The sequence below is a fragment of the Hymenobacter sp. YIM 151500-1 genome, assembly GCF_025979885.1.
Classification (GTDB): domain Bacteria; phylum Bacteroidota; class Bacteroidia; order Cytophagales; family Hymenobacteraceae; genus Hymenobacter.
Genome location: NZ_CP110139.1, coordinates 3660296 through 3717598 on the forward strand (window position 1 = coordinate 3660296; position 57303 = coordinate 3717598).

General features: G+C 62.8%; 48 protein-coding genes (2 of these 48 only partly in view). 18 read left to right on the top strand and 30 right to left on the bottom strand.

The features are described from left to right. Positions 1 to 145: the end of an NAD(P)/FAD-dependent oxidoreductase gene (locus OIS53_RS15280; protein WP_264679435.1), read on the top strand. 818 nt of this gene lie to the left of the window's left edge; the window shows 145 of its 963 coding nt (coding positions 819-963); the start codon falls outside the window, past its left edge; it ends in the stop codon at positions 143 to 145. A 123-nt stretch (positions 146 to 268) separates the two neighbouring features. On the opposite strand, the gene OIS53_RS15285 is transcribed toward OIS53_RS15280, so the two are convergent. Further along, positions 269 to 958, bottom strand: a complete 690-nt coding sequence (locus OIS53_RS15285) for an outer membrane beta-barrel protein (protein ID WP_264679436.1) — start codon at positions 956 to 958, stop codon at positions 269 to 271. Next, complete coding sequence (locus OIS53_RS15290; protein ID WP_264679437.1) at positions 958 to 1947, bottom strand: hypothetical protein; 990 nt, start codon at positions 1945 to 1947, stop codon at positions 958 to 960. Before OIS53_RS15290 ends, OIS53_RS15285 begins: the two co-directional genes overlap by 1 nt. Positions 1948 to 2184: 237 nt before the next feature. Between OIS53_RS15290 and OIS53_RS15295 the strand changes: the two genes are divergently transcribed. Beyond that, entirely contained in the window at positions 2185 to 4695 is a 2511-nt protein-coding gene (locus tag OIS53_RS15295; protein ID WP_264679438.1) for a DUF5686 and carboxypeptidase-like regulatory domain-containing protein, read from the top strand. A gap of 84 nt (positions 4696 to 4779) precedes the next feature. Beyond that, a complete protein-coding gene (locus OIS53_RS15300) occupies positions 4780 to 5055 on the top strand; it encodes a hypothetical protein (protein WP_264679439.1) in 276 nt (91 codons plus the stop codon). Between the two features lie 192 nt (positions 5056 to 5247). Here OIS53_RS15300 and OIS53_RS15305 read toward each other — a convergent pair whose 3' ends face one another. From OIS53_RS15305 to OIS53_RS15315, 3 genes are all read right to left on the bottom strand, one after another. Further along, entirely contained in the window at positions 5248 to 6714 is a 1467-nt protein-coding gene (locus OIS53_RS15305) for a TlpA family protein disulfide reductase (RefSeq protein WP_264679440.1), read from the bottom strand. 284 nt (positions 6715 to 6998) lie between these two features. Continuing rightward, positions 6999 to 8399: a DNA repair protein RadA gene (radA, locus tag OIS53_RS15310; protein WP_264679441.1), complete on the bottom strand. Its 1401-nt coding sequence runs from the start codon at positions 8397 to 8399 to the stop codon at positions 6999 to 7001. A 346-nt stretch (positions 8400 to 8745) separates the two neighbouring features. After that, positions 8746 to 9516, bottom strand: coding sequence for a PPK2 family polyphosphate kinase (locus OIS53_RS15315; RefSeq protein ID WP_264679442.1), 771 nt, complete (start codon positions 9514 to 9516; stop codon positions 8746 to 8748). A 199-nt stretch (positions 9517 to 9715) separates the two neighbouring features. Between OIS53_RS15315 and OIS53_RS15320 the strand changes: the two genes are divergently transcribed. From OIS53_RS15320 to OIS53_RS15340, 5 genes are all read left to right on the top strand, one after another. Next, complete coding sequence (locus OIS53_RS15320) at positions 9716 to 10150, top strand: DUF2846 domain-containing protein (RefSeq protein WP_264679443.1); 435 nt, start codon at positions 9716 to 9718, stop codon at positions 10148 to 10150. Positions 10151 to 10467: 317 nt separating this feature from the next. Beyond that, positions 10468 to 11850 carry a sensor histidine kinase gene (locus tag OIS53_RS15325; RefSeq protein ID WP_264679444.1) on the top strand — a complete coding sequence of 461 codons (1383 nt, stop codon included), beginning with the start codon at positions 10468 to 10470 and terminating at the stop codon, positions 11848 to 11850. A gap of 354 nt (positions 11851 to 12204) precedes the next feature. Continuing rightward, positions 12205 to 13857 carry an NAD(P)/FAD-dependent oxidoreductase gene (locus tag OIS53_RS15330; protein ID WP_264679445.1) on the top strand — a complete coding sequence of 551 codons (1653 nt, stop codon included), beginning with the start codon at positions 12205 to 12207 and terminating at the stop codon, positions 13855 to 13857. A 340-nt stretch (positions 13858 to 14197) separates the two neighbouring features. Then, on the top strand, positions 14198 to 15025 hold the full coding sequence (locus OIS53_RS15335; protein WP_264679446.1) for a metallophosphoesterase family protein: 828 nt from the start codon (positions 14198 to 14200) through the stop codon (positions 15023 to 15025). Beyond that, on the top strand, positions 15025 to 15669 hold the full coding sequence (locus OIS53_RS15340; protein ID WP_264679447.1) for a hypothetical protein: 645 nt from the start codon (positions 15025 to 15027) through the stop codon (positions 15667 to 15669). Before OIS53_RS15335 ends, OIS53_RS15340 begins: the two co-directional genes overlap by 1 nt. An 84-nt stretch (positions 15670 to 15753) precedes the next feature. Here the strand turns inward: OIS53_RS15340 and OIS53_RS15345 are convergent, their stop codons facing one another. After that, positions 15754 to 17124 (bottom strand): lysophospholipid acyltransferase family protein, encoded by a 1371-nt coding sequence (locus tag OIS53_RS15345; protein ID WP_264679448.1) that lies wholly within the window; start codon positions 17122 to 17124, stop codon positions 15754 to 15756. A gap of 140 nt (positions 17125 to 17264) precedes the next feature. On the opposite strand from OIS53_RS15345, the gene OIS53_RS15350 reads away from it, so the two are divergent. Then, complete coding sequence (locus OIS53_RS15350) at positions 17265 to 18047, top strand: hypothetical protein (protein WP_264679449.1); 783 nt, start codon at positions 17265 to 17267, stop codon at positions 18045 to 18047. A gap of 187 nt (positions 18048 to 18234) precedes the next feature. Here the strand turns inward: OIS53_RS15350 and OIS53_RS15355 are convergent, their stop codons facing one another. The 3 genes from OIS53_RS15355 to OIS53_RS15365 form a co-directional block, all read right to left on the bottom strand. Further along, a complete protein-coding gene (locus OIS53_RS15355) occupies positions 18235 to 19005 on the bottom strand; it encodes an exodeoxyribonuclease III (protein WP_264679450.1) in 771 nt (256 codons plus the stop codon). Positions 19006 to 19140: 135 nt separating this feature from the next. Beyond that, positions 19141 to 19506: a hypothetical protein gene (locus OIS53_RS15360; protein ID WP_264679451.1), complete on the bottom strand. Its 366-nt coding sequence runs from the start codon at positions 19504 to 19506 to the stop codon at positions 19141 to 19143. After that, positions 19503 to 19880 (bottom strand): carboxymuconolactone decarboxylase family protein, encoded by a 378-nt coding sequence (locus OIS53_RS15365; RefSeq protein ID WP_264679452.1) that lies wholly within the window; start codon positions 19878 to 19880, stop codon positions 19503 to 19505. Before OIS53_RS15365 ends, OIS53_RS15360 begins: the two co-directional genes overlap by 4 nt. 366 nt (positions 19881 to 20246) lie before the next feature. Here OIS53_RS15365 and OIS53_RS15370 point away from each other — a divergent pair, with 366 nt between their 5' ends. Further along, positions 20247 to 20951: a ComF family protein gene (locus tag OIS53_RS15370; protein ID WP_264679453.1), complete on the top strand. Its 705-nt coding sequence runs from the start codon at positions 20247 to 20249 to the stop codon at positions 20949 to 20951. 160 nt (positions 20952 to 21111) lie between these two features. On the opposite strand, the gene OIS53_RS15375 is transcribed toward OIS53_RS15370, so the two are convergent. Next, complete coding sequence (locus OIS53_RS15375) at positions 21112 to 22383, bottom strand: SUMF1/EgtB/PvdO family nonheme iron enzyme (RefSeq protein WP_264679454.1); 1272 nt, start codon at positions 22381 to 22383, stop codon at positions 21112 to 21114. A 68-nt stretch (positions 22384 to 22451) separates the two neighbouring features. Beyond that, the gene (locus OIS53_RS15380; RefSeq protein ID WP_264679455.1) at positions 22452 to 23489 is read right to left on the bottom strand and encodes a PorP/SprF family type IX secretion system membrane protein; all 1038 of its coding nucleotides are present in this window, start codon (positions 23487 to 23489) and stop codon (positions 22452 to 22454) included. Positions 23490 to 23903: 414 nt separating this feature from the next. Here OIS53_RS15380 and OIS53_RS15385 point away from each other — a divergent pair, with 414 nt between their 5' ends. Both OIS53_RS15385 and OIS53_RS15390 read left to right on the top strand, forming a co-directional pair. Continuing rightward, positions 23904 to 26990, top strand: a complete 3087-nt coding sequence (locus OIS53_RS15385; protein WP_264679456.1) for an AsmA family protein — start codon at positions 23904 to 23906, stop codon at positions 26988 to 26990. A gap of 118 nt (positions 26991 to 27108) precedes the next feature. Next, positions 27109 to 27948, top strand: coding sequence for a DUF4382 domain-containing protein (locus OIS53_RS15390; RefSeq protein WP_264679457.1), 840 nt, complete (start codon positions 27109 to 27111; stop codon positions 27946 to 27948). A 103-nt stretch (positions 27949 to 28051) separates the two neighbouring features. Here OIS53_RS15390 and OIS53_RS15395 read toward each other — a convergent pair whose 3' ends face one another. The 9 genes from OIS53_RS15395 to fumC all read right to left on the bottom strand — a co-directional run bounded on the left by OIS53_RS15395 (position 28052) and on the right by fumC (position 34748). Continuing rightward, the gene (locus tag OIS53_RS15395) at positions 28052 to 28672 is read right to left on the bottom strand and encodes a thioredoxin family protein (protein WP_264679458.1); all 621 of its coding nucleotides are present in this window, start codon (positions 28670 to 28672) and stop codon (positions 28052 to 28054) included. A gap of 137 nt (positions 28673 to 28809) precedes the next feature. Continuing rightward, positions 28810 to 29313 (bottom strand): DinB family protein, encoded by a 504-nt coding sequence (locus OIS53_RS15400; protein WP_264679459.1) that lies wholly within the window; start codon positions 29311 to 29313, stop codon positions 28810 to 28812. A gap of 123 nt (positions 29314 to 29436) precedes the next feature. Then, positions 29437 to 29907 (bottom strand): DUF6970 domain-containing protein, encoded by a 471-nt coding sequence (locus OIS53_RS15405; RefSeq protein ID WP_264679460.1) that lies wholly within the window; start codon positions 29905 to 29907, stop codon positions 29437 to 29439. Between the two features lie 121 nt (positions 29908 to 30028). After that, positions 30029 to 30448: a diacylglycerol kinase family protein gene (locus OIS53_RS15410; protein ID WP_264679461.1), complete on the bottom strand. Its 420-nt coding sequence runs from the start codon at positions 30446 to 30448 to the stop codon at positions 30029 to 30031. After that, on the bottom strand, positions 30441 to 31037 hold the full coding sequence (locus OIS53_RS15415) for a GNAT family N-acetyltransferase (protein WP_264679462.1): 597 nt from the start codon (positions 31035 to 31037) through the stop codon (positions 30441 to 30443). Before OIS53_RS15415 ends, OIS53_RS15410 begins: the two co-directional genes overlap by 8 nt. 91 nt (positions 31038 to 31128) lie before the next feature. Continuing rightward, the gene (locus OIS53_RS15420) at positions 31129 to 31317 is read right to left on the bottom strand and encodes a hypothetical protein (protein ID WP_264679463.1); all 189 of its coding nucleotides are present in this window, start codon (positions 31315 to 31317) and stop codon (positions 31129 to 31131) included. Then, positions 31289 to 31816: a hypothetical protein gene (locus OIS53_RS15425; RefSeq protein WP_264679464.1), complete on the bottom strand. Its 528-nt coding sequence runs from the start codon at positions 31814 to 31816 to the stop codon at positions 31289 to 31291. The genes OIS53_RS15420 and OIS53_RS15425 overlap by 29 nt, the downstream gene beginning before the upstream one ends. 280 nt (positions 31817 to 32096) lie before the next feature. Continuing rightward, complete coding sequence (locus OIS53_RS15430) at positions 32097 to 33173, bottom strand: DHH family phosphoesterase (RefSeq protein ID WP_264679465.1); 1077 nt, start codon at positions 33171 to 33173, stop codon at positions 32097 to 32099. Positions 33174 to 33347: 174 nt separating this feature from the next. Beyond that, positions 33348 to 34748: a class II fumarate hydratase gene (fumC, locus tag OIS53_RS15435; RefSeq protein WP_264682376.1), complete on the bottom strand. Its 1401-nt coding sequence runs from the start codon at positions 34746 to 34748 to the stop codon at positions 33348 to 33350. 369 nt (positions 34749 to 35117) lie between these two features. Between fumC and OIS53_RS15440 the strand changes: the two genes are divergently transcribed. Next, on the top strand, positions 35118 to 35666 hold the full coding sequence (locus OIS53_RS15440; RefSeq protein ID WP_264679466.1) for a hypothetical protein: 549 nt from the start codon (positions 35118 to 35120) through the stop codon (positions 35664 to 35666). Positions 35667 to 35761: 95 nt separating this feature from the next. Here the strand turns inward: OIS53_RS15440 and OIS53_RS15445 are convergent, their stop codons facing one another. Beyond that, positions 35762 to 38569: a TonB-dependent receptor gene (locus OIS53_RS15445; protein ID WP_264679467.1), complete on the bottom strand. Its 2808-nt coding sequence runs from the start codon at positions 38567 to 38569 to the stop codon at positions 35762 to 35764. Positions 38570 to 38959: 390 nt separating this feature from the next. Between OIS53_RS15445 and OIS53_RS15450 the strand changes: the two genes are divergently transcribed. After that, positions 38960 to 39205, top strand: coding sequence for a hypothetical protein (locus OIS53_RS15450; protein WP_264679468.1), 246 nt, complete (start codon positions 38960 to 38962; stop codon positions 39203 to 39205). A gap of 392 nt (positions 39206 to 39597) precedes the next feature. Here the strand turns inward: OIS53_RS15450 and OIS53_RS15455 are convergent, their stop codons facing one another. The 4 genes from OIS53_RS15455 to OIS53_RS15470 form a co-directional block, all read right to left on the bottom strand. Further along, the gene (locus OIS53_RS15455) at positions 39598 to 40974 is read right to left on the bottom strand and encodes a TonB family protein (protein WP_264679469.1); all 1377 of its coding nucleotides are present in this window, start codon (positions 40972 to 40974) and stop codon (positions 39598 to 39600) included. Then, entirely contained in the window at positions 40961 to 41608 is a 648-nt protein-coding gene (locus OIS53_RS15460) for an RNA polymerase sigma factor (RefSeq protein ID WP_264679470.1), read from the bottom strand. The genes OIS53_RS15455 and OIS53_RS15460 overlap by 14 nt, the downstream gene beginning before the upstream one ends. 514 nt (positions 41609 to 42122) lie before the next feature. After that, on the bottom strand, positions 42123 to 42893 hold the full coding sequence (locus OIS53_RS15465; RefSeq protein ID WP_264679471.1) for a porin family protein: 771 nt from the start codon (positions 42891 to 42893) through the stop codon (positions 42123 to 42125). A 211-nt stretch (positions 42894 to 43104) separates the two neighbouring features. Beyond that, a complete protein-coding gene (locus OIS53_RS15470; RefSeq protein ID WP_264679472.1) occupies positions 43105 to 44304 on the bottom strand; it encodes a tetratricopeptide repeat protein in 1200 nt (399 codons plus the stop codon). Positions 44305 to 44826: 522 nt separating this feature from the next. Here OIS53_RS15470 and OIS53_RS15475 point away from each other — a divergent pair. The 4 genes from OIS53_RS15475 to OIS53_RS15490 all read left to right on the top strand — a co-directional run bounded on the left by OIS53_RS15475 (position 44827) and on the right by OIS53_RS15490 (position 49296). Continuing rightward, positions 44827 to 45648, top strand: a complete 822-nt coding sequence (locus OIS53_RS15475; protein WP_264679473.1) for a prephenate dehydratase — start codon at positions 44827 to 44829, stop codon at positions 45646 to 45648. Between the two features lie 90 nt (positions 45649 to 45738). After that, entirely contained in the window at positions 45739 to 46914 is a 1176-nt protein-coding gene (locus tag OIS53_RS15480; RefSeq protein ID WP_264679474.1) for a pyridoxal phosphate-dependent aminotransferase, read from the top strand. A 180-nt stretch (positions 46915 to 47094) separates the two neighbouring features. After that, entirely contained in the window at positions 47095 to 48009 is a 915-nt protein-coding gene (locus OIS53_RS15485; RefSeq protein WP_264679475.1) for a prephenate dehydrogenase, read from the top strand. 186 nt (positions 48010 to 48195) lie between these two features. Continuing rightward, positions 48196 to 49296, top strand: coding sequence for a bifunctional 3-deoxy-7-phosphoheptulonate synthase/chorismate mutase type II (locus OIS53_RS15490; protein WP_264679476.1), 1101 nt, complete (start codon positions 48196 to 48198; stop codon positions 49294 to 49296). Between the two features lie 267 nt (positions 49297 to 49563). Here the strand turns inward: OIS53_RS15490 and OIS53_RS15495 are convergent, their stop codons facing one another. The 5 genes from OIS53_RS15495 to OIS53_RS15515 all read right to left on the bottom strand — a co-directional run. Beyond that, positions 49564 to 50829: a protoporphyrinogen/coproporphyrinogen oxidase gene (locus OIS53_RS15495; RefSeq protein ID WP_264679477.1), complete on the bottom strand. Its 1266-nt coding sequence runs from the start codon at positions 50827 to 50829 to the stop codon at positions 49564 to 49566. Positions 50830 to 50882: 53 nt separating this feature from the next. After that, positions 50883 to 51554, bottom strand: coding sequence for a DUF3365 domain-containing protein (locus OIS53_RS15500; RefSeq protein ID WP_264679478.1), 672 nt, complete (start codon positions 51552 to 51554; stop codon positions 50883 to 50885). 250 nt (positions 51555 to 51804) lie between these two features. After that, on the bottom strand, positions 51805 to 52746 hold the full coding sequence (locus OIS53_RS15505; RefSeq protein ID WP_264679479.1) for a LacI family DNA-binding transcriptional regulator: 942 nt from the start codon (positions 52744 to 52746) through the stop codon (positions 51805 to 51807). Positions 52747 to 52905: 159 nt separating this feature from the next. Beyond that, on the bottom strand, positions 52906 to 54921 hold the full coding sequence (locus tag OIS53_RS15510; RefSeq protein ID WP_264679480.1) for a glycoside hydrolase family 127 protein: 2016 nt from the start codon (positions 54919 to 54921) through the stop codon (positions 52906 to 52908). 52 nt (positions 54922 to 54973) lie between these two features. Beyond that, positions 54974 to 57303, bottom strand: partial view of a LamG domain-containing protein gene (locus OIS53_RS15515; protein ID WP_264679481.1) — the 3' portion only. Its footprint extends 1090 nt past the window's final position; only the last 2330 of its 3420 coding nucleotides appear in the window; the start codon falls outside the window, past its right edge — the gene reads right to left on this strand; the stop codon is at positions 54974 to 54976.

Sequence of the window (57303 nt, forward strand, 5' to 3'; positions counted from 1 at the left end):
AACGCAGCAAACCTCCGTTCCCGGCCTCTACGCCGCCGGCGACAACACTCCTGGCCTCCAGCAAGCCATCCTGGCCGCCGCCGACGGAGCCCGCGCTGCCATCCACATCAACGAAACCCTGACGCGGGAAGAGTGCCCGAAGTAGGGGGTGGTGAGTAAGCAAGACACCCCGCCCGGCGGATACGCTGCTGTGCGGGGTGTCCTGTTGAGACGTACTCTGCCAGATGGGAACTATTTACCAGTGCCTGAGTAAAGAACAACCGGAAGCTCACCTGATATTATACCGCATTCCAATGCTGAGCGCACTGGTGCCGCCCCACTTGGGTATGAGCAGATACCGGGCAACCGATGGCGACAAGCCAGCCGTATTTCTGCTGATGGTAGCGTCGGACACGAGTTCCAGTCGTTTTTTTCTCCCAAGCGCGTACCGCAGCCCTAGGCCCCCTGTGGCATAAGTTGCAGTAGCTTTCTCGGAAGATTGAACATCCTCCACCACTTGTCCTCCTTCAGTTGTTGTTCTGGTGCTATTAAAACGTGATTGAAGCAGTGTGACGCCGCCTAGTACATCTACCTTAAGTCGCTCAGATACTGCAACCAAGCTATATCTGGCTAAAACAGGAAGTACAGTCGTCCATTCCTCTTTTTTTCTTTTGGTTTGGCTGGGGATTCCTGCAATAGTAGTTCCGGTACTAGTTTGGTTTATTTCTTTGGTGCGATACAAGATACCCACCTGCAACGCGAGACGGGGGCTGACGAAATAGCCAATATTAACCTTGGCTGGCCCTACCGTGGGTTTATGAGGTGACCCGGAAGAATATACGAAGGCATATCGTTGGCTCGCGGCATGCAGTTCCATGTATAGCCGACGAGCAGGAAAAGGAGCCCGCTGGGCACATGCTACTGAGGCGCATAAAGTAAGCGCGCAAACCAGAACTACGGAACGAACAGGCGAATTCATTAGCGGGGCTTGGAACAGAAGTAAACGTAATCACCACCAGCGCCCTTATTTAGGTCTTGCCCATCTACAAATCTCCATCCTGATGGAGGCTGAGCATTGCTGTTGTTGGACACTAGTACGCCGACTTCTATGGGTGGCCCTTCTGCTGGGTCCTTCACCATATAGGCGTATATATAACTGCCGCCCGCCCCATCATTCAGGTCCGGCGTGTTCCATTGATTCACAAAACCTCCGGGCCGTTGAATAGGCAGCAAATTACCTAGCGGAAAATTGCCTATAAAATCTCCAAAAGGAGCTTCGAGCGTTTGTAAATTACGTACAAATCCTTCTGTCACACGATCAGTTCGTCCAAAGGAGTCGCCTAGTCGCACCCTTCTAGGATTGCGAGTAAACGTCAGATACATGGTTGCCCCACCGGCACCGCTGTTGAGGTTGGCTCTGATGCTGGTATAACCATCCATTGGATGAGCGTCTGCATCATAATTACGGGCCCACGCTATTTTTAAATCAGCTATGTATCCGTCAGGATTGTCTGTCCCATTGTACAGGGCTTGCCCTTCACTGCTCACGAAATATGTAGTAGGTCCAGGAATGAAAACGCAATCTGGATCATCAGGTCTGTCCTCGCAGGGAACCTTGAGGGTTCCCATATCGGGGAAACCACCTATACCTTTTGCATTCGCCCAGTTACTATCCAGCGTCAATCTTTTTGCGAAATCCATTTTTGGACGCGAAGAACGCTTGCCTTCCTTAGCCTCTACCCAAGTATCGTCGCTGACATACTGCCCGATAGGGTCAATGATACTTCCTGCCTTTACTTTGTTTACGAAATCTCTCCAGACAGCATTCACTTTGGCTGCCTTGGATTCCTGCGTCTGATCAGGCTTGGGAGAGGTATCATTCGTTTCCTCTTTGGAGCAGCCTATAAGACTGCCAGTAAATACTGCGGTGACTACCGTAGCAGTCCGCACACGAGAAAAAATGAGCATAGCACTTATGATTAGGTGAAAGAAAAATAAAGCCTTCTGTCTCCAAAAAAGGAGGCAGGACAACCACTTTGGCAATAGGTGTGTGAGAAGGAATTAGTCAGCAGAAGCTAGCTCTAATATGAGCGAATTAAGTAAAGATATGATGTTTTTTATAATGCCAAACATTTTTGTTTATATCTATTCATAATTACCACCTCGTATCTTTCTGGCTCGCTCTACCCTGCAAGCCGCTGATTGATGATGAAGTACGCTTATTCATTGCTGCTCCTGCTGCTAGTGGGCATACCGGGGGCGCGGGCCCAGCGCATCGTGTGCAGCGGGCACGTAACCGAAGCCGCCACCGGGCAGCCCGTGCCTTTTGCCTCCGTATTTGTGCGCGGCACCAGCCAGGGCACCACCGCCGACGACAACGGCCGGTACCAGCTCACGTTGGCCGGTCCCGCCGACACGCTGGTGGCTACGGCCATCGGCTTTGCCCCCCAGCGCAAAGCCTTGCCTGGGGGCGCCAGCCGTTTCACCGTCAACTTTGCGCTGGGGCCGGGGTCGGTGTCGCTGGGGGAAGTGGTGGTGCGGCCCCGCGAAAACCCCGCCTACGCCATTCTACGCCGGGTGCAGCAGCAGAAGCCCCGCAACGACAAGCGCCAGCTCACGGCCTTCGAGTTTGACTCCTACAACCGCACCGAAGTAAGCCTGCGCAACTTGCCCGCCCAGCTGGGCCGCCGCACGGTGCTGGGCCAGATAACTCGGGTGGCCGACAGCCTGGGCGTGCCCCGCGACTCCAGCGGCCGGCCCGTGGTGCCTATTTTCGCCTCCGAGGTGTTGTCGCGCTTCTATCAGCTCAACCAGCCCCTGCGCAAACGAGAGGTCATTCGGCAGCGCCAGCTGCGCGGCGCGGCCCCGCGCGAAGGCTCGGTGGTGTCGCAGATTTTGGGGGCCTCGTTTCAGGACTGGGACTTTTACCTGAACTGGCAGCAGCTGCTGGGCAAGGACTTTATTTCGCCCATTGCTGACGGGTGGCGGTTCACCTACGAGTACGAGCTGCAGGATTCGGTGTGGGTGGGGGAGGACTTCTGCTACCGGTTGGCCGTAGCGCCGCGCCGGCCCCAGGACCTGGCCTTTACGGGCACCATCTGGATAACCAAGGAAGGCTACGCCCTGCGCCGCCTCGACCTGCGCGTAAGCCCGCGGGCCAACCTCAACTATGTGGAGGGGGTGCAGGTAAGCCAGGAGCTGACGCCCACCCCAGCCGGACCCTGGCTGCCGCGCCGCACCCGCGTAGTCATCGGCCTCAAGCCCACTAAGGGCAGCACCGGCGTGGAGGCCCGCTTTATTACCGTCAACTCCGCCTTCGACGCAAACCAGCCGCACCCGCTGCCCTTCTACGACCGGCCCCTGGAAACCGCGCCCGAAGCCTTCCAGACGCCGGCCGACTACTTCGCCCGGCACCGCCCCGACTCGCTCAGCACCACCGAGCAGGCTACGCTGGCCGCCCTCGACTCGGTGCAGCGCCTGCCAGCCGTGCGCTCCGTGCTCGAAATAGCCGACGTGGCCGTGAACGGCTACTACCGCGCCGGCCGCTTCGATCTGGGGCCCGTGCTGAGCACCTACGGCTTCAACAACATCGAGGGGCACCGCCTGCGGGTAGGCTTCCGGACTACGCCCGAGCTGAGCCGCGACTGGCTGCTGCGCACCTACCTGGCCTACGGCACCCGCGACGGGCGCTTCAAGTACGGCCTGCGCGTGAACCGCATCCTGGACCGCCAACGCTGGACGGTGCTGGGCTTCGAGCACCGCCACGACATCGACCAGGTGGCGTTGCTCGACAACGACTACGCCCTGGAAAACCCGCTGTTCGAGGCCTCGGCCCGCCTGGGCAACATCAGCAGCGGCCGGCCCCTGCGCCGCACCCTAACCACGGTGTCGGCCCAGACCGACCTGTTTCGGGGCTTCACGCCGCGGGTGCTGCTGCGCTACCAGCACTTCACGCCCCTATATAGCTTCGCCTACTACACCGAGACACCCGCCCCCGGCGCCCCCACCGACGACCAGTTCAGCCTGGCCGAGGTGGTGCTGGAAACCCGCTACGCCCCCGACGAAGTGCTGGTGCAGGACAACCAGAACCGTCGCACGCCCATCGGGCTTAAGCGCTGGCCGGTGTTTACCCTGCGCTACACCCGCGGCGTGCACGGCCTGCTGGGGGCCGATTTCAGCTACCACAAGTTCAACCTGCTCATCGACCAGAGCATCCGCCTGGGCCAGCTGGGCCGCACCGACTACCGCCTCGACGCGGGCTACATTCCCAGCACGGTGCCGTACCCGGTGCTTAAAACCCACCTCGGCAACGAGTCCCCATTCTACAACAGCGGGGCCTTCAACCTGATGCGCTTCTTCGAGTTTGTGAGCGACCGGTACGTGGCTTTCCGGTTCGAGAACTACTTCGATGGCTTCCTGCTGAACTCGGTGCCGGCCATCCGGCAGCTCAACTGGCGGCTGGTAGCCACCGGCAATGTGCTGTGGGGCGGCGTGAGCGAGGCCAACCGCCGCATCATCCCGGCCCAGGACCCCAAAACGGGCGCTCCGTTGCCGTCTTTCCGCAGCCTGAGCCGCGCGCCCTACGCCGAGGTGGGCTACGGCATCGAGAACATTCTGAAGGTGGCGCGCGTCGACTTTCTGCACCGGCTTACGTATCGTAACTCCCCGGGAGCCCGTACCTTCGGGGTGAAAGTGAGCCTGCAATTCAAGCTCTAGCTTGCCGCTGCCTCGGTCACGCTGGCCTTTCAGTGCCCGCCAACCAGGGAATCAAACCGGCCTTTTTCTTGTAGTAGACCCAATATGCCAAAGTACGAAGTTGCCAACCTGACCCTGGCGGAAGCCACCCGCCACGCCCCGTTTATCGACTATGCCCGCTGCGTGGACGCCAGCCAGCGCCCCTACAACCACGTGGGCGACTGGCCCGAGGAAGGCCAGCTCTACCCCGTGCGCGTTGTGGAGTCGCGCACCGAGGGTATGCCGCTGGTGCACGTCCTTGGCTTCGAGGGTGAAGCCCCCTATTACAATGCCTACGGCCCTCACCGCTTCGAAATGCTGCTCACTGTCTGGCTCAATTAGAGAAGTGAGAAGGTGAGACATTATTGGAGAAGTGAGACTTTGTTTTGCTACTCATAATCCTGTTTTCAAGACGAACACCCATCTTTAGAAACAGAAAAGCCAGCCGCGGAACGCAGCTGGCTTTTCTGTTTCTAGAAGTGGTCATTAGCAAGAAGTCTCACTCCTCATGTCTCACCCTCTCACTTCTGAAAACTACTGCTTGCCTCTATCCGAGGAGTTGCTGGTGTAGGTGCTGGCTTTGCCGAAGGACTCTTTGATTTCGTCGACGGCGGCGCGGCTGCTCAGGCGCTTGGGCTTGGTGTTGAGGAAGGTGCCGTCTTCGGCCAGCAGAATGTAGCTGGGCACATCCTGAATGGCGTAGGCGCGGGCCACGGCCGAGCGCAGGCCGCCGGTGGCCCGCACGTGCACGCCCGGCAGCTTCTTGCTCACCACCAACTGCTTCCAGGCACCTTCGTTTTCATCGAGGGCAATGTTGAGGAACACGATATTCTTGCCGTCGAAGCGCTTGGCCAGCTCGGCGGCGTAGGGCAGGTCGCGCAGGGCCAGGCCGCTGGTGGTGCGCCAGAAGTTCATGTACACCAGCTTGCCCGCAAACTGCCGTAGGCTCACCGTGTCGCCCTTCGACGATACCAGCTTGAAGTTGGGAGCCGGGGCCCCGATGGCAAACGCCTTGTGCACCTCAAAGTCGTGGCGCAGCAGGGGATAATAGGTGTGCTTGGTATCCAGGGCCCGGAAGTCTTCCAGCATGGCCGCCGACTGCTTCACGTGGCCGAAGCGGAACGACTCCTGCATCACCCGCCCCATGAGCACCATCCGGATGGGGCCCGCCAGCTGGCTTTTGGCCAGCTCGTAGCACACGCGGTAAAAGTCGGGGTCGGAGCGCTGCTTGCCCTGGGTGGTGGCCATGTAGTGCACGTAGTTCAGCAAAAACTCGTGGTACAGCTCACTGCGGATGGCCGCCTCGTTGTTGATCAGCGTTTTCTCCTTGAGAAAATCGTAGTAGGTGGGCGACATATTCAGGCGGGCCTCGGTGGCCACCACCTGCTCGCGCAGGTCCTGAAAGGTCAGCCGGTCGTTGGCGTAGCTGTAGTCAATCTGGGCCTTGGCGTAGGCTTTGAAAGCAGAAGACAACGTCGGGTTGTCCTCCATATACTCCTGCAAAAACTTCTGCTCCTCTTTGCGGCGGTAGTCCAGAAACGACAGGAAGCCCGGCTCGTAGAGCATGATGTTTTCGGGCAGCACCTGAAACCCGTCATTTTCGACAAACCGCTCTTCGGTTTCCGTAAGGTAGCTGTTGGCCTCGGCTCCTTTGCCTTTAAAGCGCACCGAGCTGGCCAGGTCCGAGCCTTTGAAGCGCACATCGAGCTGGTTGCCGGGCTCCACAAACAGCTCGGCCACGTCGTCGCCGTACACGAGGTCGGCGCGGGTGGGGCCGGGTACGGTCAGGGCCAGCCGGAACTCGCCTTTGTCGTTGAGGCGGGCGTAGGTAATCTGCTCTTTGGGGTCGAGTAAATTTTCGCGCACCGACACTGCCACTGTATCAGACGTGCGGCCGCTGACCTTGCCGGTCAGCACCACCGTGCCCTGGGCCGCGCCCAGCAAAGGAAAGGCCAGCAAGCCGGCCCACAGGAATGCAGCGAAGGTATGTCGATTAGCCATCAGGAAAGCCACGCAGAAGTATTGACGATGCCGACGTTGCCCGCTGAGTCAACAGACGAGGTTAGTCAGGTATTTCGCGGTAAAAGTCAATTACTGTATCGAAGATACGGCAGAAAGGTTAAGAAAGTCCAATCTGCCGGCTAACTTTTTTCGTAACCGCCGCCTAAGCCCAAAGTTTTGAACACCCGCCTACGGGCCTTTTCCAAGCAACATAGCGACTTTACGTGAAAAGCCACGCGCGGCACTCCTTCATACTGAACGAGTTAGCGAAGCTCGTCCGTAGCTCACCCAAACAAACCCGTCAGTACGTCGTCGAGGCGGCTGGCTGGGTGCACCCGGATGCCGTAGCGGGCCAGGTCGAGGCCGCGGGCATTGAATTGAGAAATGTACATCTCGGCAAAGCCCAATTTCTCGGCCTCCGACAGGCGCTGGTCGAGGCGGCTCACGGCCCGGATTTCCCCGCTCAGGCCCACTTCCGCCGCCAGGCACACCTCACCCCGGATGGGCACGTCGTTCAGGGAGCTAACCACGGCCGCGCACACGGCCAGGTCCAGAGCCGGATCTTCGAGGCGCAGGCCGCCGGCAATGTTCAGAAACACGTCGTGCTGGCTTAGGCGCAGGCCGCTGCGCTTCTCCAGCACGGCCAGCAGCATTTGCAGGCGCTTGGCGTCGAAGCCGGTGGAGCTGCGCTGGGGCGTGCCGTAGGTAGCGGGCGTCACGAGGGCCTGCACTTCCACCAGCAACGGGCGGTTGCCTTCCAGCGTGGCCCCGATAGCCATGCCGCTCAGGCTCTCGGTACGCTGGCTCAGCAGGATTTCCGACGGATTGCTGACCTGGCGCAGGCCCGCGCCCTGCATCTCGTAGATGCCCAGCTCGGAGGTGGAGCCGAACCGGTTTTTGATGGTGCGCAGGATGCGGTAGCTCAGGTGCCGGTCGCCCTCAAACTGGAGCACCGTATCCACCATGTGCTCCAGGATTTTGGGGCCGGCAATGGAGCCATCTTTGGTAATGTGGCCGATGATGAGCACCGGCACGCCGCTTTCCTTGGCAAACTTCAGCAGCTCAGTGGTGCACTCGCGCACCTGGCTCACCGAGCCCGCCCCCGACTCCACGTGGCCCGAGTGCAGGGTCTGGATGGAGTCGATGACCACCACATTGGGCTGGAGCTGGCCGATTTGCTTGAAGATATTCTGGGTGTTGGTTTCGGTGAGGATGTAGCAGCCGGGGTGCTGGGTGCCTTCGGTAAGGCGCTCGGCCCGCATCTTGATCTGCTGCTCGCTTTCCTCACCCGAAATGTAGAGCACCTTGAGCTGGCGCAGGGTCATGGCAATCTGGAGCATGAGGGTGCTCTTGCCAATGCCCGGCTCGCCCCCGATGAGCACCAAAGAGCCCGGTACCAGCCCGCCGCCCAGCACCCGGTCCAGCTCGGCGTCGCGGGTCAGAATGCGGGGCTCTTCCTCGTAGTGTATCTCGCTGACCGGGCGGGGCTTGGCTACCTTGGTGCTGGTGCCGCCGGCCACCGCCGTGGTGGCTGTTTTCCAGGAGGCAACCGCGGCCGGCTCTTCTTTCTGAAGTACTTCCTCGACATAGGTGTTCCACTCGCCACAGCTGGGGCAGCGGCCTATCCACTTGGCCGACTGCGCCCCGCAGTTCTGGCAGAAGTAAAGCGTTTTGAGTTTGGCCATTCGATAGAGATGAGCTAGAAAGAAGAAAAGGATTTTAGCGGCAGAAAAGTTTGGTAAGAATAGAGTTTTGGCGGGAAGGCAAAGGCCAAGCAACGCGGACTGACTCCCTGCTCAGGTTATAATTCGAGAACGACGCACCCCCAGCCCCTCCGGGAGAAGGGGCCAGGCGTCAGCTGTAAGCCATAAGATGCACGCTACAAGCGCTGTTCAAGTGAGCCCTTGGTTTAAGCAAGCTTGCCGCTTGCAGCCTGAAGCTTGTAGCTCATCAGAACGCACCCCCGTCCCACCTCGCTTGACGCGCGACATCCCGCGGGGGAGGGGACGGGGGTGGGGCTGCTGCCGTGTCTTACCGTGGCCGTTCTTCCTTCGATACCGGGTACTGCGGGTTCAGGTCGGCAAGCGTGTCGCGCAGGGTGCGGGCTACTACGTAGGCTTTGTACCAGTTCTGGTCGGCGGGCACCAGGTGCCAGGGGCAGGAGGGGGGGCTGCAATGCTTGAACACGTCTTCGTACACGGCGCGGTACTGGGGCCACTGCTTGGCCTTGTCTTCGTCGCCGGCCTCATATTTCCAGCGCTTTTCGGGGTCCGTGACGCGCTCTTGCAGCCGGGCCCGCTGCTCCTCTTCCGACACGTGCAGGTAGAACTTGAGCACCGTGGTGCCGGCCTGCTGCAACAGCTTTTCGAAGTTGTTGATGGCTTCAAACCGCCGCTGGGCTTCTTCCTTGTTCACCAGCCCCAGCACCCTGGTAATCAGCACGTCTTCGTAGTGTGAGCGGTTGAAGACGTGGATCATGCCTTTGGGCGGCACTTGCTGGTGCACCCGCCACAGAAAATCGTGGGCCAGCTCCAGCTCGGTAGGCTCCTTAAACGAGTACACCCGCACGCCTTGGGGGTTGAGGCCGCTGAATACCCGCCGGATCAGGCCGTCTTTGCCGCTGGCGTCCATGCCTTGCAGCACCACCAGCACACTGCGCCGGTTTTCGGCGTAGAGGCGTTTTTGCAGCTCCACTAGCTCCTGCTGAAGCTGCTGCATTTGCTGGAGCGTGTCGTCCTTGTGAACCCCATCCGGGGCCCGGCTGGGCAGCGTGGCGAGGTTGACGGCGGCGGGAGTTTTCATAGGTCAAGGAAAAAGGTGAAGCAACGCAGAGCTTGGTTAGGCCCGCTCCGGCAGCCGCACGTCGGGCGCATCTGGCGGGCTGGGCTACGTGGGCACTGCACAGGATGCAGGATGGTCTTTCTACTTCCTAAGCAGCCTAAAGTTGTAGAATAAACAGATGCGTCTATCTTTAGCCAAGATTTACCTAACCAATCAACCTATGCGCATTCTGCTGTTACCCTTTTTGCTAGCCGTAACCGCCGGCACGGCCACTGCCCAGACACAAGCAATAACCCCGTCGCCGGATTCGGCCACGGTGGTGTTCTACCGGCCTCCTATGTTTGCGCAGGCCGCCACTAATTTCACCGTACGGGCCAATGGCGCCGAGCTGTGCCGCCTCAGCAACAAGCGCTACTTCGTGGTACGCCTCAAGCCCGGCCCTACCACGTTCACGTCGGTAGCCGGCGGCCTGAACCTGCCCGACAAGGACAACCTCGACCTGAAGCTGGAGCCCAACAAGGTATACTACGTGCAGGGAGACGTAAAAAACCGCCTGATGACGACGGCAATGGTGTTTACGGAAGTCACTGAATCGACGGCGGCTAAGAAAATGACCGACCTGAAGCGGGACAACTGCGGAGCTGGCCAGCCGTAAACGCTTGGGTGCCGCCCGCACCTGCCGCCCCCGTCCGGTTACGCGCCAGTCGGGGGCGGTTGCGCGTTGTTGGCGTGCGTCCCCGTAATTAGAAGCTGCGCCCCCGGCTGCGGCGGCTTCGTCTGTTTTCGTCTGGTAAAGTACACGCCTGGGCTGTGCGTCTTAAGCTGTCGAAGGCTGCCCGTGGCCCTCGCGCCCGGCCTGCATCCGGGAAGATACTGCATGTGGTGGGCCGGCGTGTGCTTCACCCAAATACGTCTAATCATCCGTACTTCTGGCTTCTCTTCTGAAAGGTGCCAGCGTTGAGTGCCCGTACCATGCTCACTGCCCAAGACCTAACCAGCGTTGCCGCCTTCGCCGACCTGCCCCCGGAAACCCTGGAGTGGCTGGCCCAGCACGGGGAAGTGCGCGACTTCACCGCCGGCACCGAAATCTTCCGGCCCGGCGACCCGGCCCAGTACCTGACGGCCATGCTGCACGGCGGCATGCAGTTCTACGCCGTGCGCAACGGCCAGCGAGAGCCGGGCTTCCGGCAGGAGGCAGGCCAGGTCAGCGGGGTGCTGCCCTATTCCCGCCTGCGCGAAATCAAAGGCTACGGCGTGGCCATCGGCGACACCCGCCTCTACCTGCTGGACCGTGACAAGTTTCCGGAGCTGGAGCGCCAGAGCCCCGAGCTGGTGCAGCGCCTGGTGGGCCTGATGAGCGACCGGGCCCGGCTGGAGGCCCGTACCCAGGAACGCGACGAGAAGCTGCGGGCCCTGGGCAAGCTCTCGGCCGGCCTGGCTCACGAGCTGAACAACCCCGCCGCCGCCATTGTGCGCGGGGCCGAAACCCTGAACCACAGCCTGCTGCGCCTGCCCGAGCTGCTGCTGGAGCTGGTGGGCCACTGCCCCGACCCCGCTTCCATCGGCGCCCTGACCCAGCTGGCCGCTGCCCCCGTGCCCGAGCGGGCCACCCTCAGCCCCCTGGAGCGGGCCGACCAGGAAGACGCCCTGGCTGAGTGGCTGGAAGAGCAGCAGGTGCCCGACGGCTACCAGCTGGCCTCCGGCCTTCTCGACGCCGGCCTGAGCCCCGACAGTCTGGCCCCGGTGCTGACTGCCCTACCCGCCCACTCCCGGCCCGTGGCGCTGGCCTGGCTGGAAGGCCACCTCACCATCCGGCGCCTGGTGCACGACGTGCAGGAAGCCGGAGCCCGTATCAGCACGCTGGTTGGCAACGTGAAGACCTACAGCCACATGGACCGCGCCACCGACCTGGCCCCGCTCGACGTGCATCCCGGCCTCGACAGCACCCTCAACCTGCTGGGCTTTGCCCTGCGCGAAAAGCACATCCGGGTGGTGCGCGACTATGCGCCCGGCCTGCCGCAGGTGCTGGGCCAGGCCGGCAGCCTCAACCAGGTGTGGACCAACCTGCTCGACAACGCCATCGACGCCCTGCCAGCCGAGGGAGGCGGCGAAATCACGGTGCGCACCCGCCAGGAGGGCGACTTCGTGCGGGTGTTTATTATCGACAACGGCCCCGGCATCCCGCCCGATGTGCTGCCCCGCATCCTGGAGCCGTTCTTCACCACCAAGCCCCCCGGCGAAGGCACCGGCCTCGGCCTCGACATTGCCCTGCGCCTGGTGGAGCAGCACGGCGGCACGCTGGAAGTGCAGTCGGCCCCCGGCCACACCGAGTTTTGCGTGTGGCTGCCTACGTAGGGGCGCGTTGCACGCGCCCGCCGGCTGTGGTCGGCCAGGGGTGCAGGAACTTGCTTCTATGCTTTTTGCATCTTAAACTGTTTAGGAAGTCACCAAAGGCACCTCGGCCCGTCCTGCTGAATTTGGCGTCCGCCCCGCGAAGCCTCTCCCGCTTCGGTGCAGCAGCAAGCAGGCAGCCAGCAGGCAGCCAGCAGCAGAGCTGCTTTGCTAGGCTGACTTTCGGTTCGGCTGCGCGGACGCCAAGTGAAGCAGGGCGGCCTGGTAAATCTCTGAATAGCTTCCTGTTTATGTTGAACACTCTAAGCCGCGACGGCGCCCCAACGAACGGGCGCGTGCAACGCGCCCCTACATTTTATGAAAAAGCCTGTTCTGCTTGCTGTTGATGATGACCCCCAGGTGCTCAGCGCCATCGACCGGGACCTGCGCCAGGAGTTCCGGCGCGACTACCGGGTGCTGCGGGCCGCCTCCGGCGACGAGGCCCTGACGACCATCCGGGAGCTGAAGGCCCGCGAGGAGCCCCTGGCCCTTATCCTGGCCGACCAGCGCATGCCCGGCATGGAGGGCGTGGAGCTGCTGGCCGAGGCCCGCACCCTCTACCCCGACGCCAAGCGGGTGCTGCTCACGGCCTACGCCGACACCGAAGCCGCCATCCGGGCCATCAACTCGGCCCGCCTCGACCATTACCTGATGAAGCCCTGGGACCCGCCCCAGCAGCTGCTCTACCCCACCCTGCACGACTTGCTGAAAGCCTGGGAGCTGACCTACAAGCCCCGCTTCGATGGGCTGCGGCTGATTGGGTTTCAATGGTCGCCGCTTTCCCACGACCTCAAAGACTTTCTGGCCGGCTACCTCGTCGGCTACCAGTGGCTCGACTTTGAAACCAACCCCGATGCCCGCACCCTGCTGGAAGCCAAGGGCCTGACTTCCCACGACCTACCCGTGGTGCTGCTGGAAGACGGCACGGCCCTGGCCCGCCCCACCACCACCGACGTAGCCACCCGCATTGGCCTCACCGTGCAGGCCTCCCAGGAGCTGTACGACGTAGTGGTGATTGGGGCCGGTCCTTCGGGGCTGGGCGCGGCCGTGTACGGAGCCTCGGAAGGCCTGCGCACCTTGGTGATTGAGCGCCAAGCCCCCGGCGGGCAAGCCGGCACCTCCTCCCGCATCGAAAACTACCTGGGCTTTCCGACAGGGCTGAGCGGCAGCGAGCTGGCGCACCGGGCCTGGGCCCAGGCCGTACGCCTCGGGGCCGAGTTTCTGGCCCCGCAGGAAGTAACCGAGCTGTGTGTGCAGGATGGCTACAAGGTGCTGACCCTAGCCGACGGCGGCACCGTGCGCACCCGCGCCGTAGTGCTGGCCACCGGCGTCAGCTACCGCACCCTCGACGTGCCCGGCGAAAGCCACCTGAGCGGGGCCGGCGTATACTACGGCGCCGCCCGCACCGAGGCCCGCTCCTGCGAGGAGCAGGACGTGTACATCGTGGGCGGGGGTAACTCGGCGGGCCAGGCCGCCATGTACCTGTCCACCTACGCCCGCCAGGTCTACATCCTGATTCGGGGCGAGAACCTGGCGGCCAGCATGTCGGCGTACCTGATTGAGCAGATTGCTCAGACGCCCAACATCGAGATTCTGCCTTTCACGCAGGTGCAGGAAGTGTGCGGGCAGGACCACCTGGAGGAAGTCGTCATCAACCGCAACGGCCAGGTGGAGCGGCGCCCGGCCCGGGCCCTGTTCGTATTTATCGGGGCCAAGCCCAGCACCGAATGGGTGTGCCAAACGGCCGTGTGCGACGGTAAAGGCTACGTGCTCACGGGCCGCGACCTGGTGCAGGACCCGCGCTACGGCGCCATCTGGAAGCACAACCGGGAGCCGTACCTGCTCGAAACCTGCGTGCCCGGCGTATTTGCCGCCGGCGACAGCCGCGCCGGCGCCATGGCCCGCGTGGCCTCGGCCGTGGGCGAAGGCGCCATGGCCATTAAGTTCGTGCACCAGTATTTGGATGAGTAACATCGAAGCCGTCTAGAAAGTCGGTAGCGCGTCTTGCTTTAACTGCGCCTCCGGCTGCGCTCAGTAGGGCGTGCTACCGACTTTCTAAACGACTTCGTAGGGCGCCACTGCTGCTTGTGCTACTAAGCAGCATGGCACAGCTGCCAATACGGAAACGCACGAAGAATTTTTATGGCGTTTGGTAGCTAAAGAAGGCTGTTTCTCAAGCGACGGGGCTTTTGTAACGGAAACGTTTCAACAGAATATAGATAAGATACAAACAAAGCTTGGGCCTCACTAGTATATAGCCCCGTGGCGATTCTGTGTGGGGTTGCCGTTGTTTTGTATGTGTGCCGTAGTTATGCGTTCATTTCTCCGCCCTTCCTTTTTTCGTGCCCTGCTGCCTGCCGCCGCTTTGTTGCTGGCCGGTTGCGACTTGCTTGAGTTCAGCCCCAATGACACCCGCGTGCCGGAGGAGCAGCAAAACCTGACGGCCAAGAACCTGGCCCGCCTGGCCGAGCTGCCCGCCCTTGGCCCCAACGATACGCTCCGTTTCATCTTCACGGGCGACTCCCAGCGGTTCTACGACGACGCCGAGGACCTGGTAAAAAGCGTTAATCAGCAGCCCGGCATCCAGTTCATGGTTATTGCCGGCGACATCTCGGACTTCGGGCTGGGCCGCGAAATGCGCTGGATTGACGACCAGCTCCGCAAGCTGAAAGTGCCCTACCTGACGGCCGTCGGCAACCATGACTTGGTGGGCAACGGCCGCCGGGCCTACCAGCAAATCTTCGGGCCGCTGAACTACTCGTTTGTCTACGGCGACACCAAGTTTATCATGCTCGACACTAATGGCCGCGAGTACAACTTCAACGGCCGGGTGCCCGATATGCCCTGGCTGCTCCAGGAAATGGCCGACACCAAGGTTCGCCGCCACGTGGTAGTGTCGCACATCCCGCCCGACGATGCCGATTTCGACCCCAAGCTGAGCGAAGCCTACATTGCGGCCATGCGCGAAGACCCGCGGCTGGTGTTTTCCATGAACGGGCACCGCCACTCCTTTCGGTTCGGGCAGCCCTTCGGCGACGGCGTTACCTATGTCAACTCCGACGCCTTTGAGCGCCGCCGCTACATCGTGATGACGGTGTGGGGCGACAAGCAATTCCGCCTCAAACAAGTTTCCTTCTGATGGCCTCATTGTTACGGCTCCTGGCCGGGGCCCTGCTGCTGGCCGCGCCCTTGGCCGCTACGTCTGCCCCAACTTTATCCGAGCCCGATTCGCTGCTGGCAGCCACTAAGCCCGAGCCCCGGCCGTGGTTTCGGCCCCGGCATCTGGTGCTGCAAACGGGCGGTGGCCTGGGCATGGTGGCTGCCGGCACCGGCTATGAGTTCTGGCAGAAGCGCACCGAAGTAGATGTGCTGCTGGGGTTTGTGCCGGCCCGCTACGCCGGCACTTCCCTGGTTGTGGTATCAGCCAAGCTCCTCTATTCGCCGCCGGCCTGGACCCTGCCGCTGGGCCCGAAGTGGCAGGTGCGCCCGCTCACGGCAGGAGCTTACATCAGCCATACCCGCGGCAACCCCAACGACGGCAAGCCTGGACAGTACCCCGAAGGCTACTACTGGTTCTCGACCAACACCCGCGTGGGGCCGCTGCTGGGCAGCCGCCTCACCCGCGTGCTGCCGACAAGGTCCACTGAGCACCCGCGCCACCTGTCGTTCTACTACGAGCTAAGCACCAACGACCTCTACCTCCTCAGCTATTTTCTAAACCACCGCGCCCTCGACCTGGACGATATTGCCGTGCTGAGCTTGGGGGTAAAAATGGATTTTTAGCCTGAATAGCTACAAGCTACAAGCTGCAAGCTGACGTTGGGCTGTCAGCTTGTAGCTTGCGGCTTACCGCTGGTAGCTAAAAAATTACCTTTCCGCAGCGTACGCCTCGCGGGCTTCGCGCAGCAGGCGGATGATGGTGGTACGCTGGCGGAGCAGGTTTTCGATGACCGGCCGCTCCTGGCGGAACAGGCGCAGGGCCCGGAGGCGACGCAGGCGCCCAGCCAGGTTGCCCCAATAGCTCAGGGCGTAGAAGCCCGACAGCGGCAGGCTGAGCAGGTAGAGCAAGGTCCAGCGCCAATCGTGGGTGAGGTGGTAGACCACGGCCGTTTGCGCCGCGTAGCACAGGCTGAACGTGACCATGCCCGTCACCAGCATAATCGGCGCTACAAACTCCACTTCCTTCGTGGCACGCCGGGCTACCACCGACGGAATGATATAGGGCACGTAGTTATTAATGACCCCGTACACGTAGAGCGGGGCACCCAGCACAAGCTTGGCCCCGGCCGCCAAGGCGCGGTTGCGGCGGGTGCCGGCCGTGCCGCGGGTTTCCAGGGCTTCGTCGGTGAGGCGCAGGCGGGCTAGCTCCTGGTGGTAGGCGTGCAGCTTCTCCCGGATGTCGCCCAGGCGGGCGGCGTCGTGCTTCTCGAAGTAGCGCACAGCCCGCAGCAGGGTGCGTGAGAGCTGGAAGTTGTCGGCCAGGGTTTCCTCGTCGTCCTGAATCAAGTGCTGGCCGAAGGTGCGCTCCACTTGCGTCACCAACTGGTCTTCGGCATCGTCGCGGGTGATGACGAGGCGCTGCTCCAGGCGGCGGCGGATTTCCTCGGTCAAAGCATCGGCGGCGGCGGTGGGGTCTTGGCGGTACTGGTCGGCGTAGTCGGCCACCCGGATGGGGCGGGCTACGTTGATGAACACGTCGGAGCGGAACCGTTGCGGGTCGAAGTAGTTGATACCCAGCGGCACGATGTGCAGGCCTAGCTGAAAGTCGTGCCGGGCCTCGGCGCCCAGGGCAATGCGGGCGGCCCCGGTCTTGAGGGGCCGCAGGCGCCGCTCAGCCACGCTGCTGCCCTCCGGGAAAATCATGATGGTGCCCTGCCGGTCGAAGTAGTCGTAGCACCGCCCAAAAATGGCCTCGTTCTGGGCCGTAATCTGCTCCGGCGTCAGGGCCTCGGCCCCGGTTTCCATGTCCTGGCGCCGGTAGATAGGAATAGAGTTGCCCGACTCCAGGATGGCCCGCGAAATGGGGTTTTTGAAGAAGGTGCTTTTGGCCAGGAAGGCAATGGGCTGGCGGCGCTGCACGGCCACCACCAGCGGGTCCATGAGCGTGTTGGGGTGGTTGCTGGCCAGCAGCAGCGGGCCCGGCACCCGCAGCCGCGCCCGGTGCCGCACCTCCAGCTTCCGAAAAAATACCCGCAACGCCACCTGCACCAGGGGCTTCATCACTGTATAAAAGAGCATACGCGCAAGAAAAGCAGATTCCGGGTTTGTTGCACCAACCTGAGCCAGGCCAGACCGCCGCACTTGACACGGTGCGCAGCCGCCGCGGCGGGGTTTGCGTAAATCCCGGCATCTTTGGGGTTTCTGCCCCACGTACTCGTATGCGCTACTTGTTGTTGTCGTTGCTATTGCTGCTGGCCGGGCTACCGAAGGCCCTGGCCCAAGCCGAAGACTCGTCGGACGAGGGCCAGGCGTTGCGGCGGGCCAACGAGCTGGTGCTGGAGCGGCGCTACGAGTCGGCCTGGAAGGTGCTGCACGCCGCCGACCCGCGCAACCGCCGCCCGGCCGTGGTGCTGCGCAAAGCCGACCTGGCCCTGAACTACCACACCGCTACCGAGGGCCTGCGCCACTTTGCTTTTCAGGACCTGAAGCTGCTCGACCCCAGCCTCGACTCCTTGCGCCAGCTGCCCCAGCGGGTGCTGCCCTACGCCTTCCCCGTGCGCCGGGTGCTCGACTCGCTGCGGCAGGAGCAGCCAACCAACTACAAGCTGGACCGGGCCCTGGGTGACTACTACTTCACAGCCCAGCAGTGCGAATGCGCTGAAACCAACCTCGACGAAGACGAGCTGTTCCGGCGTCTGATTCAGCACTACCAGCCAGCCCACGAGCACGGCCAGGGCGACTACCTCTCCTACTTTGCCCTTGGCTACGCTCATCAGCGCCTGGGCCAGTTTCAGGAAAGCCTGGTACCGTTTCGCCGGTCGCTGGAGCTGCGCCCCACCTACGCCACCACCCACCTCAACCTGGCCTTTGTGCTGTTGGAGCTGAAAGACCTGGAAGCCGCCCGCACCCACGCCAACCGCGCCATGGAGCTGTTTTCAGACAGGCCTCACAGAGAAGACGCTGCCTTCCTGCTCAGCCAGATTGAAGCGCGGTTGAAGTAGGTTCATGTTTTTTGCCTCTTTGAGCTAGGTGATGTAGAGACGCAACATTTTGCGTCTCCTCGTTGAACAACCGATTGTAAATTGTTGATAAACAACATCAGCAACGACGAGACGCAAAATATTGCGTCTCTACACTACACTTAAATCGGCTTGATGGCCATTACCCAACTCCACACTTAAGTATCACTCAAAACTCTAGAATGACCTGGGCCGGGCAATGGTCGGAGTGCACGATGTCGGGTAGGAGGTGGGCTTCGCGGATGTGGGGGCGTAGGCGCTCTTCCACCAGCAGGTGGTCGAGGCGCCAGCCCACGTTCCGCTTGCGGGCCCCGGCGCGGTAAGTCCACCAGGAGTAGTGTCCGGCCGCCTCGCCGTGGTGGTGGCGAAAGGTGTCCACGAAGCCATCCTGCAGAAAGTCCCGAAACCACTGCCGCTCCTCGGGCGTGAAGCCGGGGCTGTTCTGGTTGGCCTTGGGGTTGTGCAGGTCGATGTCGGTCTGGCAGCAGTTGAAGTCGCCGCCGATGAGCAGGGGCGGCCCCCCGGCGGCCCGCAGCTGCCGTACATAGTCGCGGAAGAAGTGCAGCCACTGCACTTTAAACGCCTGCCGTTCCGGCCCGCTGGTGCCCGAGGGCATGTAGGTGTTCAGCACCGACACGTGCTCGAAATCTAGGCGCAGCACCCGGCCTTCCAGGTCGTAGCAGTCGGTGCCGCACCCTTCTACCACGGCCCGCGGCGGCCTCTTCGTGAAGGTGGCTACGCCGCTGTAGCCCGGCTTCTGGGCCGCGTGCAGGTAGGCTTGGTAGCCCAGTTCCGCAAACCCCGACACGTCCAGCGGCTCCCGCCCGGCCTTGATTTCCTGCAAGCACAGCACATCGGGCTGAGCCGCGCGCACCCAGTCCAACAGTCCCTTGCTCAGGGCCGAGCGTAAGCCGTTGACGTTGTAGGTGATGATGTTCAAAACGTTGTTATGTTATAAGCAAGAGCAATGAGCCTGTAACGCGAAGTTGTACTTCGCGAGACGTCTGCGCCGTCAGGTCAACAACGCAGTGGCATCGTTCCAGCGCCTCGCGAAGTACAACTTCGCGTTACAGGCTCATTGCTCTTGCTGGTCGAAATACTCCAGGATGTGCCACTTGAGCATGCGTTCCTGCTCCTTGAGGCTGGAAAAGGGCACAGGGTTTACCAGGCGGTAGTGGGGCCAGCCGTCCTCGTCCACGTGCTCCAGCGCGTAATAGCCCGAGAGGCTGAACAGCTTGCAGGTGGCAATGTGCATCAGGTCCTGCTTCTGCTCCTTGGTAAACGGCCCGGCACCTTGCCCCAGCTCCTGCACCCCAATGAGCAGCAGCAGGGCGTTGAGGTCGGGCTTTTTGCCGAAGCGTTGCCGCATGAGGTTCATTAGCTCCCACCAGCGCTGCTCAAACTGCGCCTCGGTTTCCTGGGGGTCGAGCGGCGGACTCATGCGTCGTGGGCGTGCGGGGGCGCGGCGGCTACGGCCTCCTCTTTCAGGGCCTCCCAGTACTCCACGGCCCGGCGGAAGTGCGGAATCACAATGCTGCCCCCGATGAGGTTGGCAATGGCAAACACCTCGTAGATTTCCTCGTCGTTGACCCGTTCCTCGTAGCACTTGCCCAGGTGGTACTTGATGCAGTCGTCGCAGCGCAGCACCATGGAGCAGGCTAGGCCCAGCATTTCCTTGGTTTTCACGTCCAGGGCGCCTTCCTGGTAGGTGTTGGTGTCGAGGTTGAAGAACCGCTTGATAACCTTGTTGTCGGCTGCCAGGATTTTTTCATTCATCCGCTGGCGGTACTCATTGAATTCAGAAACGAGAGACATATTTAGGGAAAAGGTAAAGTCAGAAGCCGCATCGACCCATGGTCTGGTTCGGCGGCTTTCTTAATTCAGGCTGAAAACTTAAAATTAGGCAGAAGTTCACCGGAAATCTGCGGCCATCAGCTTAAGCCCTACTATGCTACTTATGAAAGGCTGTCATTCCGAGCCCCGTGAGAAATCCGGCGTGCTGTCATTGGAGTGGTATTGTTGCAATGGTATTGTCATGCTGAGCTTGCCGAAGCATCTCTACCGGGGGATAATTATTACACCTGCAACGAAGCGGTAGAGATGCCTCGGCAAGCTCAGCATGACGGGTTTATATACAGTTACGTCTCACATCTAACCTCTCATATCTCACTTCTAACACCTATGCCCATTGCTACCCTGCTATCCGATACGTTTGCTCTGCTATTCCCGCGGGTGTGCCTGGCCTGCACCGACCCACTCAGCCGGGGCGAAGACCACGTGTGTACCGGCTGCCGGGCCCAGCTGCCCTACACCGATTTCCACCGCTTGCCTGCCACCAGCAACCCGCTGGCCCGGCGCTTTTGGGGCAAGGTGCCGGTGCGCCACGCCCTGAGCTACCTGCGTTTTCAGAAACACGGCCGCGTGCAACACCTGCTGCACCAACTCAAGTACCGCGGCCAGCAGGACGTGGGCCGGGTGCTGGGCCGCTGGTACGGACAGGAGCTGCGCGAGGCCGGCCTGCAACCCGATTTCGATGTGGTGGTGCCCGTGCCTCTGCACCCGCGTAAGCTGGCCCGCCGCGGCTACAACCAGTCCGACTCCTTTGCCGAAGGCTTAGCCACGGGCCTGCACTTGCCCTGGCACGCCACTGCCCTGCGCCGCCACGAATTCACCGAATCCCAAACGCGCAAAAGCCGCCTCCAACGCTGGGAAAACGTAGCCGACGTTTTCACCGTACCCGAAGCCGCTACCGTAGCCGGCCGCCGCGTCCTGCTTGTCGACGACGTGCTGACCACCGGCGCCACCCTCGAAGCCTGCGCCGCGGCCCTACTAGCCGCCGGCGCCGCCGAAGTCAACATTGCCACCATCGCCTGCGCAGACCGCTAAATCACAGATTGTGCAGATTGAGCTGATTGCACGGATTCTTTTCCGGTTCAGAATAGTAGAAATTGGGTAAACCGCCCCACAACAAAAAAGCCGCTCAGCTGAGCGGCTTTTTTGTTGTCGATTGAATCTGTGAAATCAACTCAATCTGCACAATCTGTGATTATTTGTTCGAGCCGGCGTTAATCATGGCGCAGCGGAAGCCGATGGTGGCGGTAGCTGAGTCTTCGGCCATGAAGCGGCGCGTGCCCGGCGACAGCCAGTAGGCTACGTCGCGCCAGGAGCCGCCTTTGTACACGCGCACGTGGTCGTCGATGAGCGACTGGTAGCCTTTCTTGTCGTACTTCTCGGAGGGGTCGAGGAAGCCGTTGCGGCGGAAGGGGTTGAGGTCTTCCACGTCTTCAAACGACAGCGGACGGTAGATGTCCTGCACCCACTCGTTCACGTTGCCCGACATGTTGTACAGGCCGTAGTCGTTGGGCGGGTAGTTGTACACGTACTCCGTAATCATGGCGCCGTCGTTCAGGGAGCCAGCAATACCGGCGTAGTCGCCGCGGCCACGCTTGAAGTTGGCCAGGAACTGGCCCATGCCTTTGCCGTAGGGGTTCCGCACTTGGCGGCCATCCCACGGATAGATGCGCTTGTTCTCCTGGTTTTCGTTGCCGGTTTCCTGCGTGCCAATGAGGGCCTGGGCAGCGTATTCCCACTCCGCCTCAGTGGGCAGGCGGTAGTTGGGCAGCGTGTTGCCGTTTTCGATGGCAATTCTGGTTCTGCCTTCGCCATCACCGGAAGTGCCTTCGGCAGCATCACCGTCACCATCACCGCCTCTGTTCCGGCGTCGGCCAAACAGACCGCCACCGCCGCCATCACTGCTTTCTTCACTTTCACCGGCCAGACGCTCGTTTACTTTCGAGGTCCGCCAGGTGCAGTAGTCGTTGGCTTGCAGCCAGCTTACACCCACCACCGGGAAGTAGCGGAAGCCGGGGTAACGCAGGTAGTAATCCACGTAGGGGTCGTTGAACGACAACTCCCGCGCCCACACCGTCGTGTCAGGCAGGGCCGACTGGTAAAACTCTTCCGACGAGTCCTTGCGCACGTAGTGCAGGTACTCCAGCCAGTGAATGTTGGCTACTTCGGCTTCGTCCATGTAAAACGAGGCCAGCGTAACGGTGCGCTCCAGGTTGTCGTGGGTCATGGCCACGTCTTCTTCCGACGTACCCAGCACCGTGCGGCCACCTTCGATAAACACCAGGCCGGGGCCTTCCGGAATACCTTGGTAATCCGATACCTTCATCCCTTCCTCAGTATTGTACTCAATGCCTGTGGTAGAGCTGTACTTACCGGGTTTCGTAGCGGTGGGCGGACCTCCGCCGCAGGCTGCCAGCGTGGAGGCACCCGCCACGACTGCAAAGCGCAGGAACTTGGAAAAATTCATGATTGAGTTGAAACTACCTGTGAGAAAAGGGTTTAGGCTAGGCAAGTTGAATGCAATAATACAACTTTTCAAAAGGCCGGACAAGGAATCGACGGGTAATTCCGTCGTTTCAACCGGCGCCACGACGCTTCCAGCATATCGAAGTCGCGCAAGGTCAGGGACAGTTCGTGAGCCCCGCCCAGCTCGCGGCTAAACTGGCTCAGACTCACATCATAGCTATAACCGAGCCGAAAAGTTCCCAAACTCACCCCGAGTATCGTAGTCAGGGCTTGTTGGGGGCGCGGACCGCTCTGCAGCGGGATGCCCCGGTACACGGCCCCGAGCGTGAGCGGACTGGCGGTAAAGTACAAACCGGCTTCGGCACGCTGGGAGCCGCCCTGCCGAGTGTAGCTGCCGGTGGGCGCCACACTTATTTCGCGCGGCTGGCGGCGCACTACCGTGCGCTTGAGGTAGTATTTGAAGCCGCCGTGCACGTTGAGGCGCATGGGCAGGGTGGCCTGGGTGATGAACGCCAGATCGGGCTGGTTGAGGTGGTGAGCCGCCATGCCCACCCAGAAATACTCGTTGTACACCAGCCCGCCCACGCCCACCGTGAGGTAGTGAACGGGCTTGAAGTCAGCTACTTCCAGCGTGGGGGCGCCGGTGGAGCCGTCATCCGTGAGCTGGTCGCCGAAGACGAGGTTACCGTAGCTGACGCGCTGGTTGCCGTAGCCCACGGAGGCGCCGGCGCTCAGGCCAAAGGTTTTACTTAGGCGCAAGTGGTGGGCGTAGGTGGCCCCGGCCTGCAAGCGGGTGTAGCCGATGCCGCCGGTTCGGTCGTGGTTCAGGAGCACGCCCACGGCGTTGCGCTGGTCGCGGAAGCGGAAGTCGGCCGAGAGCTGGCTGGTTTGGAAGGTGCCGGCCAGGGTGGGGAACTGGTTGCGGTAGTTGAGCGTGACGCTGTAGTCGTCGAGCAGGCCGGTGTAGCCGGGGTTGGTGTAGAGGCGCGTGGCGTAAGGTTGGGCGAAGTAGAGGTCCTGCCCCTGGGCCAGCCCTGCACCGGCCGCCAGCAGCACCGTAGCTAGCAGACCCTGCCGGCTGGGCCGGCGCAGCTGACATTGAAGCACATGAAGAATTCGACTACCGGGCATACGTGGCTTTTCTAACGACGGCAACCGGGGCTTTGGTACGCGACCTGCCCCGATGCCGCGGCTAAATTGGCAGTTTGTTTCCTGATTCGCGGGAAAGCGGAAACAGCTTTGTCATGCTAAGCGCCGCCCAGAACCTGCTCACGACCAGACGAGCGGCTAGAATGATTGTCGCTCTGCTACTTGCCGGGCAGCTGGAAGAAGGTTGTTGGTGGCACGCAGCATAACAAGTGGAAGGTAGTTTGCAGCTAGCTTTCATTAGCTGCATTTTTTAGGTGCGCTCAGCTAACCGCTCAGGTTTCGCGCTACTTTTGTTTGGAGCGTATGGGGTTGTGCGTTACTCGGTTTACGGGCTCCGGTTGTGTCTTCTTCTTTTCCTAGTCTTATGGTCTTATGCGTAAAATTCTAGTTGGACTGCTGCTCGTGGTAGTGGTGCTGGTGGCGGCGCTGGCGCTGGCGCCGGTGCTGTTCAAAGACAAGCTGAAAGCCGCCTTCGACCGGCAGCTGGCCGAGCGGGTGCGGGCCACGGTGCTCTACGACCCCGCCAACGTGGACGTAACCCTGCTCAGCACCTTTCCCGACCTGGCCCTGCGCCTGGAGCAGCTGCGCGTCATCGGCCAGGATTCTTTTGCCCGCGACACGCTGGCCTACCTGCCCCGCCTCGACGTGGGCCTGGACCTGATGAGCGTGGTGAGCGGCGGACCCATCAACATCAAGCACATTACCCTGGAGCAGCCCGACATCAGCCTGCGGGTGCTGAAAAGCGGCCGGGCCAACTGGGACGTGTACGTGTCGGACTCGGCGGCGGCGGCTAAGGGCCAGGACACCACGGCCGTGAACCTGGCCATCAAGGGCTGGGAGGTACGCAACGGCCGCCTGCGCTACGAGGACCTGACGATTCCGTTCGGCATGCAGGCCCGCGGCATCACCCATACCGGCTCCGGCGACTTCGCCCGCAACGTGTTCGACCTGGTCAGCCAGACCACCGCCGACAGCTTCTCGATGCAGTACGCCGGCACTGAGTACATCAGTCAGAAAAAGCTCACGGCCGACGTAACCATGGCCATGGACTTGGGCAAGATGCTGTTCACGTTCAAGGACAACCGGGTGCAGCTCAACGACTTCCCGGCTACCTTCCAGGGCGCCATCGGCCTGCCCAACGACACGGATATCACCTATGACCTGACGTTCAAAGCCCTCGAAACCGACTTCAAGAACATTCTGAGCTTGGTGCCGGGCGCGTACACGGCGCAGTTCAAAGACATTGAGGCGGCGGGCAAAGTGGCCTTCGACGGCTACCTGAAGGGCGTGCAGAACGCCATGAAGATGCCCGGCTATGGCCTCAACCTGCAAGTGAAGGATGGCAGCTTCCACTACCCCCAGCTGCCCCAGCGGGCCCGCAACATCAACGTGGACCTGGCCGTGGACAATCCTTCGGGCTTTACGAACAACGTGAAAGTGAACGTGAAGCAGTTTCACCTGGACCTGGGCCAGAACCCGATTGATGGCAACGTGGCCATCGATGGGCTGGAGCCCATGCGGGTGGACGGCCGGGTGAAGGCCCGCGTAGACCTGGCCGAGATGCTGAAGGTATACCCGGTGCAGGACCTGCTTTTGCGCGGGCAGCTGCTGGTGGACGGCACGGCCAAGGGCGTGTACTCCAAAACCCAGATGCCCGTGGTACAGGCCCGGCTCAACCTCACCAACGGCTACGTGAAGGCCAAGCAGGTGCCGGCGCCCATCGAAAACCTGACGCTAAACGGCACCGTCACCAACCCCACCGGCCAACTCAACGACACCCGCGTGGACATCCCGCAGTTTCGGATGCGGCTGGATGGGGAGCCGCTGGAGGGCCGCGTAGCTACCCAAGGCGTGGACAAAATGCAGTTTGACACCGACGTGCGGGGCGTGGTGGACCTGACCAAGCTCACCCGCATTTTCCCGCTGCAAGGCATGACCGTGACGGGCCGCCTCAACGGCAACGTGGCTGCCAAAGGCAACATGGCCGACGTGGAAGCTGGCCGCTACCAGAGCGTGGTGGCCTCGGGCACCGTAAACGCCCAGAATGTAACCTACAAGAGCACCGACCTGCCCCAGGGCATGCGCGTGACGCGGGCCACGGCCACGTTCAACAACAACCAGATTGCCCTGCGCGACATGGCCGGCTTCGTGGGGTCCTCGGACATTGCCGCCTCGGGCACCATCAGCAACTACCTGGGCTACCTGTTCACGCCCGGCCAGCCCCTGCGCGGCAACCTGACCGTGAACAGCTCCCGCTTCAACGTGAACGAGTGGATGGTGGACGAGGTAAGCCAGAAGCCCACCGTGGCCGCCACCGGCGCCGCCCCGGCCGCGGCCCAGGGTGTGCTGCCCGTGCCGAAGTACGTGGACCTGGTGCTGAACTCGACCGTGGGCCAGGTGCTCTACGACAACCTGAAGCTGGACAACGTGCGCGGCACCGTCACCGTGCGCGACGAAACCGCTCAGCTCAACAACCTGGCCTTCAATACGCTGGGTGGCGCCTTTGTCACTACCGGCTCCTACAGCAGCAAGAACCTGGCGCACCCGCGCTTCAACTTCGGGCTCAACATCAAAAACCTGGATTTTCAGAATGCCTTCCGGGCCTTCAACTCCGTAAAGCTGCTGCTGCCGCTGGCCTCGCAGGTAGAGGGCCTGTTTTCCACCAACTTCAACGTGAGCGGGGAAATGGGGCCCGACATGATGCCGGTGTACAGCACGCTCACCGGCAAAGGCCTGTTTGAGGTAGTGCGGGCGGCCGTCAGCGGCTCCAAAGTCATGAACCAGATCAGTGCCCTGACGCAGTTTCAGGAGCTGAAGCGGCTGGTGGTCGAGAACAAGGACGTGGCCGCCGAAATGCTCAACGGCAACTTCATTGTGAAGCCGTTTGACATCAACGTGGGGCAGATTAAGATGACGGTGGGCGGCTCCAGCAACGTGAATGGCAACCTGGAGTACGTCACGGCCCTGAACGTGCCCACGGGCCGGGTCGGCAACCAGCTCAATGCCCGCCTCACCCAGCTTACCGGCGTGCAGGACCTGGAAGGCACCGACCGGGTAACGCTGGGCCTCACCATTGCCGGCTCCATGAAGGACCCCGTGGTCAAGCTTAGCTCGGGCAGCGTGAAGGCCCAGGCCAAAGACCTGGTAAACAACATCGTGCAGGCCAAGGTGGACGATGCCAAGTTCCGCCTCCAGGCCAAAGCCAAAGTGGCCCAGGACAGCCTGCAACGGGAAGTGGCCCGCAAGCAAGAGGAGCTACAGGAAAAAGCTCGCCTGGAAGTGGAAAAGAAGCGCCTTGAAGCCGAAGCCAAAGTCCGCGACAAAGCCAAGCAGGGCCTCAATAACCTGCTGTTCGGCAAGCCCAAGCCTGCTCCCAAGCCCGCTGAGGAGCAGCCCAAAGCCGAGGAGCCCAAGCCCAGTGAGCCAACCCCGGCGGATAGCACGAAAACGGGACAGTAGAATAATAGTTGGAAGCTCAGCCATGGTTTGGCTGAGTTTTTGCCACCGGCCGAAGCCCAGCTTGCTCACTCAGGGCGCTGGGCTTCTGGCTTTTCTTTCACCTTTCTTTTTCCTCCTGATGAAGTTTTTCCGCTACCTCCCTTCCGTGGCGCTGCTGGCCTCCCTGGCCCTGGCCGGCTGCAACAACGACAATGAATCGGCCGAATCCAGGCTGCAAGTGCGCCTGATGGACGCCCCCGGCGACTTCCGCAGCGTGTTCCTGGATGTGCGGCAGATTGAGGTGCACTTAAAGGAGGAAAAAGACCCCGATGGCTGGCAGGTGCTGCCCTTCCAGGCCCAAACCCTGAACGTGCTGGAGTACGTGAACGGCAAGGCCGCCCTGCTGGTCAACACCGACTTTGCGCCGGGGACGCTAAAGGAAATTCGCCTGGTGCTGGGCCCCGACAGCTACGTGGTGGGCAAAGACGGCCAGCGCTACGACCTGAAAACCCCCAGCGGCCAAACCTCGGGCGTGAAGCTGAAGCTCGATAAGTGCGAAGTGCGCGAAGGCGAAACCTTCCAGCTCCTGCTCGACTTCGACGTGGCCAAGTCCATCGTGGAGCGCGGCAACTGGAAGCCCGGCAACGACAAAAAGGAGCGGTACCTGCTCAAGCCCGTCATCCGCGTTATTACCCAGGATGTGCAAGGCACGGTGCGCGGCCTCGTAACGCCCACGGCCGCCCTGCCCCAAATCCTGGCCATCCGCTCGTCCATCACCGTCGCCGACACGTTTAGCACCGCCGCCGATGCCAGCGGCGCCTTCCAGCTCAGCGGCCTGCCCTCCGGCACCTACCGCGTCGAGTTCTTCCCCACCACTACTGCGCCTAGCGGCCAGAATGCCTACCGCAACGTAGTGCTGCCCAACGTAACGGTAACCAACAAGCAGACCACCGACGTGGGTACGGTTCGGTTGCAGTAGCGCGAAGCTTCCGCTTCATGTTACAGCCACAGAAAAGCCCCGCGCAACAATTGTTGCGCGGGGCTTTTTGCTTGGGGCAGTACAGAAGTCTGCGCTCTTACTTCTAGCCTCTCACCTCTGCCGCCGCCAGCTGCTGCACCAAAGCCAGCAGCTCGAGCTGGGTGTCCTGGGTTTTGTTTTTGGCGTACCAGCCGTGCAGCTTCTCCGCAAACTCCTCGTGCGTGGCGCCCTGGGCTTTCATTTCCTGAAATAGCTCCTGCGCCTGGGCGGGGCGGGGGCCCCACTGGGCCGCTTCCTCCAGCGTATCGGGATGGAGCACGATGAGCTTGGGAATGGCCCTGCCGCCGTTGGTCAGGTACTGGTCCATGAGGTCGGGGTGTTCGTCGCGCAGGAGGTAGCGGGTGCTGATGCGGCCTTGGCTGGCCTGGGCTATTTTCTCCAGCACGGGTACTATCTGGGCCGCGTCGCCGCACCAGCCTTCGGTCAGCACCAGCCATACGTAAGGCTGCGGCAGCGCCGCTACGGCCGCTTGCAGCTCCGGCAGCACCTGGGCGGTTTTGTCGAGGCGCTGCATGCGCTGCACGTTCAGGCGAGTGTAGTCGGTTAGCATGGCCGACTGCTGGGGGCCGGTGGTAAGGCCCTGGGCCTGCAAGTCGTCGATAAGCCGGCGGTAGGTGGCGTAGGTGTGGGCGCCAGCCAGGCGCTCGGGAGTCAGGACAGACATAGTATGTCGGTTTTCGGTTTTTAGTTGGTGGTTAATGGTTTTGGCTGGTGGCTTTGCGGGGGCACTGTTTTTCAACAACAGCTACGTTGCCCTACATCACCAGCCAAAAACCATACACCAACAACAAAAAACCAACCCTACAGGCTGGGCACGTTGGCGGCAGCCGCCTTGGCCGACAGCTCCCGGCAGTAAGTGATAAAGTCGGTGTTGATGGGTTCCAGACCGGCGGCGCGCAACTCCTTGGCTACCTGGGCGCGGTGGTAGTTGCCGTGCACCGGCACGTGAGTCAGAATGTCGGATACCTGGCTGGTATAGCCCTCGCCGATGGAGTTGGTGTAGGTAATGAGGCGGTGCAGCTCGGTCTCATCGGCCTGGATGCTGTACTGGTGAAACCGCTCGGAGGTTTGCTCGTGCCAGTGGTGCAGGCCGGCCAAGTCGTGCTCCTGCCACACTTTCACGGGACTGGGTGTGTTGGTGAGGCGGCCCAGCCAAATGGCTTGGGCATTGAGCACGTGGCTGAACAAGCGCAGGCTCCCGGCCGGCAACGTAGCGCCCTGGGCTACCAGGCCATCGAGGTGGTGAAGGAGCGTTTCGTTGGCCCACACCGTGTAGGCCCCCAGCTTTTCAATGGTGTTGATCATGTTATTAGAAGTGAGTACAGAGACATGAGAAGTGAGACTTTGATGTGTAGTACACGAAAAATGAATGGTACAGAGTCTCACTTCTCATGTCTCTGTACTCACTTCTAGTCTACCACTTCTAGCCTACCGTGGGTCTTGCCACACCAGCTTTTCCTCGGTGCGGCTTTTACCGAAATCGGGGCACTTACCGTCGCCGCGGCCGGTAATGCCGCCGTCGGGGTGGCAGATCAGGTTGCCTTTGGCGTCGTAGAGGTTCGTGAACTGGTCGCAGCAGGGTGTGGTTTCGTAGTACACCGCTTGCCCCTCGTAGCGGTAGCTGTAGATGTGGATGGGCGGGTTGGCTTTCGGGGCCTGCATGTGCTGCTGAATCTTGGCTTCCAGCCACTGAGGCCGGGGCGCCTTGTCGAAGGCCGGCTGGTCGGCGGCGGGCACCGGTGTCACGGTGTTCTTGCTGGTTGGGGCCGGCGTGGAGGTCTGGCCCGTGGTGCCCATGATAGTGTCGGTGGGCGTAGTAACGGCCACTTGGCGCTGGCAGGCCGGAGCACTTAGCAAAATGGCTACCGAGGAGGCAGCCCAGAAAAGAGGAAGACGCATAAGCAGGCAGTAAGAAGCAGTGGCCGTTTCACCTGAAACCGCGGGGCGGCAAAGATGCACATTCCCCTCTGGGTACGCAGTTAGCGTGCCATAGTTCAGCCGCCCGGCCAGCCCCGCCGCTTCACACCAGTCCCGCCGCCTGGGCCAGCTGCCACACCCGCGGCCCGAAAACCAGCAGGCCCACTACCAGCGCCGCCAGGGCCATAACCAGCACGGCCCCGGCCGCCACGTCCTTGGCCCGGCCCGCCAGCGGGTGGTAGTCCGGCGACGCCAGGTTGACGACGGCTTCGATGGCCGTGTTCAGCAGCTCGGCACACCACACCGCCCCCACCGCCAGGGCCACGGCCACCCACTCCCACCGGGCCAGACCGAAGTACAGGCCCAAGCCAACAACAGCCGCCGTAGCCACGGCATGAAACCACAGGTGCACTTCGGTGCGCAGGGCCGCCCACACGCCCCTGGCGGCATACCCAAAGCTGGCCGCCCGGCGCCGCACCAGGGACGGAAACCGGCGCGGCGGCCGGGGCTCCGGGCTAGCCACGGGCGTCGAACTGCTGAAATACCGTCTGGCGCAGCTGGTCCCACTCCGACTTCAGAATGCTGAAGTACACCGAGTCGCGCCGCTGGCCGCTGGGCAGCAGGCAGTGGCTGCGCAGGGTACCTTCTTCGGTAGCGCCCATGCGGCGCATGGCCTCGCGGCTCTGCCAGTTGCGGGCGTCGGCTTTCAACTCCACCCGCTCGCAGCCCAGCTCCCCGAAGGCGTACTTGAGCAGCAAATGCTTGGCGGCCCGGTTGATGCCCGTGCGCTGGTAGTCACGGCCCAGCCAGGTCCACCCGATTTCCAGCCGGCCATCAGCCAGGGCGATGTTGCCGTAGCTGGTGCTGCCTACCACCCGGCTGCTTTCCTTGTCGATGATGGCGAAGGCATAGCGCCGGCCCGCTTCCCGCTCCCGCAGGCTCTGGGCCAGGTAGGCAGCCAGTTCCACGCTGTTGCGGGGCATGGGCGTGAGCAGGTAGCGCCAGATTTCCTCATCGAAAGCCACGGCTTTCAGGTCGTCGAAGTCGGTTAGCTCCAGGGGCCGCAGCCGGACGCGGGCGTTTTCGAGCGTGATGTTGCGGGCAAAGTCCATACGGGCGGGATTAGGCCGGTAAAGATGCCCGGAAAAAAGAAAACCGCCACCCTACTCTAGGGTGGCGGTTTTTGTAGAAGAAGGCCGCAGACTAGAAGGCGTACGTGTAGCCGGGAATTTGTGGTTGAGGCAAAAGGCGATAATACTCCTCGCCATTCGGTCCAATAAAATCAAGCACTGCCTCGCCTGGCTGAAATACAGGGCGCGCAGCCTTGCGCGCTTCGCGCTGCGCTTGGCGTTGGTCGTTCTTACTAGAACGTTTCGCGGAAGATGTTTTCATAGCGTGAAATGATTTGCTCTTTGAGGACTTCGTTATCAGCTATTTTCAGAGGCTGCACGAAAATACTACTTGTCTCGGGCCTTTCGATAACTGCATGACGCAAAGGATTGATTTTCTGTTCCAGCATTTTCGTGTACAGCCTAAACCGCTTGGTGCTAACATCCGTCGTCTCGTCCAGCATAGCCGCCGCAATGAACCCGAAACAAGCCTGCGGGTCCTCGCGAATCACGCGGGCCAGAATGTCCAGCACGGTAGCACCGAGCTTGCCCGCCGCGTGCTGGTGAGTGCGCAGGCGGTAGCGGTGCACGTTGCGCACCTTGGCATAAAAGTCAGCCGTGTACAAGTGGCCGGGATATTGCCGGATTTCCACCAGGTACTTGCGCCGGGAGTCGGGCGAGTGAATAAAGAATTTATAAATCCACTCGAACTCCCAGCTGCCCAGGCTGGTCCGGTTCCGGTTGCGCTGCACCAGCCGGTACGGCAGGATAACATTGAACATAACCCCTAATGTAGAAGTGGGAAGTGGGAGGTGAGAAATGAGCCAGTAAACCGGCAGCCCCAGTGGGGCGACATATCGGTAGCCAGTTGAAGTCGTGAGAACAGCAGAGTCCCAGCGGGGCGACACCCAATCGTCCGCAAATGATAGGTGTTGCCCCGCTGGGGCTTACATCAGGTATAGACCCAGATTTTCTACCGACATGTTGCCCCTTCGGGGCTGCCGGTTTACTGGCTTACCTCTCATATCTCACTTCTCATATCTCACCTCTCACCTCTCACTTCTACACCTCAAACCCCAGTCCCCGCAGCAGCAACTGGTACTGCTCCTGGGGCAGGTGGCCGCCGCTGGCTTGGGGGTGGCCGTGGGCGAAATTGGCGGGCGGCTCCTGGCCCAGGCGGGCGAAAGCGGCGCGCAGCAAGTCCGGAATGTGCAGGCTGCGGCTGGCGGTGCGACCCGACACGGCCACCACGCCATCGGGCAGGTAGCCCAGGTTAGCGCACAGCACCACCCGGTCGGGCAGGCGGGTTATCCACTGCTGCGCCACCAGCGGGTGAATCTGGCGGGGCGAGTCAATGGTGACGACGGCCACCGGCGCGGCGCCAGGCGCCTCTTTGGGCGGAAACTTGGGCGGCATTTTGCGGGCCACGGCCAGGTCGGCGGCTACCTGGGCGCGGTAGCCGGCCAGCACTTCGTCCTGGGCCAGCTGGCGCGGGCCGTCGTCGTGGAGGAGATACTGCAAGGGCCGCTCCAGGTCGAAGGCGCCGGCGCGGCGGGCGGCATTGCACAGGGCCACGGCTTCTTTGAGGTACTTGGCGGTGTGCTGCTTCTTGACCTGGGCCAGCGGCGCCCACTCGGCCTTCTCGCCCAGGTCGGAGATGATGCCGATGGCGGCCACCCATTGCAGGTCAGTCACGTCGGTTTCAGCGGCCAGCAGCTCGTAGGCCAGCCAGGCCGAGCAGGGCGTGGGCTCCAGGCCGTAGCCGGTCAGCACGGTGGCGCCAGCCGGGGGCTGGCCCTCGGGTATGTGGTGGTCCACGTAGAGCACGGGCACGCCGTCGGCTTCCAAGGTGCCGTGAGCGTGCACGCCTAGGTCAGTGACAATCAGGGCGTCGGGTTGTAGCGCCAGCAGCTTGTCGCGCACCGTGGGCGTGAGAAAGGCGTTTTCGCCTTTGCCCGAAGGCAGCACCGTTACTCGCCAGCCGGGGTTGATACGGTTCAGGCCCCGTCCGAATACCGCTCCGGCACCCAGCCCATCGGCATCGAAATGACAGAACACCACCACGTGGCCGGCGGCGGGAATGGCGTTCAGGAAGGCGCGAAACGGCGCTTGAAACTGGGGGTACGAGGCAAGGGACATACGCAAACGGGCCGCCAGCGTAAGTGCCGGCAGCCCGTTTGTTCGTAAGGATGTAGCGCGAAGTTTCACTTCGCGACTTGCGCTGCGCCGGAACAGCACGTTGGTGGCCCGTTCGTTTTCCCTGCGAAACCAGGTTATGCGCAAGCGTCGCGAAGTAAAGCCTCGCGCTACGGCCTACTTAATCTCGCCCACCATATCCTCCGGCCGCAGCCACTCGTCGAACTGCTCCTCGGTCAGGTAGCCCAGCTTGAGGGCGGTTTCCTTGAGGGTGGAGTTTTCGCGGTGGGCGGTTTGGGCAATTTCGGCGGCTTTGTAGTAGCCGATGTGGGGGTTGAGGGCCGTAACCAGCATCAACGACGAATCCACGTGCTTTTTGATGTTGGCTTCCAGGGGCTCGATGCCCACGGCGCACTTGTCGTTGAAGCTCACGCATACGTCGCCGATGAGGCGGGCCGAGTGCAGGAAGTTGTAAATCATCAGGGGCTTGAACACGTTCAGCTCGAAGTGGCCGTTCATGCCGCCGATGTTGATGGCTACGTCGTTGCCCATCACCTGGGCGGCTACCATGGTCATGGCCTCGCTCTGGGTGGGGTTCACCTTGCCGGGCATGATGCTGGAGCCCGGCTCGTTGTCGGGGATGTGCAGCTCGCCGATGCCGGCGCGCGGCCCCGAAGCCAGCAGGCGGATGTCGTTGGCAATTTTCATCAGGCTGGCGGCCACGGTTTTCAGAGCGCCGTGGGCTTCCACGATGGCGTCGTGGGCGGCCAGGGCCTCAAACTTGTTTTCGGCCGTGATGAAGGGCAGGCCGGTGAGGTCGGCAATGTGGCGGGCCACGTTTTCGGCGTAGCCGGGGGGAGTGTTGATGCCCGTGCCCACGGCCGTGCCGCCCAGGGCCAGCTCCGAGAGGTGGGCCAGCGTGTTGCGGATGGCGCGCAACCCGTGGTCGAGCTGCGACACGTAGCCGCTGAACTCCTGGCCCACGGTGAGCGGGGTGGCGTCCATCAGGTGGGTGCGGCCGATTTTAACGATGTGCATGAACTGCTCCGACTTCTGCCTGAGCGTGTCGCGCAGCTTCTCCAGGCCCGGAATCGTCACTTCCACCAGAATCTTGTAGGCCGCAATGTGCATGGCCGTGGGAAAGGTGTCGTTCGAGCTTTGCGACTTGTTCACGTCGTCGTTGGGGGCCAGCACCTTCTTCTCATCGGTGAGCTGGCCGCCTTGCAGCACGTGGCCGCGGTAGGCAATTACCTCGTTCACGTTCATGTTCGACTGGGTGCCCGAGCCCGTCTGCCACACCACCAGCGGAAACTCCTGGTCCAGCTTGCCTTCCAAGATTTCGTCGCACACGCGGCCAATCAGCTCGGCTTTGTCGGCGGGCAGCACCCCGGCGTCGCGGTTGGTGAGGGCGGCGGCCTTCTTCAGATACGCAAAGGCCCGGATAATTTCCTTGGGCATGCGGTTGATGTCCTGGGCAATGCGGAAGTTGTCGATGCTGCGCTGGGTCTGGGCGCCGTAGTAGGCATCGGCCGGCACCTGCACGGTGCCCATGGTGTCTTTTTCCTGGCGGAACTGCATATAGTTGGTAGGCAAACTTGGGTGAGGCTTCGCGTTAGCGGCAGTAAACATACAAACGAAATGGGGCCTGCTGCGCCCGGCGGCGCCTCGTTTCGTCCGCCCCAATGCCAGAGTCAGACGGGAAAAGACCCCGTTCACCGAAAGCTCTCGTCGGGAGGGTGCAACTTTTTCCTGCTTAACCTATCTTTCTGCCCGTGACGCTCAAATGGCCTCTCCGTCGCTGGCACTTGGCTTTTTTCGGCCGACGACCGTGGTGGTGGGGCAATGGCTGTTGCCGGCGCACGAACACCTGCTCCCGCTTGCTTCCGGCACCTGCCTGCGGCCCTTCTTTCGCTCCCACGCACTCCCCACCTATTTGCCGCTATTTCCATGCGTATACTAAACCGCCAAGCATGGTTAACGGCTGGCTGCCTGCTGGCCGTCAGCTCCTGGGCGCAGGCCCAGTGCATTACCCTGGAGCAGCTACTGAACCTGAGTGCCATTAGCCGCGAACCGCTGCTGCAGCGGGCGGCCCGGCAGCTGCCCGCCACCGAGTGGACCTACCGCGGCAACAGCACCGTGGGGAAAGAAGTGTTCTGGACGTACAAAGACCCGGTAGACGGATACGTCCGCCCCGACGGCCACGCCGAAGCGTGGCTGGGTGTGCGCCCCGAAACGGGCACCCAGGCCGTAACGCTGAAAACGTCCTTTCCGGCCTGCATCAACCAGCTGCGCGCCAGCTTGCGCCTGTATAAGCTCAAGCAGCAGCCCATCACCTGCCACGAGTGCGAAGCCGTCCGCTACGAAAGCCCGCAGTTTATCGTCGACATATACAACCGTAAGAACGGGCCGTATCCGTTTATCATCGTAGTGCGCCACGTACCCACCGGCCCGACGGCTCCGCGCGAAGCCACCACGTCGGTTTCGGGCGCCCAGTAGCAGAAAAGGCGCAGCCCCGAAGACACGATGCCCGGCGGACACTTCCTGAGTGGAAGCATCCGCCGGGCATCGTGCATTTCCCGGCTACTGGTGGCTTAGTTAAATTCCACCAGCCAGCCCGCGTACACCAGGCGGCCCAGGTTGGGCCCGCCGTACACCTGAATGTTGCGGGAGTCGAGCAGGTTGGAAGCGCCTACCTGAAACGTGCTGAACAGCTTGGGCACGGTGTAGCCCACGTACACGTCGACGCTGCTATAGTCTGCCACTCGGCCCGAGGCAAAGGGCATTTCCTGGAAGTGGCCCTCGGCCCAGCGGTAGTTGACATTGTAGCTCAGGTGGCGCAGGGCCGAGCCGCTGACGCCCACGTTGTACTTTTGCTCGGGCGTGTTGAAGAAGGTGCGGAAGTTTTCGGGCAGCTCTTTCCGGTTGAGGTAGTTGAAGCTGTAGTTGGCCGACAGGTGCACGGCCTTCAGCCAGTAGTAGTTCAGCCCCGCTGCTACACCCTGGGTATGCACCTGCTGGGTGTTGTTGAACGGGGCAAAGATGATGCGGCTGGGCTTGCCGGGGCCAAAGTCGGGCTGGGAGGCCAGCAGCTGCGACATGGTAGGGCGCGTGCCGTCGGGGTTGCCGATAAAGTTGACGGCCCCGATAAAGTTGTTGTAGCGGCTGTCAAAGCAGTTGACATCCACGTACAGGTTTTTCCCGATAATGCCCTTATAGCCGATTTCGTAGGTGTTGACCTGCTCCAGCTCCAGGCTGGGGGCGCTGAACTCGAAGCTTGCCAGCGGCACGCCCTGAAGCACCTGCTGGTAGGACTGGCCCTGGGCATTGACCAGGCTGTAGCCCTGGAAGCCGGCGCCAATGTTGCCCAGTCCCAGCACGTTGCCAACGTCCACCCGCGAGTACTGCTCAATCTGGCTTGGCGCCCGGAACGCCCGGCCGTAGCTGGCGCGCAGGTTGTGCTGCTTGGTCTGGCCCAGGGAAACCACCGCCGACACGCGCGGGGAAAACGCCGCCTCGAAGTTGCGGAAGTGGTCTACCCGGCCGGCGGCGGCCAGCTTCAGCCGGTCGTCGAGCAGGCGGTAAGAAGCTTGCAGGTAGCCCCCGTACTCGTAATTGTGCAGGCGCCGGTCGGGGCGGTCCGTCAGCACGAAGCCCCCGCCCGAGCCAATGCGGAAGTCCCGGTACGCGCCGCCCACCACCAGGTCGGTGGCCTGGCCCAGCTGGAAGGTGTACTGGCCGCTCACGTCGCTCAGAAACGAGTTGAGCAGCAGCTTCGAGCCGCGGCGCAAGGCGTCGGCCTCCTGGATAATCCGCTCCCGCAGCAGCCCAAAGCGCGGGTCGGCGGTGCTCAGGCGGGTGGCGTCGGCTACCTGGCGGGCCGCCGCCAGGGCCTGGTCCTGGCCTACTCCGTTGTTGCGCTGGCGCGTGTACTCGGCGTTGAAGGTGCTGTAGAACCGGTCGGCGTACGTGATGGCGCTGCCCTCGGCCACGGGCGACAGTTGCAGGTTGTTGCCCAGCGAGTTCAGCTCGTACGACTCACCGGTGAAGTCTTCGGTGGTGTAGGCGCGCAGAAAGCCGCGGGAGCTTTTCAGCTCGGCCCGGTACTGGTTGGTGCCCAGGCCTTTCATGCGGATGCGGCTCTGGTTCTGATAGGTAGACGTGCCTTCTGCCCGCTTCACGTCCAGCGTGGCCTTCAGGTCCTTGGTTATCAGGTACGAGAGGCTGCCTTGCAGGCGGTAAGCGTTGGTGTAGTTGTCGTTGGCAATCAGCTCGGCCTCGGTGAAGCGCGGCAGGTAGACGGTTTTGCCGGCCAGCTCGGCATTGACGGGGGAGCCGTCGGCCAGCCGCTCGTTGCGGCGCAGCTGCCGCCCCGAGTCGCCGTAGCCGTTCACGGCCGAAGTGCCTAGCGGGGAGCCTTCGGGGTTGATGGCCCGGCTGGTAGCCGAGGCCTCGTAGTTCTCGGCCAGCCAGTCCAGGGCCCGGATGTAGCTGCCATTGACTTTAAAAGCCCACTTCTGCCCCAGCTTGTGGGCGTAGCGCACCTGCGCGTCCAGGAAATTGCGCTGCCCGCCCCGCACGCGCGCCGTCAGGCCCTCGTACACGAAGGGGTCTTTGGAGTTGAACAACACCACCCCGTTTAGGGCGTTGGAGCCGTACAGGGCCGAGGCCGGGCCGTGTACCACCTCGATGCTCTCCATGTCCAGCTCCGGAATGCCCAGCAAGTTGCCGGGGCTCAGGCTCAGTGAGGGCAGCTGCGCGTCGGTGTAGTCGTAGAGCTGCACCACCCGCTCCGATTTGGCCGTGTTGAAGCCGCGCGTGCTGATACTGGTGAATAGCATGGAGGCCGAATTCACGTCGACGCCCTTGAATTGGCCCAGGCCAGCCAGCACTTCCGGGGTGGAAATCTGCTCAATCTGCCGGCTCGATATTTTTTCGATGGTAATCGGGGCCCGCATGATGCTCTCTTCCACGCGGGAAGCTGACACCACCGTTTCGTTCAGCTGGATGATGCTGGGCGTCAGCGAGATGCTGAGTGCCTGGTTGGGCTCCGAAACCGGCAGCTCCACGTTTTCATAGCCAATAAACGAAACGACCAGCGTTACGGGACCCTGCGCAAAGTCGAGGTCGAGCTTGAAATGCCCTTCGCTGTTGGTACTGGTGCCCACAAACGTGCCTTTGACGAAAATAGTGGCCCCCGGCAGCGGGTCGCCGATATCCGTTAGCACGGTGCCGCTCACGGCCTGGCCCTCCAGAGTCTTTAGGGGTTTGCGCGCCGGCTGGGTCCGGCTTTTGCTTTTGGGGCGAAGCGTGGGCTTGTCGCCGCCAGCGGCTGTAGCCGCCGTGGAGGTGCAAGCCAGCAGGGCACCGAGTACAAGACTAGCAGTGTACTTATTCTTCATGCAGAACGGGAAAACGAGGGTAAAAGCAACAGGTGAAACGCTGGAAAATGCGGCAGCACGCGGCCCACACAAAGCATAGAGCATGGGCTAGTGCCAACAAGAGGAACATAGGCCGGCTTTTTCCCCAGAAAAAGCCGACTATTTCAGTGAAAGAGTGTCGTAGCGACGGCCCATAATCAAACAGGCACGGGTAGATTACCTGGCAGTGGTAATGAGCCGCAGCTAGGAGCAAAGACTGTGCTGGGATATGCGAAAATCCTCCCGCTGACGACATAATTTAGCTGCGTAAGCGGTCCACACCACATTCTACTTTCCAAAGTACCACCTCAGCCACCTAGCTGCCGTATAGGCAGCGGTACTCTTCCCGCCACCCTTCTATTTTCCTTGGTCATGAAAAAAACGTTCGAGTCCGAATCCGACGCTCTGTCTGAGCCCTCCACCACTCCCACCACTGCTCAAGCTGCGGCCACTACGCCCGACACCTCGGGCAGCGACGCGCCACCCGTGCCCACCGCCGGCAACGGCGCCCCCGACTACAGCCAGGTTGAAATCAAAACCGAGCCCGAGTTGCCCCGCGAAGTAACGCCTGGCGGCAGCGCCACCGCCCCCGAAAGCGGCGGCGGCTACAGCGGGTAAGCCTCACCCCCCGGCCCCCTCTCCCGTGGAGAGGGGGAGCCAGCTCCGATTCGTTCTGCGCCGCCCTGTCGGCTGGCGCCTCCGGAACGGCTACCGCTGAGGACGGCAATGAACAGCACAGCCGCGTAGCGGCCTACAGGTTTATAGCCAGATAAGATAGGCACGTGTAGCGCTGCGTAGTGGTGCAAGGAACGCTCCGGCGTCTCTTGCCCCGCTACGCGGCGCTACTTCTTTGTTACGTGCTGTTTCTACAACCCTTTGGCCGCTACGCGGCTACAATGTCGCTACAATCCGGTAGCCGTTCCGAAGGCGCTGCGTTGAATATTAATCGTCAAGCTTTCCTCTGCGCAGGATACCGGGCGACCAGCGGGGGCGGGGCCGGGCGGTGAGGCCTAGTCGAGCTTAAACGGCACGCTAATTTCAACTTTGCGAGCTACGCGGCGGCCGTTTTGCACGGCAGGAAACCAGCTGGGGCCTTCCCGTAGCAGCCGGATGGCTTCGGCGTCGCACTCCTCGGATAGCTTTTTCACCACTTCAATATTCGTCACTTTGCCATCGGTTCCCACCTCGAAGCGAAGCTTAACGGTGCCCTCAATCCGGCTGGCTATGGCCCTTTCGGGGTAGTCCAGACTGTCGCGCAGGTAGCGCCGGAAGCTGAAATAGCCCCCGGCCGGCATAGCCCCGATGGACATAGGCGCGGGAGGCGGTTCGCGGCGCACCACTACCACTTCACTCAGCGTCTTTGTGTCGGGAGCCAGGGCCAGGGTGAGCGTGGAATCGGTGGGGCGCAGGGTGTGGCGCTGGGAGGTGTAGCCCACCGACGACACCGTGAGGTGGCGCGTGGCGGCGGGCACTGCTAGTTGAAAGGAGCCGTCGGGAGCCGTGGAAGCGCCCATTTGGGTGCCTGGTACCAGCACCGTGACGCCCGGTAAGCCCTGGCCCGTGACTTGGTCGGTGATGCGGCCGCGCACGGTGCGCGCAGGGCCGGCAGCCCGGCCGCTACCAACAGGCGTCTGCTTCTCCCTGAAAGCGGCCCGCTCAGCTACCTGCGGCGCCCTAGGAGGGGCAGCAGTCGAGGCTGCTACTGCCGGATTAGCTACCGGCACAGTGTCGGCCAGCACGGTCGAAACACTGCCTTCCCGAGTAGCTGCTACAGCGTCGGCGGCTTCCGGCGCGGCTACTGGCGCCGTGCCAGCCGGGCGAACTGGCGGCGGGTTGCGGGCCACCACAGCCCGCTTCGCCCGGGCAGTGGGTGCTGCCGGCGGCCGGACGGCGCTAGGAGCAGCAGCGGCCGGCGCTGAGGGAGCCGAAACAGCCGCCCTATCGGAAGCCGCCTCCTGCTGCATCGGGGCCGGTTGGGCCGGCTCCTGCCGGGCCTGCTCAGGAGCCGAAGCCACGGGCAACGAGGTGGAAGCCGGCCGCCACGCAAGCCACGCTACCGTGCTGAGCAACAAAACCAGAGCCGCCGCAACGGCCAGGCGCGGCCAGGCCACGGCGGGCCTTGCGGCAGGCTCGGCCGCCTCGGCCAGCTCCTCCACGCGGGCCGTAAGGCGCTGGCGCAGCTCGTGCAGGCTGGCCTCCGTGACCTGCGCGGGTTGCAGCTCCAGGCCTTCCAAAATGTCGGCGCAGTGGGGGCAGTCGAGGGTGTGCGCTTCCACGCGGTGCTGCTCGGCGGGCGGCAGCGTCCCGGCCACGTAGCGGCGCAGCACCTCCACCGGCAGGTGGCCGGCCGTGGGCAAGGGCGCAGAAGCGGGGTTACGGGGAAGCATCGGTGGTGGAAGCGGCAGATGGAGAAGGGGATTCGAGGAAGCGGCGCAGATTGCGCTTGCCGTTTTGCAGGTGGCTTTTCACCGCGTTCAGGTCGAAGCCGGTGAGGGCGGCTACTTCGCGGTAGCTTTTCTTTTCGAGGTAAAACAGCTCCAGACACCGGCGCTGGCTGGGGGGCAGCTCGGCGAGGCATTGTTCGAGTTGCTGGAGCTGCTGCTCGTGGTGCTCGGCTTCGGCGGGGTCATCGTCGGCCAGATGCCGGGCGGCGGCCGATTCCATACCGGCGGCATCGGGAAAGTGTACCACCAGGGCCCCGCCAGCCGCGGGGCCGGCCCGCTGCCGGGCCCGGAGCACCATCAGGCAGTGGTTGCGGGCCGTGGCGTGCAGCCAGGGCGGGAAATTCTCGACTTCGTGCTGGCGCAGCTTGCTTACCAAGTGCTCAAACAACTGCATGACGGCGTCCTTGGCGTCGTCTTCGTCGCGGAGGTAGCGCCGGGCTATGGCCAGCACCCCGGCCATGTGCCGCTCATACAGCGTGCCCAGGTCGTGCACGTCGCCCTCTTGCCGGTAGCGCCGGAGCAGGTCGGCATCCGTCAGCTCGGCAGCAGGCGCAGGACGAAGGCGGCGGAACAGCATAGCTTCTGCAAGCTACGGCATTTGCGGAGGTTCTGGCGACGGTTCCCGCAGAAGGCGCAGAGGGCCACGCAGAAGGCGCTGAGCTGTTCTAGAAATTTTTCTGGGGATGCGTGTGGAATCCGGTCCAAGCTGGCATCAGAAGACTGCACTTGGCCGGTTGCAGTGGCTGAGTATGCTAGTGTACTGTGTAGGTGTGCTATATCTTGTGAAAAACAACAGCCCCGCTGGATATCGGCGGGGCTGTTTAGTTGAGGTTGAGGTAGAACACCCCACGCTATAGGTAAAGGCTCGACGGATAAGCACACCCACTAGTCTGAGAGCCTGGGGCCGCAATTGGCTTCCGGAATCACGGCCTCTCTTTGTCAAGAAGCTAGAGACGGGGCGCCTAGCCCGTAGACAACGGGTGCAGGCACGAACCTAAGCTGAGGTAAGCTCTTGGTTTTCAGCGGCCAAAAAAGCCCCGCCGGTAACCGGCAGGGCTTTGCGTGCAGGGAGTACACGGGGAGAGAAAGAGTTAGAACGAGAAGTTGACGGCGGCTTTTATCACGCGGTTTTGCGCGTCGAAGCGGTTGTTTTTATCCAGCGACGACAGACCGTAGTCGTAGCCGGCGCTCAGGCCCAGGCCGTTCTGAAACTGGTAGCCCAGGCCGCCGGTCAGGGCAAAGTCGACGGGGCGAAACTGGTTTTTCACGTCGAAGTCTCGGTTGAGGGCCGCGAAGCCCAGGGCCCCGGCCTGCACGCGGGCGTTGCCGGAAAGCAGGAAGGACGCCTGCGGGCCGCCGTAGAGGTAAAGCCCCTCGGTGAGGTAGGCCTTGGCCAGCAGGGGCACATCGAGGTAGGCCATGCGGGCCGTGGCCGTGACGCGGGCATTCAGGAAGTCGAACTGTTCCAGCGGAATACGGCCGTTCAGCACCACGCCTTTTTCGGAGTACAGCACGCCCGGCTCAATGGCAAAGCGCGGCCCCAGGGGCAGGGTGGCGTAGAGGCCGGCGTGGAAGCCGGTGCGCATTTCCTTGGTCACGGCGCCGTTGGTGTACTCGGCCAGGTCCAGCACGCTCTGCACCGCGTCGCCCGACCAGTCGGCCACGTTCACGCCGGCCCGGATACCGATTTTTACCCCGTCGGTGGCGGAGGCAGCGGGCTTGCTGTAGGAAGAGCGGGCGGGAGCCTGGCCACTATAGGCCGGCACGCGGTGGGGCTTGATTTGGGCTTGAGCCGTCAGGCCGAAAACAGAAAACACTAGGGTAGCCGCGGCCAGGCGGCCGAAAAGTCGCTTCGTATTCATGGCAGGAAAGGTTGGAAGGAAGGGCGCCCGCCGCCAGGGTGCGCGCTAGGAGCGGCGGGCTTCTGGGAGGGGAGTATTTCAAAACCGTGCCAGTTTCTTACCGCCGCTTCCTGGTGGTCTATCCGCTGCTTAAAATCTACTAAAGCAACTAGCTGTTTACAAAGGTGTTGTGCGCAAAATCTATCCTATTGGCTTACCTCTCACGAGCATTCTACGGCTGGGTTTCGGCTAATCCTTTCTTAATAATGTTAAACAGCTCGTTGTCGGGAGAAGCTACTTGGGTTAGGTGCTTTTGCGCCTCCATAAAGTGGGGCCGCGCTGCTTTGGGCTGGTTGAGCTGCATGTTCAGGATGGCCAGGTAGAAGTGCAGCAAACCCTGGGCGGCCGGTTTTGGTGGGGCAGTAGGTAATTGGCTGCGGAAGAAAGCTTCGGCCTCCGCCCACTGCTTGTTGGCCTGGTAGATATCCATGATGTCGTTGAACATCTGGTCGTCGGCCGGATTCAGGCGGTAGAGCCGGGCGGCCAGCTCCGGCGCGTTGGCCTGGCGGGCCGGCACAGCCAGGGCCAGCAATTCTTTGATAGTGTGGTAGTTGTCAGGTTGCAGAGCCGGGCTTTGCTCGTAGGCCTTCTGGGCTTCGGCAGGCTGCTGTTGCCCGTGGTACAAATGCCCCAGCATTCGGGCTGCATCGGCTTTTAGCTCGGCGTCGGTGTAGAGGTCGTACGCCGCACGGGCCCGTACAATGGCTTCGGTGGGCCGCTTCAGCTGCATCAAGGCGTAGGCCAGGTTGTAGTGGGAGGTAGAGTACTGCGGGTTCAGGGCAATAGACTTCTCGAATGGGGCCAGACTGGCCGCGGCTTGCTTCTGCACCAGTTTGGCGTAGCCAACAGCGTAATACGACCTATAGTCGCCCAGACCGTGGGCGTGGGCCGCGCCGTAGTAGCGCACCACCAGGTCCAGCAGCTGGGCCTCGGTTTTATCCTGCTCCCCACAGTGGCACTGCTGCACCTGGTAGTAGTAGTCGCCGAGGCCTTTGGCCAGGGCGTAGTTGGTGGGATACTTCCGCTGCAACCGGCTCAGTTCCAGGGGCAAGTCCAGCGCGTGCATGGAATACTCACCGGCCTTACCCCGCAGCTGCGCTACGGTTTCGGTGGGCGCCAGGTCTTTCAGGGCGAACATCCGATGATTCATGCTTATCAGGTAGCTCTCCAGCACCAGCTGCTCCTTGCGCAGCAGCAGCTCGGGCCGCTGGTTTTTCGGGTCGGCATTGTCCAGCAGCTGATACGCTGATTCGTATTTCTTTTCCTGCACCAGCTTGTCTACCCGGCCGAGTAATTCGGAAGTGGGAGCAGTTTGTGCCAGGCTTAAGTGAGCAGTCAGCAAGAAGCTAGCGGCAAGGGTATAAAAACGCATGTGGGCAATGTAGCGGGCCACCGGGCCGGCAGGTAGGGCAATAGAAGCTGGTCGGTAAGATGCACACCGGGCGGCGGTTTTCCTGCGCCGCCGCACGCTTGCTCGCCTGGTGTTCCAAAAAATAATTTGGATTTGCTGTTGCCAGTGCCCACCTTGCCAGCCGAAAGCTCCTGATTCTCATGCTCCCCCTCACTGGCCGCCTTTATTTTAGCTACTACTGCACCTATGCCTCCCCGGCGTAGTCGAGCGGCCGTTCTGTAGCTTTCCTGACCGAAAATCCTCAGCGCCTCTCGACACCTCGGGAGGCGCTTTTTTACGCTTACAACCCACTCCACATGCCTGCCCCGGCTTTTTTCTATTACGGCTATTACTACTTCTTCCCAAAGAAGCGGGGCCGTATTTGCCGAAGCTGACCTAGCACAGCCACCACGCAAAACCCAAGGCCCCGCACCCCGCGGGGCCTTTTTTAGTGCCCGCCCCGACCACCCAACCCATACGCTTCTCACCTCTCACTTCTCCATCATGATTGCCATTCAGGGCTTTAACGGCAGTTTCCACCAGCTAGCGGCTCACCGCTACTTCGGCCCCCACGTGCCTACGGTGCCCTGCGCTACGTTTGGGGAAGTGGTACGCCAGGTGGCGGCGGGTGGAGCTTCGGCGGCGGTTATGGCCATTGAAAACTCCATTGCCGGCAGCATTCTGCCCAACTACACGTTGTTGCGGAAGTCGGGGCTGCGGGTGGTGGGGGAGGTATACCTGCGCATCCGCCAGCACCTGCTGGCCTTGCCGGGGCAGCAGGTGGCCGACATTCGGGAGGTGCACTCCCACCCCATGGCCCTGCTGCAATGCGCCGATTTTCTGGAGCAGCACCCGCACTGGCGGCTGGTCGAGACGGAGGACACGGCCCTGAGTGCCCAGCGCATCGGGCAGCAGCGGCTAGCGGGCGTGGCCGCCGTGGCCGGGGAGCGGGCCGCCGCGCTGTTCGGGCTCGACATGCTGGCCCCGGACATCCAGACCGAGCAGCACAACTACACCCGCTTCCTGGTGGTGGCCCGCCCCGAAAACTCTCAGGAGGTGGCCCAGCCCAACAAGGCTTCCCTCTACTTCCACACGGCCCACGCCCAGGGCAGCCTGGCGCGGGTGCTGGCCTGCATTGCCGAGCAGGGCATCAACCTCAGCAAGCTGCAATCCTGCCCCATGCCCGGCAGCACCTGGCACTACTACTTCCACGCCGACCTGGAGTTCGACCAACCCGAGCAGCTGTCGGCCGCCCTGCACGCCCTGGCCCCGGTAACGGAAGGCCTCGAAGTGCTGGGCGTGTATCAGAAAGGAATGACGCATTAACCCCTTCATAGCGACAAGCTTTAAGCTTCAAGCCTGCTCGAGAAGCTTGCCGCTACTAAAAGGTGGGGTCCACCTCTAAACCGCAACCACATGCACCTACCCGTAGCCAGCCGCCTTCAGCACATCCAGGAGTACTACTTCTCGCAGAAGCTGCGCGAAATAGATGCCCTGAACAAAGCCGGGGCGCAGATTATCAACCTCGGCATCGGCAGCCCCGACCTGCCCCCGCACCCGCGGGTGGTGGCGGCCCTGACCGGCGCGGCCCAGCAGCCCAACACCCACGCCTACCAGAGCTACAAGGGCGTGCCCGCCCTGCGCCAGGCCATGGCCGACTGGTACGGGCGGCAGTACGGCGTAGCTCTGGACCCCGACGCGGAAATTCTGCCCCTGCTGGGCTCCAAGGAAGGCATTGTGCACGTGAGCATGACCCTGCTGGAAGCCGGCGACGAGGTGCTGCTACCGAACCCCGGCTACCCGGCCTACCGCGCCGCCGCCCACCTGAGCGGCGCCACCCCGGTCGACTACGACCTGACCGCCGCCACCGGCTGGCTGCCCGACCTCGACGCCCTGGCCCGCCGCGACCTGAGCCGCGTAAAGCTTATGTGGGTCAACTATCCCCACATGCCCACCGGCCGCGCCGCTGATGTGGCGTTTTTCGAGCGACTGGTGGCCTTTGCCCAGGCCCACGGCATTCTGCTGGTCCACGACAATCCGTACAGCTTCATCCTGAACCCGGAGCCGCCCCGGAGTCTGCTGGCTGTGCCGGGGGCGCGGGAGGTGGTGCTGGAGCTGAACTCCCTGAGCAAGTCGCACAACATGGCGGGCTGGCGGGTGGGCCTGCTGGCCGGCCGCGCCGATGTGCTTCAGGAGGTGCTGCGCTTTAAGAGCAACCTCGACTCGGGCATGTTTCTGCCGGTGCAGCTGGCCGCCGTGGAAGCCCTGCGCCTGGACGACGCCTGGTACGCCGACCTCAACCAGCACTACCGCACCCGCCGGGAGCTGGTGCACGAGCTACTCACGGCGCTGGGCTGCCAGCCCGAGCCCGGCCAGGTGGGCCTGTTCGTGTGGGCCGCCGTGCCGCCCACCTATCCCGACGGCTACGCTCTTAGCGACGCCCTGCTCCACGAGGCCCGCGTCTTCCTCACGCCCGGCGGCATTTTTGGCTCCAATGGCAACGGCTTTATCCGGGTGAGTCTGTGCCAACCCCCGGAAGTGCTACAAGCCGCCCTGGCGCGGGTGCGGGCGGCGAAGAACGTGTTACGCTGACGCATGGGAGGTCTTGTCATGCTGAGCGGAGCCGGAGGCAAAGTCGAAGCATTTGGCGTGCTGACGCTAGAGCCTAACCGTCATGCTGAGCCTGTCGAAGCATCTCTACCGAGGGTAACTCTTATCATGTGCGGACGAAGCGGGAGAGATGCTTCGACTGCGGCTCCGCCTTCGCTCAGCATGACGGTCTTTTCCACGCACTACTCACCACTTCACCACTTCACTACTCACTACTCACCACCTCACCGCATGGTCGTTACGATAATTGGAATTGGCTTGATTGGGGGCTCCCTGGCTTTGAGCCTCAAGGAGGCCGGGCTGGCTCACCATATCATCGGGGTGGACCGCAGCCCCGAGCACCAGCGGCAGGCCGTGGCCCTGGGACTTATTGATGAGCCGGAAACCGACTTGGCTGCCGCCGTGCGCCGGGCCGACCTGGTGGTGGTGGCCGTGCCCATGGATGCCATGCTCACGGTGCTGCCCCAGGTGCTCGACGCGGCCACCGACCGCCAAGTGGTTATCGACGTGGGCTCCACCAAGGCGGCTCTGCTGGCCCGCGTAGACCAGCACCCGCAGCGGGACCGGTTTGTGGCCGTGCACCCCATGGCGGGCACCGAGTACTCGGGGCCGCTGGCGGCCGTGCCGGGCTTGTTCCGGGGCAAAACCCTGGTGGTGTGCGACGCCGCCCGCAGCGCCAACGACGCCCTGGCCCGCGTGGAGGCCGTGTTCGGGCGCCTGGCCATGCAGCTGGTGTATATGGATGCCGCCGCCCACGACCTGCACACGGCCTACATCTCCCACATCTCCCACATCACGTCTTTCGCCCTGGCTCTCACGGTGCTGGAAAAGGAAAAAGAGGAGCAACAGATTTTCGCTCTGGCCAGCGGAGGCTTCGAGTCGACGGTGCGCCTGGCCAAAAGCTCGCCCGATATGTGGGTGCCCATCTTCCGCCAAAACCGCGTGAACGTGCTCGATGTGCTCGATGAGCACATCCACCAGCTTCAGTACCTGCGCCACCTGCTCGCCCAGGAAGACTACTCCGCCCTGCACCAGCAAATCCAGCAAGCCAACCTGATTAAGAAGATGTTGAAGTGAGGGAATTGTCATTCCGAGCACAGCGAGGAATCTGAACCACCGATAACGCTGATTATCCGCTGATTTCACAGATTAGGTTCTGCCTCTGCGTCATCTGTTTACCATCTGCTTAATCTGTGATTCAGATTCCTCGCGGTGCTCGGAATGACAGTCTCAATCCTGGACCATAAAACCTAACCCCTCGTCATGAACCAGTCATCACCCACTACTGACACCGCCACGCCGCGGGCTTTCCCTGGCAAGAAACCCCTGATTATTTCCGGGCCGTGCTCGGCCGAAACCGAAGAACAACTTCTGGAAACCTGCACCCAACTGGCCGCCACTGGCAAAGTGGACATGCTGCGGGCCGGCATCTGGAAGCCGCGCACCAAGCCGGGCCTGTTTGAGGGCATCGGCACCAAGGGGCTACCCTGGCTGCAAAAGGCCAAGCAGCTGACTGGCCTGCCCACCACCGTGGAAGTGGCCACGCCCAAGCACGTGGAGGATGCTTTGGCCTTTGAAGTGGATGTGCTGTGGATTGGGGCCCGCACCACCGGCAACCCGTTTTCGGTGCAGGCCCTGGCCGATGCCCTGCGCGGGGTAGACGTACCCGTGCTGGTGAAGAACCCCGTGCACCCCGACCTGGAGCTGTGGCTGGGAGCCGTGGAGCGCCTGGCCAAAGTGGGCCTGCAACGCTTGGGGCTGATTCACCGGGGCTTTGCCAGCTACGGCAACACGGAGTTTCGCAACGCGCCCATGTGGCACCTGCCCATCGAGATGAAGCGCCGCCTGCCGGAGCTGCCCATCATCTGCGACCCGAGCCACATCTGCGGCAACCGCACCGGCCTGGCCGGCATCGCCCAAAAGTCTATTGACCTGGACTTCGACGGGCTGATGCTGGAATCTCACCGCGACCCGGACCACGCCTGGAGCGACGCCAAGCAGCAGGTAACGCCCGAGCGCCTGGGCGAGCTGCTCGACGGCCTCATCTGGCGCCACGAAACCACCGACCAGCAGGAGTTCCTGACCGTGCTGGCCAAGCTGCGCGAGCAAATCAACCAGCTCGACGACGAGATTCTGCAGCTGCTCGGCAACCGCATGCAGGTGGCCGAGCGCATCGGTATCTACAAAAAGGAAAACGACATCACCATTCTGCAAACCGGCCGCTGGAACGAAATCCTGGACCGCGGCGTGCAGAAAGGCGCCCAGCTCGGCCTCACCCGCGACTTCATCCTCAAGTACTTCGACGCCGTGCACCTGGAATCCATCAACCGCCAGAACTCAGTGATGAACCGGGAGCGGCAGTAGCGGACCTCACCCCCTAGCCCCCTTTCCAAAAGAGAGGGGGACTAGTAACCCCAACCCCTCCCCAAAAGGGAGGAGTTCTAGTTTGTTAGAGCTAGAGTCCCTTATTAGAGAGGCTAGGGGTGGTTGATGGTAGTTGAGCAGTAAGCTGATAGAGCATCAGCTAAAAACTAGCGCTAGAGCCCCTCTCCTTTTCGGAGAGGGGTGGGGGTGAGGCAACTAGAGCTAGTTCCCCCTCTCTTGTGGAGAGGGGGCTAGGGGATGAGGTCCTCAGGCCAGCAGCATTTCCGCTACTTCGCGGCCGGTGGCTAAGGCGGCGTTCTGGGATGGATAGGCGGCGAAGTCGCCGCAACGGAACAGGGTGTCGGTGACTTTCAGGTTCTGGCGCACGGGCTGGCCGGCGGGGTACACGGGCAGGGCGTAGGGGATGACGTAAGTGCGCAGGTGCTGCCAGGCCGCCGCTTCAGGTCCGAACCAGGCGGCTAGCTCCGGCTGGAGGCGGGCGGCTAGCTCGGCTTCGCTGAGGCCGTGGGCGCCGTGGGTGCTGACCGATACCAGGCGCTGCCCGGCTGGGGCGTAGCCGGGGGCCACGTCGGAGGGGAAGGCGACGTTGTGGGCCAGGGCGTCGGGGGCGGCATTGAGGCGCAGCAGCTTGTCGGGGTGGCCGGCGGCGGCGGGGGCGGCAAAGTAGGTGCAGGTGGTCTGGCGCCAGCGCAGGTCGGTAGGGGCAGCTTCGGCCGGCAGAAGCCGTTGAGCGGCTTCGCCGTCGGTGGCTACTACCACGGCGGCGGCTTCCAGGGTTTGGTCGGTCCAGAGGCGGACGGTGGTGCCCTCCACGGCTTCTACGGGCGTGTTCAGGCGCACCGTGCCAGCGGGCAAGCGGGCGGCCAGCTGCTCCGGAATCTGCTGCATGCCCAGGGCCGGCACCACGGCTTCGCCTTTGGCAAACTGCTGAAACACAAATTCAAAGAAGTTGGCCGCCGTGCTCAGGTTGCGGTCCAGGAACACCCCACCGAAGAAGGGCCGGAAAAAGGTGTCGATGATTTGCTCGCTCCAGCCGTACTCCCGCAGAAAGCTGCGCGTGTCCTGGGCATTGCTGGCGTTGTGGCTGAGCAGCTGCCCGCTGCTCCGGCTCCGCACGTGCCGCACGAAATTCAGAATCCGCAGCTTGTCGGGCAGGGTGCCGATGGGAGCCGTCAGGGCGGTGAAGGCCGCCGCGGGCCGCTGCAAAGGGTTGTGCAGGGTAGTCTGGCGGCCATCGGGCAGGCGAATCACGGCCCCGGAGCGGTAGGCCTGGAGGCGCAGGGCGCCGTAGTCCAGGAGGCGCTCCACCTCGGGGTAGCGCGTGAGCAGCACCTGAAAGCCCCGGTCGAGGCGGAATCCTTCGGGCGTGAGGTCGGTACGCACCCGGCCGCCCACGGCGTCGGCGGCTTCCAGCACCAGCACGCGGCGGCCGGCCCGGTGCAGATAGCAGGCGCAGGCCAGGCCCGCCAGCCCCGCCCCGATAATAATGATTGGTTTTTCGGCAGCATCCATATCCTGCCCAAACTCGAAAACCAGTCCGAAGGTTGGGCTACCACAAGCCGAGCCTAGAACCGCCGCTTAAACACTTTGCGCGTTTTCATGGTCCAGAACCCGGCCACGCCAGCGCGCGGCAGGCGCACGCGCCACACGCCTGCCGCCTGGCCCAGCTGGTAGCCGGTGGCCTGGTCCTGGGGGTACTGCCGCCGGATGAGGGCGTAGTCGGCAGCCGATAGGTCTTTACCCACCTGGCCGTGGCAGCGCAAACACAGCTGGTCGGTCAGCACCACGGGGCGCTGGTAGCTGAACTCCTCGGGTTGGGGCCGCGCCACGCGGCGGGCGGCGGTGTCGGTGGGGGAAAGGTCGGCGGGCGTCAGGGCCGCGCGGTGCGCGGGGTTGCGCGGGCGCGGGCTGGCCCAGCTCAGCGAGCCTTGCAGCGCGCGGGCCAGCGAATCGGTGAGGGGCAAGGCCGCCGGGCGGCAGTAGGGCAGGGCTGCGGCCACGCCGCCTTCCTGCAGCTTCTGGGCCAGCACCTGGCGCAGCTCCCGCTCGGCCGTGCGCGTGAGCGAGTCGCCGGCCCACTGGGTGGCGCGCAGCAGCTGCTGGGGCGTAATGCGCTTCACCTGCCAGTTTTCGGCCTCCACGGCAATGCGCTTGGTGTCGCGCAGGTGCTCAATCTGGTCGGGGCGGCAGGCGGAAAGCAGGACAAGAGCAAGGACGGCGCGGAAACAGAAACGCATGGCAGCAGGGGCTTGGAATACGCAAAGGGACAAACTCCCCGGCATTCAACCAAAAACCGGCTTCAATGATTTACTGCTGCATCCAAAGCCAGCTGCGGCTTCCAACGTCCGTTTCTCCTCTGTCCAGCGGTTCAGCATCGGGTAAGTAGAGCCACAACCCTGAGCTAGGCCGACCGGCAGTTCGCGTCTGCTGGTTGAACGAGGCTGCCGGCTCGGTTGCCGCCCAACGGTTGTTGTGCCAGTGAGCTGTTCACCCAGAAGATGCGAAGGGGCGCGTCTCTACCCTGGTCAACTGCCTCAGCAACAGCTGAGTGGCAGCTGTGCCTACCTGGTCGTAGTTCTGCGGCAGTGTAACAAGCCGCGGGTTTGGCGCCTCAGAACCAGAACCGGTGGCTTTGAGGTGCTCCAGCACGCGGGCTAGTGTGGGCGGCGTCAGCGTATGGGAGACGAAAAAGGCGTCGGCCAGGCTGGCGTACCGCCGCAGCTCTTGCTCGGTAGATGCATCCGCTTCTTGTGTGGCGGGGCAGAACCATACCAGACCTTCTGCATATGGCAAGCCGCGGCTGGCAAGGGCATCAAGGTAGGCCTGGTGCCGCCGTTGCGTAGACGGCAGGTGGTGCGGCCCGGCCAGGTGCACAATCCGCCGGCAGCCCTGCGCAAGCAGCTGCTCCACGGCGTAGCGGGCGGCGTGGTAGTCGTCGGGCGGGGCTACGGGGCACAGCAGGCCCTCGGGAACCAGGCCAAAGCATACCAGCGGAATTTCCTGCTCGTGCAGCCGGTTGAAGTACCCCACGTTGCACTGGCCCGGCACCGGCGCCACCAGCACGCCATCGACCCGCGCCCGCACGAGTGCCGACACGGTTTTTCGTTCCCGGCCCGCATCGGCCTGCGACTGGCACACCATGAGCTGGAAGCCCGCCCGGCCGGCCGCCGTTTCAATGGCCTGCAACGCCGCCGCCATGCCGGGGCCGTCGATGCGGGGCACCACTACGCCCAGCACGCGGGGAACACCCGTGCGCAGGGCCGTGGCAAAGGGGTTGGGCTGATAGTCAAGCTGTTTGGCTAGCCGGTGCACCCGCTGCCGGGTGGCTTCGCTCACGCTGCTGTGGCCGCTCAGTGCCCTCGACACCGTGGAGACGGCCAAGCCTAAAGTGGTGGCCAGGTCCACCAACGAAATCCGGGTGCGTGCCATAGAGCAGTACGACAGGAGGCCGGGCGTGCCCCGAAGGCTGCCCGATGCAAGACGAAAACCCGCAATAACATGTGCGCACATAAGGCCCACCGCTGGCACCCGGCCGCCGCAGGGTGTGCCGCGTAGCTACCGTAGAGCGCCAGCGGTGGAACTAAGCAGCTAGGGCCGCACCACCGGAAACGAGGTGACGCGCAGCTTGGCCGAGCCGTAGGGAATCAAGGTCAGCGTCTCGGGCTTGGCGCCGGCGGGCTGGACCACGGGGCTGGCGGGCGGCGGGCCGGCCGAGTTGTTGACCAGCTGCCATTCGGGCAGACGTATGCCTTTCACTTGCAGTTCGATAGGAGCGCCTTCCGGCGAAAACAGCACGCCCGTAGTCGGCTTCTCTTTCACCTGAAACGCCGATGCCGGGGCGCCGCCCGTGGGCAGCAGCAGGCCGTAGTTCCAGGGCGTGGTGGCGCGCACCTCGTAGTCGTCGGCCTGGTTGGGCCGGTCGCGCAGCTTGGTCCACTGCTCGCTCAGCTTCAGGGCGTACACCAGCGGCCCGCGCTCCACCGACACCGACTGGTTGAAGCCGGGCAGCACGCGCACGTCCATGGGCAGGCGCAGCTCCACCACGTCGCCTTTCTTCCAGGCTTGCTCCAGCACGTAGAAGGTGCCGGCCTGGGGCGCCTTAGCGGCGGGCTTGCCGTTCACCGTTACCGCCGCCTTGGTGGCCCATGCCGGAATGCGCAGGTGCAGCGGGAAAGCGGCTTTGGCCGGCTTCTCCACCACAAACCGGATGGTTTCGCGGAAAGGATACTCGGTTTCCTCGCGGATGGTCACCGTCTCGCCTCCGCGCACGGCGGCGCTGAGGCGGCTGGGGGCGTAGGCGGCGGCTACCAGGCCACCGTCGGGCGAGGCCATCCAGAGGTGGGAGGCAAACTTGGGCCAGCCCTGGTGCATGTTGGCCGTGCAGCAGCCGAAGTGCGGCTCCAGCCCGAACAGGTTGCTTTCGTCGCCGTTGGTGGACCACTGCCGCTTGGCCTTGCTCACCAGCACCTGGTTGGGCTGCTGGTCGTACTGGTGGGCCCACATGGTGGCATCGAAGGTGGCGGGCAGGGCGTTGTAGGTGATTTTTTCGAGCCGGTCGCCAAACAGTGGGTCGCCGAGCAGGGCCAGCAGCTGCTCGTAGGAAAACTGAGCTTCCACCACGGCGCACAGCTCCACGCCCTGGCTGGGGTTGCGGCCGGCAAAGTGCTCGTCGCCGCTGTACATGCCGTTGGGCAGGCCGTGGTACTGGTCCAGGGTTTCGAGCTGGCGGTAAATGGCTTTACGGTCGGCTTCGGTGCCGCCGGTCATGCCCCAGAGCACGGGCATCTTCAGGGCCATGGCGTTGTTCACGCCGTGGGCTTGCAGGGCCAGGTTGTTGTTGTTGTAGTTGGTGCCCAGGCCCAGGCCTTCGGAATTAGTAGCTTCGGTGAAAGGGAATTTGGCGAAGCCCTGCTCCCAGTTGAAACCCTGCTTGGCCAGCTTGTTAGCCAGCTCCAGCAGCTGGGGGTTCTTGGTTTTCTGGTAGGTCCAGCGGATGGGCAGCAGCTCTTCGGCCCAGCGGAAGATGGCCCATTCCTTGAGCGGAATCTTGTCCATCTGGCTGTTCTGGTAGGCGAAATATTTTTCCATGAACGGCACCACGCGCTGGTCGCCGGTGGCCTCCTGGTACTGCATCAGGCTCTTGAGCACGAGCATGTTGGGCCACCAGTCCTGGTTTTTGGCCGGCCCGATGCCGCCGTCGGGGCGCTGGCTTTGCAGGGTCCAGTCTACCCATTTCTGGGCTTTGGCTTTCAGCTGAGCGTCATCGAGCAGGTAAGCCAGCGGGAGCAGGCCGTCGAGGTAGTAGGGGCCCCGCTCCCAGCCCTCGCCCGAGCCGCCGAGCCAGGCGCTGTTCGGCCCCAGGTCGGGCCAGAACTCTTCGAGGTGGCCGGTCAGCCCGTTGGCCTGGATGACGAGCTGGCGCTTCAGCCAGCCTTCGGGCTTCACCGCGCCCAGGGGCAGGGCCTGGAAAGCACCGGGCCGAAATGCCTCCGGCCGGGCGCCCGGAGTGGCCGCTGGCGTGGCCGGGGCCGTTTGACATTCGCCCCGGAGCGAAACCAGGGCCGCTGCCAGCGGCAGCACATAGTGGATGAGACGAAAGGACATCGGTGGGAACGTGGGTGAGAGTTTAAGGTAGGGAAAGTTGGGGTGGGGTGCTTCAATTCCCCGTAGCAAAGCCCACGCGGGAGCCGGAATGCTTATGGTCGTAGAACTCATAAGGTGTTTCCAAGTCATTGACTACGTGAAAGTTCTCGTAGTACAGGTAGTACCGCCCGCGGCGCTTCACCATGGTGCCTTGCCAGATGGCGCCGTTGTCGGGGTCGAAGCGGTTGCCGCGGCTGAAGTAGGGGCGGGCGGGGTTGGTGTTGTCGGCGCTGCCGGTCCAGGGGCCGTCGTAGGGGTGCAGGCCGGCAAACAGTTCGAACCGGTCGGGCCAGTCGCCCACCAGCTTTTCACTGTCGGCATTCACGTTGAGGTAGTAGATGCCGTTGTCGAACAAGATTCGCTCGCCGTAGATGTTGTCCTGGTTGTGCTTGACAATGCTGTTGCGCGAGGGGTAGGCCGGGTGCAGGCTCACGGTGCGGCCGTCGTAGCGCAGGCCGCTTATCTCGGTGGTAGGCGTGCTACCGCCCAGCGGGCCCGGCCGGGCGCTGTGGTGGTACAGGAAGATAACGTACTCATCGGTCACCGGGTCGCGCAGCGACACCACCTCGGGCGTGGCGTCGAGGCCGCGGTGGCGGCTGTAGCAGCTGTCGGGGCTCATCATCGACCAGCTGACCAGGTGCGGCACGTTCTGGTCCCAGCGCTGGGTGGCCACGTCGAACACACCGTATATCAGCCGCCGAAACCACGGGTAGGGCCGCACGCCGTTGCGAAACTCGCGGGCAAACACCAGGATTTTGCCGTTCTGGTACACGGCCCCTTCGTCGTTGACTTGCAGGCGGGTCGCCCGGGGGCCGCCGTCGGAGCACCGGGCGTTGCGGTCTTGGTGGCCGCGCAGCAGAGCGGGGGCCTGGCTGAGGTCGGTGAGGCCGGCACTAAGGTCCCGGAAGTGACGGCCGTCGAAAAGCGGGTCATCAGCGGTGAGCACGCCCAGGGCCGCCGCGCCGTGGGGGCCCTGGTGGTCGGGGTTGCCGCGCATGAAGTAGAACACGCGCCCGTCCACGGCCAGCACATCGGAGTTGGCGGCGTCTTCGGAGCGCCAGAACTGGGTGGCATTGGGCCGGGCCACGCTGTCGGTGGGCCCGAACAGGTTGCCCGGCGGCTCGGGGCTTTGGTAGGTGCGCTGCCAGGGCAGCAAGCCATAGCGCTTCTTCCACCGAAACGCGTTCAGGCTCCCATTTTTAGCCACCGGCTGGAGGCCTAAGGGCGACTCATCCGTAAAAAACCGCTGCTGAATGCTGCGCGACTGGGCCACGGCCGGGGTCAGGGCCGAGAAGTGTACGTCGTCGAAATAGGCCGGGGTGTTGTCGGTGAACAGGCCGCCGAAGCCGCGGGCATCGGGCGCCGCGCCGGCCAGGGAAATCAGGTTGTGGCCGTCGAGGTAGCCCCGCAGCACGCCGCCCACCGAGCTGAGGGTGAGCGTGTAGGTCTGGCGGGGTTTCAGCTGAAAATCATACGGCAGCACCTTGCTGGCTACCGCCGCGCCATTCACTATCCGGGCCAGCCGCAGCTGGTTCTGGCCGGGGTTGAGAGCAAACGTGTAGCCGGTAAATGGTTGGTCGGCCGCCGGCGTGGCGGCTTGCACAAACACGCCCGCCCAGCCATCGGCCACCGCCTCGAAGGACACGCCGGCCTCGATAGAGGAGGCGTGGCCGTAAGCATCCGGGTGAAACAGGGCGTGGAAGCCGGCGGAAGTGCCCTGCTTCAGGCCCCGCCGCAAGTCGCCGGAGTCACCGAGGCGGGTGCCGTCATCTTCCCAGCTTTTGGCGGCGTAGGCCCACCGGGTCGTTTTCGAGGCGGGCTGCCAGTGCCAGAGCGGCTCTCCGGCCGCGTAGTCGAAACCCTGCATCAGGTCCAGGGCCGCCGCTTCGGTGTCCTGGTGCCCGCGGGGGCAGATGCTGCGCGCCGCGCGCACCCGGCCCGACAGGCGCACGTCGTCGAGGTAGCCGTGGGCCGCCGCGGTGCCTTGGCCCCCAAGTACCACGTGTTTGTTGAGCACGGGCGCCTGGGCCAGGGGGCGGCGGTCGGCTTCCACCCCGTTTAGGTAGAGCGTCAGGTAGCCGTTGCCCCAGGCCATGGCCAAATGAACCGGTTGGCCGTAGAGGAACGGCTGCTCCGGGCTTTGCGCAACTACGGGCGGCTGGCCGGCCTGGCTGAGCGTGGCCGTCCAGCGTTTGTTTTCGGAGCCCAGGGTGAGTTCGGCGTTGGTGCCGCTGGCGTGCAGCAGCACGTACTTCCGCGTCCGGCTTGGGTCTTTCGGGTTGACCACGGGCGTAAACCACGCCTCGGCCGTGCCCGCCGCCTCGGTAAGCGGCGAGGCGTACA

Coding starts and splice junctions, on each gene's coding strand:
- OIS53_RS15285 (WP_264679436.1), bottom strand. CDS start 958: ATGAATTCGCCTGTTCGTTCCGTAGTTCTGGTTTGCGCGCTTACTTTA.
- OIS53_RS15290 (WP_264679437.1), bottom strand. CDS start 1,947: ATGCTCATTTTTTCTCGTGTGCGGACTGCTACGGTAGTCACCGCAGTA.
- OIS53_RS15295 (WP_264679438.1), top strand. CDS start 2,185: ATGATGAAGTACGCTTATTCATTGCTGCTCCTGCTGCTAGTGGGCATA.
- OIS53_RS15300 (WP_264679439.1), top strand. CDS start 4,780: ATGCCAAAGTACGAAGTTGCCAACCTGACCCTGGCGGAAGCCACCCGC.
- OIS53_RS15305 (WP_264679440.1), bottom strand. CDS start 6,714: ATGGCTAATCGACATACCTTCGCTGCATTCCTGTGGGCCGGCTTGCTG.
- radA (WP_264679441.1), bottom strand. CDS start 8,399: ATGGCCAAACTCAAAACGCTTTACTTCTGCCAGAACTGCGGGGCGCAG.
- OIS53_RS15315 (WP_264679442.1), bottom strand. CDS start 9,516: ATGAAAACTCCCGCCGCCGTCAACCTCGCCACGCTGCCCAGCCGGGCC.
- OIS53_RS15320 (WP_264679443.1), top strand. CDS start 9,716: ATGCGCATTCTGCTGTTACCCTTTTTGCTAGCCGTAACCGCCGGCACG.
- OIS53_RS15325 (WP_264679444.1), top strand. CDS start 10,468: ATGCTCACTGCCCAAGACCTAACCAGCGTTGCCGCCTTCGCCGACCTG.
- OIS53_RS15330 (WP_264679445.1), top strand. CDS start 12,205: ATGAAAAAGCCTGTTCTGCTTGCTGTTGATGATGACCCCCAGGTGCTC.
- OIS53_RS15335 (WP_264679446.1), top strand. CDS start 14,198: ATGCGTTCATTTCTCCGCCCTTCCTTTTTTCGTGCCCTGCTGCCTGCC.
- OIS53_RS15340 (WP_264679447.1), top strand. CDS start 15,025: ATGGCCTCATTGTTACGGCTCCTGGCCGGGGCCCTGCTGCTGGCCGCG.
- OIS53_RS15345 (WP_264679448.1), bottom strand. CDS start 17,124: ATGCTCTTTTATACAGTGATGAAGCCCCTGGTGCAGGTGGCGTTGCGG.
- OIS53_RS15350 (WP_264679449.1), top strand. CDS start 17,265: ATGCGCTACTTGTTGTTGTCGTTGCTATTGCTGCTGGCCGGGCTACCG.
- OIS53_RS15360 (WP_264679451.1), bottom strand. CDS start 19,506: ATGAGTCCGCCGCTCGACCCCCAGGAAACCGAGGCGCAGTTTGAGCAG.
- OIS53_RS15365 (WP_264679452.1), bottom strand. CDS start 19,880: ATGTCTCTCGTTTCTGAATTCAATGAGTACCGCCAGCGGATGAATGAA.
- OIS53_RS15370 (WP_264679453.1), top strand. CDS start 20,247: ATGCCCATTGCTACCCTGCTATCCGATACGTTTGCTCTGCTATTCCCG.
- OIS53_RS15375 (WP_264679454.1), bottom strand. CDS start 22,383: ATGAATTTTTCCAAGTTCCTGCGCTTTGCAGTCGTGGCGGGTGCCTCC.
- OIS53_RS15385 (WP_264679456.1), top strand. CDS start 23,904: ATGCGTAAAATTCTAGTTGGACTGCTGCTCGTGGTAGTGGTGCTGGTG.
- OIS53_RS15390 (WP_264679457.1), top strand. CDS start 27,109: ATGAAGTTTTTCCGCTACCTCCCTTCCGTGGCGCTGCTGGCCTCCCTG.
- OIS53_RS15395 (WP_264679458.1), bottom strand. CDS start 28,672: ATGTCTGTCCTGACTCCCGAGCGCCTGGCTGGCGCCCACACCTACGCC.
- OIS53_RS15400 (WP_264679459.1), bottom strand. CDS start 29,313: ATGATCAACACCATTGAAAAGCTGGGGGCCTACACGGTGTGGGCCAAC.
- OIS53_RS15405 (WP_264679460.1), bottom strand. CDS start 29,907: ATGCGTCTTCCTCTTTTCTGGGCTGCCTCCTCGGTAGCCATTTTGCTA.
- OIS53_RS15415 (WP_264679462.1), bottom strand. CDS start 31,037: ATGGACTTTGCCCGCAACATCACGCTCGAAAACGCCCGCGTCCGGCTG.
- OIS53_RS15420 (WP_264679463.1), bottom strand. CDS start 31,317: ATGAAAACATCTTCCGCGAAACGTTCTAGTAAGAACGACCAACGCCAA.
- OIS53_RS15425 (WP_264679464.1), bottom strand. CDS start 31,816: ATGTTCAATGTTATCCTGCCGTACCGGCTGGTGCAGCGCAACCGGAAC.
- OIS53_RS15430 (WP_264679465.1), bottom strand. CDS start 33,173: ATGTCCCTTGCCTCGTACCCCCAGTTTCAAGCGCCGTTTCGCGCCTTC.
- fumC (WP_264682376.1), bottom strand. CDS start 34,748: ATGCAGTTCCGCCAGGAAAAAGACACCATGGGCACCGTGCAGGTGCCG.
- OIS53_RS15440 (WP_264679466.1), top strand. CDS start 35,118: ATGCGTATACTAAACCGCCAAGCATGGTTAACGGCTGGCTGCCTGCTG.
- OIS53_RS15445 (WP_264679467.1), bottom strand. CDS start 38,569: ATGAAGAATAAGTACACTGCTAGTCTTGTACTCGGTGCCCTGCTGGCT.
- OIS53_RS15450 (WP_264679468.1), top strand. CDS start 38,960: ATGAAAAAAACGTTCGAGTCCGAATCCGACGCTCTGTCTGAGCCCTCC.
- OIS53_RS15455 (WP_264679469.1), bottom strand. CDS start 40,974: ATGCTTCCCCGTAACCCCGCTTCTGCGCCCTTGCCCACGGCCGGCCAC.
- OIS53_RS15460 (WP_264679470.1), bottom strand. CDS start 41,608: ATGCTGTTCCGCCGCCTTCGTCCTGCGCCTGCTGCCGAGCTGACGGAT.
- OIS53_RS15465 (WP_264679471.1), bottom strand. CDS start 42,893: ATGAATACGAAGCGACTTTTCGGCCGCCTGGCCGCGGCTACCCTAGTG.
- OIS53_RS15470 (WP_264679472.1), bottom strand. CDS start 44,304: ATGCGTTTTTATACCCTTGCCGCTAGCTTCTTGCTGACTGCTCACTTA.
- OIS53_RS15475 (WP_264679473.1), top strand. CDS start 44,827: ATGATTGCCATTCAGGGCTTTAACGGCAGTTTCCACCAGCTAGCGGCT.
- OIS53_RS15480 (WP_264679474.1), top strand. CDS start 45,739: ATGCACCTACCCGTAGCCAGCCGCCTTCAGCACATCCAGGAGTACTAC.
- OIS53_RS15485 (WP_264679475.1), top strand. CDS start 47,095: ATGACGGTCTTTTCCACGCACTACTCACCACTTCACCACTTCACTACT.
- OIS53_RS15490 (WP_264679476.1), top strand. CDS start 48,196: ATGAACCAGTCATCACCCACTACTGACACCGCCACGCCGCGGGCTTTC.
- OIS53_RS15495 (WP_264679477.1), bottom strand. CDS start 50,829: ATGGATGCTGCCGAAAAACCAATCATTATTATCGGGGCGGGGCTGGCG.
- OIS53_RS15500 (WP_264679478.1), bottom strand. CDS start 51,554: ATGCGTTTCTGTTTCCGCGCCGTCCTTGCTCTTGTCCTGCTTTCCGCC.
- OIS53_RS15505 (WP_264679479.1), bottom strand. CDS start 52,746: ATGGCACGCACCCGGATTTCGTTGGTGGACCTGGCCACCACTTTAGGC.
- OIS53_RS15510 (WP_264679480.1), bottom strand. CDS start 54,921: ATGTCCTTTCGTCTCATCCACTATGTGCTGCCGCTGGCAGCGGCCCTG.